This window comes from Nonomuraea longispora, assembly GCF_004348345.1.
GTDB classification, from domain to species: domain Bacteria; phylum Actinomycetota; class Actinomycetes; order Streptosporangiales; family Streptosporangiaceae; genus Nonomuraea; species Nonomuraea longispora.
This window is the reverse complement of record NZ_SMJZ01000010.1, coordinates 1-56,926: the sequence shown is the minus strand read 5'-3', so window position 1 is coordinate 56,926 and position 56,926 is coordinate 1. Positions and strand designations below refer to the sequence as shown.

51 protein-coding genes and 1 rRNA gene (1 of these 52 cut by a window edge) are annotated in these 56,926 nt (G+C 71.5%); 34 read left to right on the top strand and 18 right to left on the bottom strand.

Annotated features, from left to right (window positions below):
• The 4 genes in view from E1267_RS04855 to E1267_RS04840 are tightly spaced (at most 40 nt apart) and all read right to left on the bottom strand, a layout consistent with a single transcriptional unit that may run on beyond the window.
• Positions 1–554, bottom strand: partial view of an alpha-mannosidase gene (locus tag E1267_RS04855; protein WP_132330176.1) — the 5' end (the start) only. It extends 2,440 nt beyond the left edge of the window; 554 of the gene's 2,994 nt are visible here — the first part of the coding sequence; its start codon is at positions 552–554; the stop codon falls past the left edge of the window.
• A 26-nt stretch (positions 555–580) separates the two neighbouring features.
• Positions 581–1,372, bottom strand: a complete 792-nt coding sequence (locus tag E1267_RS04850) for a carbohydrate ABC transporter permease (RefSeq protein WP_246063471.1) — start codon at positions 1,370–1,372, stop codon at positions 581–583.
• 40 nt (positions 1,373–1,412) lie between these two features.
• Positions 1,413–2,285: a carbohydrate ABC transporter permease gene (locus tag E1267_RS04845; protein WP_132330172.1), complete on the bottom strand. Its 873-nt coding sequence runs from the start codon at positions 2,283–2,285 to the stop codon at positions 1,413–1,415.
• Complete coding sequence (locus tag E1267_RS04840) at positions 2,285–3,559, bottom strand: ABC transporter substrate-binding protein (RefSeq protein WP_132330170.1); 1,275 nt, start codon at positions 3,557–3,559, stop codon at positions 2,285–2,287. The genes E1267_RS04845 and E1267_RS04840 overlap by 1 nt, the downstream gene beginning before the upstream one ends.
• A gap of 105 nt (positions 3,560–3,664) precedes the next feature.
• Here E1267_RS04840 and E1267_RS04835 point away from each other — a divergent pair, with 105 nt between their 5' ends.
• The 4 genes from E1267_RS04835 (at position 3,665) to E1267_RS04820 (ending at position 12,018) form a co-directional block, all read left to right on the top strand.
• A complete protein-coding gene (locus E1267_RS04835; protein ID WP_132330168.1) occupies positions 3,665–4,690 on the top strand; it encodes a LacI family DNA-binding transcriptional regulator in 1,026 nt (341 codons plus the stop codon).
• A gap of 105 nt (positions 4,691–4,795) precedes the next feature.
• Positions 4,796–6,025 (top strand): glycoside hydrolase 5 family protein, encoded by a 1,230-nt coding sequence (locus E1267_RS04830; protein ID WP_132330166.1) that lies wholly within the window; start codon positions 4,796–4,798, stop codon positions 6,023–6,025.
• A gap of 84 nt (positions 6,026–6,109) precedes the next feature.
• Positions 6,110–8,185 (top strand): endo-beta-N-acetylglucosaminidase, encoded by a 2,076-nt coding sequence (locus E1267_RS04825; RefSeq protein ID WP_132330164.1) that lies wholly within the window; start codon positions 6,110–6,112, stop codon positions 8,183–8,185.
• Positions 8,186–8,298: 113 nt separating this feature from the next.
• Complete coding sequence (locus tag E1267_RS04820) at positions 8,299–12,018, top strand: S8 family peptidase (protein WP_246063469.1); 3,720 nt, start codon at positions 8,299–8,301, stop codon at positions 12,016–12,018.
• 67 nt (positions 12,019–12,085) lie between these two features.
• Here E1267_RS04820 and E1267_RS04815 read toward each other — a convergent pair whose 3' ends face one another.
• From E1267_RS04815 to E1267_RS04785, 7 genes are all read right to left on the bottom strand, one after another.
• Positions 12,086–13,744 carry an arylsulfatase gene (locus E1267_RS04815; RefSeq protein ID WP_165959462.1) on the bottom strand — a complete coding sequence of 553 codons (1,659 nt, stop codon included), beginning with the start codon at positions 13,742–13,744 and terminating at the stop codon, positions 12,086–12,088.
• Positions 13,745–13,837: 93 nt separating this feature from the next.
• Positions 13,838–14,725 carry a sulfotransferase family protein gene (locus tag E1267_RS04810; RefSeq protein ID WP_132330158.1) on the bottom strand — a complete coding sequence of 296 codons (888 nt, stop codon included), beginning with the start codon at positions 14,723–14,725 and terminating at the stop codon, positions 13,838–13,840.
• A gap of 207 nt (positions 14,726–14,932) precedes the next feature.
• Positions 14,933–15,901, bottom strand: a complete 969-nt coding sequence (locus E1267_RS04805) for an oligopeptide/dipeptide ABC transporter ATP-binding protein (RefSeq protein WP_220449342.1) — start codon at positions 15,899–15,901, stop codon at positions 14,933–14,935.
• Positions 15,898–16,908, bottom strand: a complete 1,011-nt coding sequence (locus E1267_RS04800) for an ABC transporter ATP-binding protein (protein WP_132330156.1) — start codon at positions 16,906–16,908, stop codon at positions 15,898–15,900. The genes E1267_RS04805 and E1267_RS04800 overlap by 4 nt, the downstream gene beginning before the upstream one ends.
• Positions 16,905–17,744 carry an ABC transporter permease gene (locus E1267_RS04795; protein ID WP_132330154.1) on the bottom strand — a complete coding sequence of 280 codons (840 nt, stop codon included), beginning with the start codon at positions 17,742–17,744 and terminating at the stop codon, positions 16,905–16,907. The genes E1267_RS04800 and E1267_RS04795 overlap by 4 nt, the downstream gene beginning before the upstream one ends.
• The gene (locus tag E1267_RS04790) at positions 17,737–18,726 is read right to left on the bottom strand and encodes an ABC transporter permease (RefSeq protein WP_132330152.1); all 990 of its coding nucleotides are present in this window, start codon (positions 18,724–18,726) and stop codon (positions 17,737–17,739) included. Before E1267_RS04790 ends, E1267_RS04795 begins: the two co-directional genes overlap by 8 nt.
• Positions 18,708–20,267, bottom strand: coding sequence for an ABC transporter substrate-binding protein (locus E1267_RS04785; protein WP_165959461.1), 1,560 nt, complete (start codon positions 20,265–20,267; stop codon positions 18,708–18,710). Before E1267_RS04785 ends, E1267_RS04790 begins: the two co-directional genes overlap by 19 nt.
• A gap of 139 nt (positions 20,268–20,406) precedes the next feature.
• Between E1267_RS04785 and E1267_RS04780 the strand changes: the two genes are divergently transcribed.
• Genes E1267_RS04780 through E1267_RS04765 form a run of 4 tightly spaced genes read left to right on the top strand, consistent with a single transcriptional unit; the run spans position 20,407 to position 23,285 of the window.
• On the top strand, positions 20,407–21,105 hold the full coding sequence (locus E1267_RS04780) for a GntR family transcriptional regulator (protein WP_132330148.1): 699 nt from the start codon (positions 20,407–20,409) through the stop codon (positions 21,103–21,105).
• Positions 21,106–21,115: 10 nt separating this feature from the next.
• Positions 21,116–22,153, top strand: coding sequence for a dipeptidase (locus tag E1267_RS04775; RefSeq protein WP_165959460.1), 1,038 nt, complete (start codon positions 21,116–21,118; stop codon positions 22,151–22,153).
• A complete protein-coding gene (locus E1267_RS04770; protein WP_132330145.1) occupies positions 22,150–22,524 on the top strand; it encodes a serine hydrolase in 375 nt (124 codons plus the stop codon). Before E1267_RS04775 ends, E1267_RS04770 begins: the two co-directional genes overlap by 4 nt.
• Complete coding sequence (locus E1267_RS04765; protein WP_201760674.1) at positions 22,521–23,285, top strand: creatininase family protein; 765 nt, start codon at positions 22,521–22,523, stop codon at positions 23,283–23,285. The genes E1267_RS04770 and E1267_RS04765 overlap by 4 nt, the downstream gene beginning before the upstream one ends.
• Here the strand turns inward: E1267_RS04765 and E1267_RS04760 are convergent.
• The gene (locus E1267_RS04760; RefSeq protein WP_132330144.1) at positions 23,282–24,166 is read right to left on the bottom strand and encodes a MurR/RpiR family transcriptional regulator; all 885 of its coding nucleotides are present in this window, start codon (positions 24,164–24,166) and stop codon (positions 23,282–23,284) included. The genes E1267_RS04765 and E1267_RS04760 overlap by 4 nt on opposite strands.
• Before the next feature lie 80 nt (positions 24,167–24,246).
• On the opposite strand from E1267_RS04760, the gene E1267_RS04755 reads away from it, so the two are divergent.
• From E1267_RS04755 to E1267_RS04720, 8 genes are all read left to right on the top strand, one after another.
• Positions 24,247–25,785 (top strand): ABC transporter substrate-binding protein, encoded by a 1,539-nt coding sequence (locus E1267_RS04755; RefSeq protein ID WP_132330142.1) that lies wholly within the window; start codon positions 24,247–24,249, stop codon positions 25,783–25,785.
• A gap of 35 nt (positions 25,786–25,820) precedes the next feature.
• Entirely contained in the window at positions 25,821–26,753 is a 933-nt protein-coding gene (locus tag E1267_RS04750; protein ID WP_246063467.1) for an ABC transporter permease, read from the top strand.
• Entirely contained in the window at positions 26,750–27,580 is an 831-nt protein-coding gene (locus E1267_RS04745) for an ABC transporter permease (protein ID WP_132330138.1), read from the top strand. Before E1267_RS04750 ends, E1267_RS04745 begins: the two co-directional genes overlap by 4 nt.
• Positions 27,577–28,476, top strand: a complete 900-nt coding sequence (gene murQ, locus E1267_RS04740) for an N-acetylmuramic acid 6-phosphate etherase (RefSeq protein ID WP_132330137.1) — start codon at positions 27,577–27,579, stop codon at positions 28,474–28,476. The genes E1267_RS04745 and murQ overlap by 4 nt, the downstream gene beginning before the upstream one ends.
• A complete protein-coding gene (locus tag E1267_RS04735; protein ID WP_132330135.1) occupies positions 28,473–29,636 on the top strand; it encodes an anhydro-N-acetylmuramic acid kinase in 1,164 nt (387 codons plus the stop codon). Before murQ ends, E1267_RS04735 begins: the two co-directional genes overlap by 4 nt.
• Positions 29,633–30,667: a serine hydrolase domain-containing protein gene (locus tag E1267_RS04730; protein ID WP_132330133.1), complete on the top strand. Its 1,035-nt coding sequence runs from the start codon at positions 29,633–29,635 to the stop codon at positions 30,665–30,667. Before E1267_RS04735 ends, E1267_RS04730 begins: the two co-directional genes overlap by 4 nt.
• Positions 30,664–32,256, top strand: a complete 1,593-nt coding sequence (locus tag E1267_RS04725) for an ABC transporter ATP-binding protein (RefSeq protein ID WP_132330131.1) — start codon at positions 30,664–30,666, stop codon at positions 32,254–32,256. Before E1267_RS04730 ends, E1267_RS04725 begins: the two co-directional genes overlap by 4 nt.
• 282 nt (positions 32,257–32,538) lie before the next feature.
• Positions 32,539–33,057: a peptidoglycan recognition protein family protein gene (locus E1267_RS04720; protein ID WP_132330129.1), complete on the top strand. Its 519-nt coding sequence runs from the start codon at positions 32,539–32,541 to the stop codon at positions 33,055–33,057.
• Between the two features lie 63 nt (positions 33,058–33,120).
• On the opposite strand, the gene E1267_RS04715 is transcribed toward E1267_RS04720, so the two are convergent.
• From E1267_RS04715 to E1267_RS04705, 4 genes are all read right to left on the bottom strand, one after another.
• The gene (locus E1267_RS04715; RefSeq protein ID WP_132330127.1) at positions 33,121–33,657 is read right to left on the bottom strand and encodes an NUDIX hydrolase family protein; all 537 of its coding nucleotides are present in this window, start codon (positions 33,655–33,657) and stop codon (positions 33,121–33,123) included.
• 71 nt (positions 33,658–33,728) lie between these two features.
• Entirely contained in the window at positions 33,729–33,875 is a 147-nt protein-coding gene (locus tag E1267_RS44070; RefSeq protein WP_165959459.1) for a hypothetical protein, read from the bottom strand.
• Between the two features lie 112 nt (positions 33,876–33,987).
• Positions 33,988–35,400, bottom strand: a complete 1,413-nt coding sequence (locus E1267_RS04710) for a rhamnulokinase (RefSeq protein WP_132330125.1) — start codon at positions 35,398–35,400, stop codon at positions 33,988–33,990.
• Positions 35,397–36,398 (bottom strand): LacI family DNA-binding transcriptional regulator, encoded by a 1,002-nt coding sequence (locus tag E1267_RS04705; protein ID WP_132330124.1) that lies wholly within the window; start codon positions 36,396–36,398, stop codon positions 35,397–35,399. Before E1267_RS04705 ends, E1267_RS04710 begins: the two co-directional genes overlap by 4 nt.
• A 295-nt stretch (positions 36,399–36,693) precedes the next feature.
• Here E1267_RS04705 and E1267_RS04700 point away from each other — a divergent pair, with 295 nt between their 5' ends.
• The 14 genes from E1267_RS04700 to E1267_RS04635 all read left to right on the top strand — a co-directional run bounded on the left by E1267_RS04700 (position 36,694) and on the right by E1267_RS04635 (position 52,004).
• Positions 36,694–38,622, top strand: coding sequence for a beta-galactosidase (locus E1267_RS04700; RefSeq protein ID WP_132330122.1), 1,929 nt, complete (start codon positions 36,694–36,696; stop codon positions 38,620–38,622).
• Between the two features lie 128 nt (positions 38,623–38,750).
• Positions 38,751–39,068 carry an L-rhamnose mutarotase gene (locus tag E1267_RS04695; protein WP_132330120.1) on the top strand — a complete coding sequence of 106 codons (318 nt, stop codon included), beginning with the start codon at positions 38,751–38,753 and terminating at the stop codon, positions 39,066–39,068.
• 10 nt (positions 39,069–39,078) lie between these two features.
• Entirely contained in the window at positions 39,079–40,236 is a 1,158-nt protein-coding gene (gene rhaI / locus E1267_RS04690) for an L-rhamnose isomerase (protein WP_132330118.1), read from the top strand.
• Between the two features lie 6 nt (positions 40,237–40,242).
• The gene (locus E1267_RS04685) at positions 40,243–42,285 is read left to right on the top strand and encodes a bifunctional aldolase/short-chain dehydrogenase (RefSeq protein ID WP_132330116.1); all 2,043 of its coding nucleotides are present in this window, start codon (positions 40,243–40,245) and stop codon (positions 42,283–42,285) included.
• A 104-nt stretch (positions 42,286–42,389) separates the two neighbouring features.
• Positions 42,390–42,596 carry a hypothetical protein gene (locus tag E1267_RS04680; RefSeq protein ID WP_132330114.1) on the top strand — a complete coding sequence of 69 codons (207 nt, stop codon included), beginning with the start codon at positions 42,390–42,392 and terminating at the stop codon, positions 42,594–42,596.
• A 144-nt stretch (positions 42,597–42,740) separates the two neighbouring features.
• Entirely contained in the window at positions 42,741–43,763 is a 1,023-nt protein-coding gene (argC, locus tag E1267_RS04675) for an N-acetyl-gamma-glutamyl-phosphate reductase (protein WP_132330113.1), read from the top strand.
• Between the two features lie 67 nt (positions 43,764–43,830).
• Positions 43,831–44,997 carry a bifunctional glutamate N-acetyltransferase/amino-acid acetyltransferase ArgJ gene (argJ, locus tag E1267_RS04670; protein ID WP_132330111.1) on the top strand — a complete coding sequence of 389 codons (1,167 nt, stop codon included), beginning with the start codon at positions 43,831–43,833 and terminating at the stop codon, positions 44,995–44,997.
• Positions 44,994–45,866 (top strand): acetylglutamate kinase, encoded by an 873-nt coding sequence (gene argB, locus E1267_RS04665; RefSeq protein ID WP_132330109.1) that lies wholly within the window; start codon positions 44,994–44,996, stop codon positions 45,864–45,866. The genes argJ and argB overlap by 4 nt, the downstream gene beginning before the upstream one ends.
• The gene (locus tag E1267_RS04660; protein ID WP_132330107.1) at positions 45,866–47,032 is read left to right on the top strand and encodes an acetylornithine transaminase; all 1,167 of its coding nucleotides are present in this window, start codon (positions 45,866–45,868) and stop codon (positions 47,030–47,032) included. The genes argB and E1267_RS04660 overlap by 1 nt, the downstream gene beginning before the upstream one ends.
• The gene (gene argF / locus E1267_RS04655) at positions 47,029–47,979 is read left to right on the top strand and encodes an ornithine carbamoyltransferase (protein WP_181957742.1); all 951 of its coding nucleotides are present in this window, start codon (positions 47,029–47,031) and stop codon (positions 47,977–47,979) included. Before E1267_RS04660 ends, argF begins: the two co-directional genes overlap by 4 nt.
• Positions 47,980–47,987: 8 nt before the next feature.
• On the top strand, positions 47,988–48,497 hold the full coding sequence (locus E1267_RS04650) for an arginine repressor (protein ID WP_132330220.1): 510 nt from the start codon (positions 47,988–47,990) through the stop codon (positions 48,495–48,497).
• 52 nt (positions 48,498–48,549) lie between these two features.
• Complete coding sequence (locus E1267_RS04645) at positions 48,550–49,749, top strand: argininosuccinate synthase (protein ID WP_132330105.1); 1,200 nt, start codon at positions 48,550–48,552, stop codon at positions 49,747–49,749.
• 102 nt (positions 49,750–49,851) lie between these two features.
• Entirely contained in the window at positions 49,852–51,273 is a 1,422-nt protein-coding gene (gene argH / locus E1267_RS04640) for an argininosuccinate lyase (protein WP_132330103.1), read from the top strand.
• Positions 51,255–52,004, top strand: coding sequence for a DNA-3-methyladenine glycosylase (locus tag E1267_RS04635; protein WP_132330101.1), 750 nt, complete (start codon positions 51,255–51,257; stop codon positions 52,002–52,004). The genes argH and E1267_RS04635 overlap by 19 nt, the downstream gene beginning before the upstream one ends.
• On the opposite strand, the gene E1267_RS04630 is transcribed toward E1267_RS04635, so the two are convergent.
• Positions 51,944–52,243: a PH domain-containing protein gene (locus E1267_RS04630; RefSeq protein ID WP_220449341.1), complete on the bottom strand. Its 300-nt coding sequence runs from the start codon at positions 52,241–52,243 to the stop codon at positions 51,944–51,946. The two genes, E1267_RS04635 and E1267_RS04630, sit on opposite strands and share 61 nt — an antisense overlap.
• Positions 52,244–52,438: 195 nt before the next feature.
• Here E1267_RS04630 and tyrS point away from each other — a divergent pair, with 195 nt between their 5' ends.
• A complete protein-coding gene (gene tyrS, locus E1267_RS04625) occupies positions 52,439–53,704 on the top strand; it encodes a tyrosine--tRNA ligase (protein ID WP_132330097.1) in 1,266 nt (421 codons plus the stop codon).
• Between the two features lie 59 nt (positions 53,705–53,763).
• Here the strand turns inward: tyrS and E1267_RS04620 are convergent, their stop codons facing one another.
• The gene (locus E1267_RS04620) at positions 53,764–55,227 is read right to left on the bottom strand and encodes a glycosyltransferase family 39 protein (protein ID WP_246063465.1); all 1,464 of its coding nucleotides are present in this window, start codon (positions 55,225–55,227) and stop codon (positions 53,764–53,766) included.
• 32 nt (positions 55,228–55,259) lie between these two features.
• On the opposite strand from E1267_RS04620, the gene E1267_RS04615 reads away from it, so the two are divergent.
• From E1267_RS04615 to E1267_RS04605, 3 genes are all read left to right on the top strand, one after another.
• Positions 55,260–55,865: an HAD family hydrolase gene (locus E1267_RS04615; protein WP_246063464.1), complete on the top strand. Its 606-nt coding sequence runs from the start codon at positions 55,260–55,262 to the stop codon at positions 55,863–55,865.
• Positions 55,866–56,086: 221 nt separating this feature from the next.
• The gene (locus E1267_RS45275; protein WP_181957741.1) at positions 56,087–56,320 is read left to right on the top strand and encodes a hypothetical protein; all 234 of its coding nucleotides are present in this window, start codon (positions 56,087–56,089) and stop codon (positions 56,318–56,320) included.
• A gap of 529 nt (positions 56,321–56,849) precedes the next feature.
• A 16S ribosomal RNA gene (locus E1267_RS04605) occupies positions 56,850–56,926 on the top strand; the annotation flags it as partial.

Here is a 56,926-nt window from a genome sequence, read left to right as displayed (position 1 = left end):
TTGTCGTCGAAGACGGCCAGGTCCATGCGGGTCAGCCGGTAGAGGGGGTCGCTCCCGGCCGTCTCCTTGTCGCCGAGCCGGGTCGGCTGGAACGGGTGACGGCCGAGGATGACGGGGTTGGATGCGGCCTCGACGTGCAGGCGCACCTGCTCACCGCCCTTGACGGGGGCGCCGACGCGGACCCACTGGTTGCGCGGGTTGAGCCCCTTCACCGGGGTGCCGTCGGGGAGGTAGACCAGGCCCTCGCACTGGAAACCCGGCATGTCCTCGTCGAAGCCCAGGTCGAGCAGGGCTTCGACGGTCCGGCCCGCCCATTCGCGCGGCACCGTGCCGGTGACGGTGAACCAGCTCGTGCCCCACGGCACACCCCAGGCATCCCCCGCAGCGATCGGCTCAGGCGTCGCGGCCAGCCCCTCGGCGACCGGCACCGGCTCGTCCGGCGCATGCCAGACGGCCACCTCAAGCGGCACCGACTCGGGATAAAGAGCGGGGCGGATCCGCTCGTTGAGCACACGCTTCAAGCGGGCTTCGACCAGGTCACGGTCGTCGTGCATCAGGGACTCCTAACAAAAGGGGATGGTCAGCCTTTGATGGCGCCTTCCTCCACGCCCTTGAAGAAGAAACGCTGGAGGACCGCGAAAACGATCATGATCGGCAGGAACGAGATCATCGTGCCCGCCGCGATCAGCCGCGGGTTGGCGCTGAACGTGCCGTTCAAATACTGCAGGCCGACCGTGAGAGTGTAGTTGGCGGGGTCGGTCAGGACGATGAGCGGCCACAGGAAGTCGTCCCAGGCCCCGATGAACGCGAAGATCGTGACCACGCTGAGCATGCCGCGCACGTTCGGCAGGCCGATGTGGCGCAGCCGCTGCCACGCCGTCGCCCCGTCGATGATCGCGGCTTCGTCCATCTCCCGGGGGATCGCCTGAAACGCTGTACGCATCAACAGCACGTTAAGCATCCCGATCGCGCCCGGCAACGCCACCCCCAGCAAGGTGTCGGCCAGGCCGAGCGAGCGGACGGTGACGTACTGCGAGACGATCGTCACCTCGCCCGGCAGCACCAGCGTCGCCAGGAACAGCCCGAGCAGCAGCTTCGCGCCCCTGAAACGGAGCTTGGCCAGGGCGAACCCGGCGATCGTGGCGCCTACGGCGTTGCCCGCGACCACGATGGCGGCCACGACCAGGGAGTTGGCCGCGTACGACCACACGGGGATGGTCTCGGCCACCTCGGCGTAGTTGGCGAGCGTCGGCTGCTGGGGCAGGAAGCTCGGCGTCCGGGTGTAGATGTCTTCCTGGAGGCTCTTCAGCGAGGTGGACAGCTGCCACAGGAACGGCGAGACGGTCAGGACGAGCACGAGCAGGAGCAGCACGTAACGCAGCGCCTTCTCGCGGGCGGAGACGGTGTTGATGTCAGGCCGCCTTCCTGTTGAGCCGCAGCAGCAGGAGCATCGGCCCGATGGTGACGGCCAGCAGCACCAGACTGAGCGCGGAGGCGTAGCCGAGGTGGCCGGTGAAGCCGCGGCTGTAGAGCTGGATGAGCATCACGAGCGACATGTCCCTGCCGCCGGGGCCGCCGGTGCCGTTCGACAGCACGTACAGCTCGGAGAAGACGCGCAGCGCCGAGACCGACACCAGCACGGAGATCAGCAGCATCGTGTTGCGCACGCCGGGCACCGTGACGCTCCAGAAGCGCCGCACCGGGCCCGCGCCGTCGACGGCCGCGGCCTCGTGCAGTTCGCGCCGGACGTTGCCGAGCGCCGACAGATAAATGATCATGTAGTAACCCAGCCCCTTCCAGACGGTCAGGCTGATCGCGCTGAACAGCAGCAGCCACCGGTCGGTCAGGAACGGCACCGGTGCCGCGATCACGCCCAGCCACTGCGCGAAGCCGTTCACCAGGCCGCGGTCGTCCAGCAGCCAGCCCCAGATCAGCGCGACCACCACGGCCGAGGCGACCACGGGGGTGTAGAAGGCGGTGCGGAAGAACATGATGCCCGGCAGCTTCTTCTCCACCAGGATCGCGATCAGCAGCGGCAGCAGCGTGAGCAGCGGAAGGCACACCAGCATGTAGACGATGCTGTTGACCAGCGCGTCGGCGAGCTGGTCGTCGTTCAGGGCGCGGCCGAAGTTGGCCAGGCCGGTGAAGTGCTCGCCGCCGAGCGGCCTGGCGTTGGTGAACGCCAGGACCAGTGTGTTGATCGACGGCCAGACGGAGAAGGCGAACAACCAGACCGCGGCCGGCGCGACCAGCAGCCACGGTGTGAACCAGCGGTGGTGGGTCATCAGCTCTTGAGCAGCTCGTCGCACTTGGCCACGGCGGCGTCCAGCGCCTCCTTGGAGGTCGCCTCACCGTTGATCGCCAGCGCGAACTGCTGCCGTACGAACTTCTTCATCGCGTCGGTGACCTGCACCGGCTCCAGCATCTTGGCCTCGGCCAGCGACGTGAACGCGATCACCTTGGCGTCGCCCGACCTGGTGCCGTCGCTCTTGCTGAAGAACGGGTCGTTCGCCGAGGCCTTGGTGCTGGGGAAGACGTTGACCAGGTGGGCGAAGGCGGCCTGGTTCTCGGCGTTGGTCACCCAGCGGGCCAGGGCGAGCGCGGCCGGCGCGTTCTTCGTGGCCTTGGAGATGGCCAGGCCCTGCACGTAGAGCGGCGGGGTGCCCATCGCGGGCGACGGCACGACCTTGGGCGCGAGCGTCGGGTTGTCGGTGGCCAGGCTCGTGATGAAGTTGCCGCCGGCGGTCGTCCAGGCGACCGCGCCCTCGGTGAACAGCTTGGCGTTGCCGGCGTAGGTGTCGGTCAGCACGCCGCGCGGCAGCAGCCCCTCCTTGTACGCCTCGCGGTACCTGTCCAGCAGCGCGACCGCCTCCGGGGTGTTGAAGACGAAGCGCGTCCCGTCGGGCGACATCACGGGCACGCCCGCGTTGACCAGGTCGCTCAGCTCCGGCTTGCGGCTCATCAGATGAACCTTGCCGCCCGACTTCTCCTTCAGCGTCCTGGCCTGGGAGATGAGCTCGTCCAGGCTGGCGGGCGGCTTCTCGGGGTCCAGGCCGTTCTCGGTGAGCAGCTCGGAGTTCCAGTAGTTGACGTCGGTGTTGAGGTACCACGGGTAGCCGTACGTGCCCTGGGCGCCGGGATAGCGGTAGGCCTCCAGGCCGCCGGGGACGTAGACGTCGGCCAGCTGCCGGTCGGCCTGGCCGACGTCCAGCAGCATGCCCTGCTCGACCAGCGGGAAGGCGAAGTCGGGCGGCAGGTTGACGACGTCGGGCAGCGAGCCGCCGGCCGCCTGGGTGAGCACCTTCTCCGAGTAGCTCTCGGCGGGCTGGTCCAGCCACTCCACCTCGGCGCCCGGGTACTGCCTCTCGAAGCCGTCGATGACGCCCTGCACGTAGTCGGTGAACTTCGGTTTGAGCGCCCACGTCTGGAGACTGACCTTGCCCTTCACCTCGCCGGTGACGTTCGTGACCGGCGCGGCCGAGTCCGGTTCCGCGCCACCCAGACCGCATCCCGCGATCGCGACCGCCAGCACGGCCAGTCCTGCCCAGTACCTTCGCATGACGCTCTCCTTCGGTACTAAACCGCTCTAGTTGCCGGACTATTCACCGGGCTAGACTCCGCTGTCAATAGGGTGTGGCCGGACTGTGAGGAAAGGAGCGGATGCGTGGGCCGACCGACGATCGCCGACATCGCGCAGCGGGTCGGGGTGTCCAAGGGCGCGGTGTCGTTCGCGCTGAACGGGCGTCCCGGCGTCAGCGAGGCGACCAGGGCCCGCATCCTGGAGGTGGCCAGGGAGATGAACTGGCGCCCGCACAGCGCCGCCAGGGCGCTCGGCGGCGCCAGGGCCGAGGCGGTGGGACTGGTGATCGCGAGGCCCGCGAGCACGCTGGGCGTCGAGCCGTTCTTCGCCCAGCTCCTGTCCGGTCTGCAGGCGAGGTTGTCACGCCAGCAGGTGGCGATGCACCTGCTGGTGGTCGAGGACTCCGAGGCCGAGATCGAGGTCTACAGGGAGTGGACCTCCGCGCACCGCGTGGACGGGTTCATCCTCGTCGACCCCAAGGTCCGCGACCCTCGTTTCGCCGCGCTGGAGGAGCTCGGCGTGCCCGCCGTCGTGCTGGGCGGTCCCGGCCGGCACGGCGCGCTGGCCAGCGTGTGGGCCGACGACCGGGAGGCGATGGTGTCGGTCGTCGACTACCTGGCGGCGCTCGGGCACCGCCGCGTCGCCCACGTCGCGGGGCTGCCGGGGCTGCGCCACACCCAGCGGCGCATGCGCGCGCTGCGCGACTCGGTCAAGCGGCTCGGCCTGGTGGACGCGGTCTCGCTGCCGACCGACTTCAGCGACGCCGAGGGGGCGGCGGCCACCAGGACGCTGCTGTCGCGCGGCACCCGCCCGACCGCCGTCGTCTACGACAGCGACGTGATGGCGCTGGCCGGGCTGGGCGTGGCGGGGGAGATGGGCGTGGCCGTGCCGGGTGAGCTGTCCATCGTGGCCTTCGACGACTCGGTGCTCACCAGGGTCACCCACCCGAGCATCACCTCGCTGTCGCGCGACACCGTCGCGCTCGGCGGCCAGGTGGCCGACGTGCTGCTCGAGGTCATCGCCGACCCGGGCGCCAGGCGCGTGGTCAAGACCGGCACCCCGCGGCTGGTCGTCCGGCAGAGCACCGCGCCCCCGCTCTTGGCAAGGTGACTAAAGCGGTTTAGGGTCTCGGTGATCGGCTCGACCCCGGGACGGGGATGCGCCTCCGCCGGGGGAGCACCTTCGCGGGGACGGTTCACCCCATGGAGGACCCGCGTGCCCCTGCCGCACCACAACCCCGGCCCGCTCCGCTTCGGTGCGAACTACGTGCCCTCGTCCGGCTGGTTCTACGGCTGGCTCGACCAGCCGGCCGACGCCGCCCGCCGCGACTTCGAGGACCTCGCGGGCATCGGGCTCGACCACGTCCGGGTGTTCCCGGTCTGGCCGTGGATCCAGCCCAACCGCACGCTCATCAGGCGGCGCGGGATCGACGACCTGCTCGCCGTGATCGACGCCGCCGCGGAGTTCGGGTTGTCCGTGGCCGTGGACCTGCTGCAGGGACACCTGTCCAGCTTCGACTTCCTGCCGTCATGGGTGCTCACCTGGCACCGGCGCGGCCTGTTCACCGACCCCGACGTCCGCGCCGGCCTGGTGACGTACGTCGACACGCTCACCAGGGAGATCGTCACCCGCGACAACGTCTTCGCGGTGACCCTCGGCAACGAGGTCAACAACCTCTACCCGGCCAACCCCACCACGTTCGGCGACTCCAGGAGCTGGGCCGCCGAACTGCTCGGCACGGCCCGCGCCGCCGCCCCCGGCCTGCTCACCCTGCACTCGCTGTACGACGCCACCTGGTACGACCCGGAACACCCCTTCCACCCGGCCGACAACGTCGACCTCGGCGACCTGACGACCGTGCACTCGTGGGTGTTCAACGGCGTGTCCGCCATCGACGGCCCGCTCGGCCCGGCCACCGTCACCCACGCCGACTACCTGGTGGAGCTGGCCGCGGCCACCTCGCCCGACCCGTCCAGGCCGGTCTGGCTGCAGGAGGTCGGCGCGCCCAGGCCCGACGTGCCCGAGCCCGACGCGCCCGCGTTCGTGAGCCGGCTGCTGGAGGCCGTCACCCCCAACCCCGCCCTGTGGGGCGTCACCTGGTGGTGCTCCCACGACCTCGACCGCTCGCTCGCCGACTTCCCCGAGCGCGAGTACGACCTCGGCCTGTTCACCGTGGACCACCGGCCCAAACCGGCGGCCAGGGAGCTGGCCGCCGCCGTCAAGGAACGGCGTGACAGGGCCGCGCGCCGCCGGGCGCTGGTCTGCGACGTGGACCTCAGGGCCGAGCCGGAGCGCCGCGCGGAGGTCGCGCCGGGCAGCGCGTTCCACGCCGCGTGGGTGCGGCTGCGCCAGGACGGGCCGCTGGCGATCGTCACTGCCGCCCGCGCCGCCGACCCCGCCGACCTGGCGGCCAGAGGCATCGACACGGTGCTCGACCGGCACTGAACCCCGGCACCGAGTCCGGCACCGAGTCCGGCACCGAGTCCGGCACTGAGACCGGCACTGAGACCGGCAACGAGAGGAGATCAGATGCGACGCAGGCTGTTACCGATGCTCTGCGCGGTCACGGTCGCGGCGGCCCTGCTCACCGCACCCGCCCGCCCGGCACTGGCGGCGACGGGCGACCAGCCCTACGCCTCCTACTGGTTCCCGAAGACGATCCTCGACTGGGACCCGGCCACCGACCCCGACGCGAGGTTCAACCGTTCCCGCGTGCCGCTGCGGCCGCGCGCCCAGAACCCGGCGCTGAAGGCCAACCCTCACGCCCGCGCGGGCGAGGGCGGCGTCGTCTCGCTCGTGTCGTTCGCCCCCACCTCGGACAACCCGTCGCAGGGCTCGCTGGACGCCGACTACTACGCCTTCGGCCACTGGCAGTACGTCGACACGCTGGTCTTCTGGGGCGGCTCTTCGGCCGAGGGGCTGATCCTCGCGCCGAACCCCACCGTCATCGACGCGGCACACCGCAACGGCGTCAAGGTGTACGGCACCGTCTTCTTCCCGCCCGAGGTCTTCGGCGGGCAGCTCCAGTGGGTGCGCGACTTCGTCGAGAAGCGCGGCCGCTCCTACCCGGTCGCCGACAAGCTGGTCCAGGTGGCCGAGCACCACGGGTTCGACGGCTGGTTCATCAACCAGGAGACGGAGGGCGGTGACGCCGCGCTGGCCGCCGAGCTGCGCTCGCTCATGAAGTACGCCCGCGCCAAGGGTCCGGTCGAGTTCATGTGGTACGACGCCATGACCGAGAGCGGCGCGGTCGACTGGCAGGAGGCGCTCACCCCGGCCAACGACGCCTTCCTCAACGACCCCGGGCGGGTGGCGGATTCGATGTTCCTCGACTTCGGATGGGACGCCGCGAAGCTTCGGTCGTCACGCGCGCTGGCCAGAAGCCTCGGCAGGGACGAGCACGAGCTGTACGCCGGCATCGACACCGAGGCCGACGGCTACGACACGGACGTGCCGTGGGAAGCGCTGTTCCCCGCGGGACGGCCGCACGCCGCCTCGCTCGGCATATACCGCCCGGAGTGGACGTGGCGGTCGTCGTCGGGCCCCGCCGACTTCCGGGCCAGGGACTCCCGCTTCTGGGTCGGCGCCAACGGCGACCCGTCGGACACCTCCACCCCACCGACCGGAAAGGGGCCGGCGCAGAAGGCGCCGGCGTGGAAGGGCCTGGCCCGTTACGTCGCCGAGTCGACGCCGGTCACCGGCAAACCGTTCGTGACGGGGTTCAACCTCGGGCACGGCGACTTCTACAACGTCGGCGGCGTCCGCGTGCGCGACGGCGGCTGGAACAACCTGTCCGTGCAGGACGTGCCGCCCACCTACCAGTGGCTCGTCAGCTCGCGCGGCACCGAGCTGACCCCGTCGATCGACTTCGGCGACGCCTACGAGGGCGGCTCGTCGCTGCGGCTCACCGGCCGCCTCGACGCCGTCAACACCGTACGGCTCTACCAGACGCGCCTGCCCGTGGCGGCGGACACGAAGATGTCGGTGGTGGTCAAAGCGCCCGCGGCGGGCCCCACCCACCTGCGGGCCGCGGTCTCCTTCACCGACGCGCCCACCAGGTTCACCACGTTCGACCTGGGCTCCACCCGCGGAACAGGTTGGGAGCGCAGGACGATCGACCTGTCCGCCCACGCGGGCCGGACCATCGCCCAGATCGGGCTGCGGACGACGGGCGTCAACAAGGATTACGACATCCGGGTCGGGCAGCTGGCCGTGTACGACGGGGCCGTGGACCGGCCGTCCGCGCCTTCCGGGCTCACCGTGCTCGGCGTCACGGACGTGTCGGACGACCGCAAGTCGCTCCGGCTGGCCTGGACCGGCTCGCGCGGCAAGGTGCACCACTACGACGTCTACCGGCGCGATCCGGGTGGCGGGCGTACGTACCTGGGGGCCACGCCCAACGACGCCTACTTCGTGCCCCGGCTCGACCGGGCCGGCGCCGAGACGAGCACGACGATCGAGGTGGAGGCGGTTTCCACGGAGTACGGCCGCTCACCCGCCGCCACGGTCGCCGTCCCCTGGGCCGGTGACCCGGGGCCGTCCGGTCGGCCGTCCACGAGTGGCGGATCCACGACAAGTCGGGATCTGGCCACGCCCACCTCATAGACAGCGCCAGCTCAGGGCGGCTAGGAAGTCGGGTATTCGTGCTTACCGACTTCTGGAGGACGTTCATGCTGCATGGGTTAGGGCGCTTGAGACATGGGCGGCGGGGGACGGTCATGGCCGCCACGGCGGCCATGACCGCCTCGCTGTTGTCGGCCCCCGGCGCGTACGCGACCGCCGCGCCGCCCGTGGAGTTCACGAGTGATGCGGCGAGCGACGAGATCACGCTGGTCACCGGTGATCAGGTGCGCGTGCGTGCCGTGGACGGCGAGCACAGAACCGTGGCGGTCACCCCCGCGCCGCGGGCGGACGGCTCGGTGCCGACGTTCCAGGTGCTGGAGACCGGCGGGCAGCTGAGCGTCATCCCCGACGACGTCGCCTCGCTCGTGCCGGAGCGGCTCGACAGCGCGCTGTTCAACGTGACGGCGCTGGCCGAGCAGGGCTACGACGACGCCATCCCGCTGATCTTCACCTACGCGGGCAACGCCCCCAAGGCGGCGGTGCCGTCGGTGAAGCAGCTCCGCACGCTGGAGAGCATCGGCGGGACCGGCGTGTCGGTGGCCGAGCCGGACGCGGCGGCGTTCGGCGCCGAACTGGCCAAGCTGGCCGGCCCGGACGCCCGCGCAGCCGGGCCGCTGGCGGGCGTGTCGAAGATCTGGCTGGACCGCAGGGTGAAGCCCGTCCTGGAGCGCAGCGTGCCGCAGATCGGCGCGCCCGAGGCCTGGGCCGGCGGGTACGACGGCTCCGGCACCACCGTCGCCGTGCTCGACACCGGAGTCGACGCCGCGCACCCCGACCTCGCGGGCAAGGTCGCCGGCCGGCGCGACTTCACCGGAGAGGACGTCACGGGCGACCCGCACGGCCACGGCACCCACGTCGCGAGCACCATCGCGGGCGCCGGCACGGACGGCGGCACGGACGGCGGCGCCAAGGGCGTGGCGCCCGGCGCCACCCTGCTGAACGGCCGGGTCCTGGGCGGTGACGGCTTCGGGCAACTGTCGTGGATCATCGACGGCATGGAGTGGGCGGCCGGGGAGCAGCGCGCCGCGATCGTCAACATGAGCCTGGGCAGCTCCGAGGCGGGCGGCCCGCTGACCGCCGCGCTCTCCCGGCTGAGCGAGCAGTACGGGACGTTGTTCGTGGTGGCCGCGGGCAACGACGGTTGCGACTCGTGCGTGGGCGCCCCCGGCGACGCGCCCGAGGCGCTGACCGTGGGGGCCGTCGACCGTGAGGACCGGCTGGCCGGCTTCTCCAGCAGGGGCCCGATCGTCGCCGACCAGGCCGTCAAGCCCGACGTGACCGCGCCGGGCGTGGACATCTCCGCCGCCAGGCCCGGCGGCGGCCACGTCGCGATGTCCGGCACCTCCATGGCCACCCCGCACGTCGCGGGCGCGGCGGCGCTGCTGCGGCAGGCCCGCCCCGGCGTCACCGGAGGCGAGCTGAAGTCGCTGCTCATGGCCACCGCCGACCCCGGGCGGGACATCCCGGTCGACGCGCAGGGCGCGGGCAGGATCGACGTGGCCGCGGCGCTGAAGAACCCGGTCGCCGCCTCGGCGGGCTCGGTCGGCTTCGGCAGGCTCGCCCCCGGCGAGGAGAAGAGCCTCACCGTCACGTACCACAATCTCGGGCAGGAGCCCGCGGAGCTGGACCTGTCGAGCGGCGGCGCGTTCGCCGTCGAGCCGGCCCGCCTCACCGTGCCGGCGTCCGGGACGGCCGAGGCCAAGGTCACGCTCAAGGCGGACGAGCCGGGCCTCGTACGCGAGGAGCTGACGGCCGCGGTCGCGGGCGGTCCGCCCGTGCGCACGCTGCTGACCGCCGACGTCGAGAAGAAGCGCGTCGAGCTGCGCGTACGCGGCATCGCCCGCGACGGACGGCCGGGCCGCGGCGGCTTCACCGTGCTCAACCTGGACCAGGGCACCCTGGTCGGCCGCGTGCTCCCCGGCGAGCCCGCGCAGCCGTGCACCGACCAGAAGTACGGCAAGGGCACCTGCCTGCTCGTCGAACCCGGCACGTACTCGGTGCTCGGTCACATCTTCACCATGCCGGCCGGCCAGGACAGCACGGCCAAGGGCACGCCGCTCAACGAGAGCCTGCTCGGCGACCCCGAAATGACGATCAGCGAGGACACCGAGGTCGTGCTGGACGCCCGCAAGGCCGTCGAGGTCAAGGTCGAGACGCCCGACCACAGGACGAAGCGGAACACCGGCTCGGCCGCCGCGCTCATGTGGTATCGAGCGGGGGAGCGGGGCACCGCGCTGCGCGGCGGCACCACCATCTCACCCGGAGGCCAGGTCGAGGAGCGGCTGTTCGTCCAGCCCACGAAGAAGGTCACCAAAGGCACGTTCGTCGTCTCGACCCGGTGGCGGCTGACCGCCCCCGAGATCACCCTGACCACCCTCGGGCTCGAACTCGATCCCCAGTACGTGAACCCGGTCCAGTTCAGCGACTTCGCCACCGAGTACCCGCGCCTGGACGGCACCAGGCTGCTCATGGCGGTGGACGTGGGACGCGGCTCACCCGGCGAGATCAAGGCCCGCGACCTGCGCGGCAAGCTCGCCGTCATCCGCCGCACTCCCGGGGTGCCGGTATCCACGCAGTCCAACGCGGCCGCGGCCGCCGGGGCGAAGATGGTGGCCGTCTACAGCGACCAGCCGGGCCACGACGTCACCACCGGCGGCAACGGCGTCAAGCTCGTCGTCCCGACCGTGCGGCTGACGCAGGAGCAAGGGCTGAAGCTGGTCGAGCGGCTGCGCAGGCTGCCCGTGCCCATCGTGGCCAAGGGCGTCGTGGCCAGCCCGTACGCCTACCACCTGTTCTTGCGGGAGAAGGGCGGGGTGCGGGACAAGCTGCGCTACGTCGTCAGGGCGAGGTCGCTGGCCAGGATCGACACGGACTTCCACACCCAGCTCGCCGACGACGTGATGGTCAACGAGGCCAGGTTCGTCTTCCAGCCCTGGGACACCTCGTCGATCAGCACGAACCATCCCATGGCCAAGGCGCCGCGCACCCGGACCGAGTACGTCACCCCCGGGCCCGACCTGCGCTGGTCCACGTCGGCCGGGGTTCCCGAGCGGCACTACAACACCATGTGGCCGCACCCGGACACGCCGCGCATCAGCCTGTCGTCGCCGGACCTGCGGCCGTACGAGGCGGGCGAGCGGGTCGGCCGCTCGGTGTTCAAGCAGCCGCTGCTGCCGGGCGTCAACCCGCGCAACCCGGTGCGCCGGGAGGGCGACAAGCTGTTGGTGTCCATGCAGGGCTTCGTGGACGCCGCCGGCAACTACGGCGACACGTACACCAGCAAGTTCGAGCACGGCATGAAGACCGACTTCAGGCTCTACCAGGGCGACACGCTCCTGTGGCAGACGAATTACCTGCCCTCGGGGTCGGGCACGCTCTCCCCGGAGAAGTCGGAGTACCGCATCGAGTACGACCTCGCCAACGAGGCCGGCTGGGCGAAGTTGTCCACCCGTACCAAGGGGGTGTGGACCTTCGGCTCCGAGCGGGCCGCGGAGGCGACGGTGATCCCGCTGTTGCTGGCCACGTTCGACGCGCCGGTCGACCTGAGGAACCGGGCCAGGTCGCGGAAGCTGGAGCTGTCCCTCCGCCACCAGGAGGGCGCGGAGCAGAGCGCGATCAAGGACGTGTCGCTGGAGGTGTCGTACGACGACGGCGCCACCTGGAAGCCCGCCCGGCTGCGGGACAAGGGCAAGCGCAGGTACGAGACGACCCTCGGCCGTTCGCCGTCCGGGTTCGTCTCGCTGCGGCTGAACGCCTCCGACGTCAACGGCAACACCCTGGCGCAGGAGGTGATCCGCGCCTACGCCACGCGCTGACCGTCCCGGCGCGGAGAAGGGGGAGGGCCTCGCACGGTCCTCCCCCCGTCGTGTCAGGGCGTGGCGCTCACCGGACGTGCTGGAGCGCGGCCGCGTCCGTGCGCCTGACGTGCCTGGCGCGGAAGACGTGCCGCCGGCCGCCGTGGGTGAAGGCGGCGCGCGCCACGATGCGGCCGCGCCTGGCGGGCAGCGGGAAGCCGACCGTGATCGCCGCGCCCGGCTCCAGCCGCGGCACCCGGTGCGCCCGCCGTTTGCGCGGCCCGTCGAGGCCCAGCTCGACCCCGCGCCAGGCGCGGGACGAGCCGTTGTGCAGGGTGACGATGACCTGATCGTCCGTGAGCTCCGTGCGCAGTCCGTACGGGGTGCGCGGGTCCGGCCCGATCGACGCGTCGAGCGTGGCCAGCAGCTCGGCGGCCAGCTCGGGACGGTCCGCCGCCAGGTCGAGCTTCTCGCCGGGGTCGGCGGACAGGTCGTAGAGCTCGACCCGGCCCTCGGGCCCGGCCCCCGCGATGTTCGGGGCGAACCGGACCGCCTTCCACCGGCCGCGCCGGATGGCCTGGGCCTTGCGCGGCCGGTTCCACACCAGGTGGTGGTGCTTGGGCGCGCTCCCGCCGGTGAGCAGGCCGCGGAAGGACCGCCCGTCGAGGTGGGCGGGCACCGGCACCTCGGCCAGGTCCGCGAAGGTCGGCAGCACGTCCCAGAAGGCGACCGGCTGCCGCTCGACGCGGTGGCGTAACCCGGGCGACCAGGCGATCAGCGGCACCCGGATGCCGCCCTCGTACACGTCGCGCTTGTCGGCGCGGTACGGGCCGTTGGAGTTGAACAGCCTGGGCGTCACGCCCTTCTCCCGGTGGGGGCCGTTGTCGCTGGTGAACAGCACGAGCGTGCGTTCGGCGACGCCCGCGTCCCGCAGCGCCCGCAGCAGGGCGGCGACGTCGGTGTCGAGCCGTGTCACCTGGGCGGCGTGGCGGCGGTTCGGATCGCTCCACGGCTCCTTCTCGTAGACGCCCGCGTCGCCGGGGATCGCGCTGGGCGAGTGCGGCAGGTTGCTGGCGTAGTAGAGCAGGAACGGGTCGTCGCCGCCCTGGGCGATGAACTCGGTGGCCCTCTCCCGGAACAGGTGCGGCGCGTACGACCCGCCGGGGATGGACACCTTCTTGTCGTTGTGCCACAGGTACGACGGGAAGTAGCGGTGGGCGTGCCGGTGGGTGATGTAGCCGAAGAACTCGTCGAACCCGCGCACGTTCGGATGGGAGGCCTGATGGGGTGCCTCCGGGCCGAACCCCCACTTGCCGATGCAGGCCGTCCGGTAGCCGGACAGCCGCAGCAGTTCGGCGAAGGTCAGGTCGGCGTCGGTCAGCGAAAGTTGTGGCCCGCCCTCGGGGTTGTCGCGTACGGTTCCGTGGCCCGCGTGCAGCCCGGTCAACAGTGCGCAGCGTGACGGCGCGCACAGCGGCGCCCCCGAGTACGCGGTCGCGAAGCGCACGCCTTCGCCGGCCATCCGGTCCAGGTTCGGAGTGTGGATCTTGCGCTGCCCCTGGCTGCCGATCTCACCCCATCCGAGGTCGTCGGCCAGAATGAGCACGATGTTGGGCCGCGAGGGAATGCGGCCGCGGACGGCGGTGGCGCCGGCCGCTGAGGGGGCCGCTAGGGAGGCCACTGAGGGAGCGGCGAGGCCGCCGAGAGTTCCGGCGACCAGGGTGCGGCGGGAAAGCCCGTTGATCACGAAGGGCAACATATCGGAGGTTGCGGGGAACGGCGGGCAAATCACCGGCGAACTCTGTCACAGCATGGCATCCGCGACGGTGAGAATAGTCACTCACCGGAGATAGTCCCACTGGCGGCAGATCTCGTGCAGGGCCTCCGGGATCTCCCCGGCCTCGGGCAGGGGCCGGGCGGCGACGACCGTGCCGGCCCGGATCTTGTCGCGCCAGTCGCCGATGCCCTTGACGAAGGCGCCGTGGTCCTTGTCGCCGTAGGACAGCATGGCGGGCTCGTACGCGACGTCCAGGAACGCGCAGAGCCGGCGCAGCTCCGCCTCGGGGTCGGCGACCAGGTTCTCGTAGCGCAGCGTCAGTCCCTCCAGATGGGTGCGGGCCTCCTGCAGGTAGGTCATGTAACTCAGCGTGCGAGGCACGGCCTCCTCCATGGGCCGCTTGGGCGGGTCCGCCTCGTGCCAGGACTGCACGATCGACATCGGGTGACGCAGCAGGAACACGAAACGCGCGTCCGGCCAGCAGGTCGAGATCCGCCGCCAGGCGAACACGTTGCTCGGCGTCTTCTCCGCCAGGACCTGCTTGCCGCTGCGGCTGAGCTCCCTGTGCAGCAGCCGGTCCCAGACGATGTGCTCGATGTCGCTGTGGGTGTGGCCGAGCAGATCCATGGCCTGCCGTACGGGATCGGTGCCGAGGCCGACGGTCACCCGCCTGAAGTGCGTCTCGATCGGCGAGTGGATGCGCGAGTGGCTGTTCAGCATGACGCGCAGCAGCGTGGAGCCCGACCGTACGGACGACAGCAGGAAGACCGGCGCGCGCAGCAACCGGTCATGAGCGCCGTCGACGGGCGGGCGTACGGCGTCGCCCGGCAGCCGCTTCGACTCCAGCGGCGGCTTGGGCGGCGGTTTCGGCGCCTCCTTGCGCATGCGGCGCGTCAACGTGTATCCCGTCAGGCCTTCGAGCGTGGCGTTGGCGCGGTACCTCCAGTTCATGGGGCTACAAGCTAGGGGGACGCAGTGAACCCCAGGTGAATCACGCCTGTGAACCCTGTGCTGAAGAGCACACGCCCTCCATGGACCTCTGCGGGGAGCAGAACAACGTTCCGGCCGACGACGGGCCCCGTCAGCACACGACTCCCAAGGAGGGAAACCATGCGTACGCTCAAGCACCGGGCTGTGCACCTGTCACTCCTGGGCGGGTCAGGCCCGCAGGTGGCAGCGGGTGAGGCCGGTCGCGGTCGGCAGGAGCTCCGGCGCCGTCTCGTCGCAGATCGGGCCGATCCGGCGGTGACAGCGCGTGTGGAAGGCGCAGCCCGGCGGCGGCTGCTCGGGTCGCGGCGGTTCCCCGTTCAGGACGATGCGCCGCGACCGGTCCGCCCCCGAGCCGTCCGGCACGTCCGAGACGTCCGGGACCGCCGAGGCCAGAGCCTCGGTGTACGGGTGCCGCGGGTCGGCGAAGACGCTCTCCGCGTCGCCGCGCTCGACGATCTGGCCCAGGTACAGCACGTTGACCTCGTCGCAGAAGAAGCGCACGACGCCGAGGTCGTGACTGATGAAGAGGAAGGACGTGCCGGACTCCTCCTGGATGTCCTTGAGCAGGTTGAGCACCAGGGCCTGCACGGAGACGTCGAGCGCCGAGACCGGTTCGTCGGCGACGATGAGCGCGGGCCGCCCCGCGACGGCCCGCGCGATGGCCACCCGCTGGCACTGCCCGCCGGACAGCTCGTGCGCGTGCAGGTCCGCGACCCGGGCGGGCAGGCCCACCCGGTCGAGCAGGCCGAGGACCTCCTGCCTGGCCGGGCGCACGCCCTGAGCCAGGAGCGGTTCGGCGACGCATCGGTGCACGGGCAGCCGCGGGTTGAGAGAGGCCCGCGGATTCTGGAAGATCATCTGGATCGGGGCGGCGAGCCTGCGCCTGCGCCGTTCCGGCAGGCCGGCGACGCCCGTGCCCATCAGCTCCAGCTCGCCGGAGCTCGGCTGCAGCAGGCCGGCGACGATCCTGGCGAACGTCGACTTGCCGCTGCCGCTCTCGCCGACCAGCCCGACGGCCGACCCCGCCGGAACCGTCAGGTCCACCCCGCGCAGGGCCCGCACCTCCTGCCCGGTGCCCCGCACCCGGAACGACCGGGACAGGTTCGCGGCACGCAGGACCGGTGACGTGGCGGTCACGACTCCTCCTCGCTGGCCCGCAGGCACGCGACGCTGACGTTCCCGCCGACGGCGCGCAACTCCGGATCGGCGGTACGGCACTGCTCGACGGCGATCGGGCACCGCGGCGCGAACCGGCACCCGGACGGCATGGACCCGATCGGCGGCACGGTGCCGGGGATGCTGGGCAGCCGCGCGAGCCGCCGGTCCGCGGTGGGACGGCAGCCGACCAGCGCCTTGGTGTAGGGATGCCGGGGCCGCCGCAGCACGTCCGCCACCGGGCCGCTCTCCACGACGCGGCCGGCGTACATCACGTACATGCGCCGGCAGGACCCGGCGACGAGGCCGAGGTCGTGGGAGATGAACAACATGGCCATCCCCCTGTCGCGCACGAGGGTCATCAGCAGGTCCATGATCTGTGCCTGGACGGTCGTGTCCAGGGCGGTGGTGGGCTCGTCGGCGATGAGCAGCCGGGGCTCGCACGACAGGGCCATGGCGATGAGCACCCGCTGGCGCATGCCGCCGGAGAGCTCGAAGGGGTAGGCCCGCGCCACCCGGTCGGGCGCGGCGACGCCGACCTCGGCCAGCAGGTCCACCACGCGGCGCCACCGCTCGCGGCGCGGCGGGCCGCCGTGCCGCCGCAGGACGTCCTCGAGCTGCCGTCCGACGGTCATGACCGGGTTCAGCGAGGTGCCGGGGTCCTGGAAGATCATGCTGATCTCGCCGCCGCGCAGCGGCCTGAGCGCTCCGGGATCGCCGAGGTCGTAGGAGCTTGCGCCGAGCCGCAGCGTGCCGGACGCGCGCAGCGCGGGCGCCAGCAGGCCCAGGGCGGCGTAGGCGGTGACGGATTTGCCCGAGCCGCTCTCCCCGACCAGGGCGACCGCCTCGCCAGGAGCGACGCGCAGGTCGAGCCCGTCGACGGCGCGGACCTGCGGATCGGCGGCCAGGCCGATCTCGACGCGGTCGAGGGCCAGCAAGGGGTCGGCCGGCGGGGTCTCGGTCATCGGGGTCGTCGGGGTTTCGGTCATCGGCGTCTCCGGGGGTCGAGCGCGTCGCGGACGCCGTCGCCGGCGAAGAGCAGGGTGATGACGAGGACGGCGATCACCAGGCCGGGCGCCACGGTCAGGATCGGCAGGTCGAGGCTGTGGGCGGAGCCGTCGGCCAGCAGGTTGCCCAGCGACGCCGTGGGCGGTTGCACGCCCAGCCCGACGAAGCTCAGGCCCGCCTCCCCGATGACGGCGAAGGCGAAGATCAGCGTCAGCTGGACGGAGGTCACGCCGAGCGTGTTCGGGACGACGTGCCTGACGGCGATCCGCCACGGCGGCACGTTGCTGACGCGGGCGCTCTCGACGTACTCCTCCTGCCGGACCCGCAGCACGACGCCGCGTACGACGCGCGCGAGGTAGGGGGTGTAGCCGACCGCGAGGGCGATGACGGTGCTGCGCATCCCGGCGCCGAGCGCGGCGATCAGGCCGAGGGCGAGCACCAGCGAGGGCAGCGCCAGCCCCACGTCGATGGCTCGGGCGATCACCACGTTGGCGAACCCCCTGGCGTACCCGGCGAGCAGCCCGAGCGGGATGCCCGCCGCCGCCACCGCCGCGGTCGTCGCCAGGCTGATGAGCAGGGACGAGCGCACCGCGTGGAACAGCCGGCTTAGCTGGTCGCGGCCGAACTCGTCGGTGCCCAGCAGGTGCCCGGGCCCTGGCGGCATCAGCGTGTTGCGCAGATCCTGGGCGGCCGGGTCGTACGGAGCGAGCAGGGGAGCGGCGGCGGCCACGAGCACGAACACCGCCAGCACGGACCAGGTGATCTTCTGGGTCAGCGGCCGCAGCAGGGCGGCCACCGGGGTCGTACGCTCAGCCACGCGATCGCCTCACTCTCGGATCGACCACGGCGTAGAGGAGATCCATCAGCAGGTTGACGGCGACGAAGACGACCACGATCACGAGGATGCACGCCTGCACCACGGGATAGTCCCGCGACAGCACCCCCTGCACGATGAGCCGGCCCATGCCGGGGAGCGCGAACGCGTTCTCCACCAGGAGCGCGCCGGCCATCAGGGCGCCTGCCTCCAGACCGAAGATCGTGAGCGTGGGCAGGAAGGCGTTGCGCAGGGCGTACCGGCCGTAGATGCGGCGCTCCGGAATCTGGAACGCGCGGGCGGTGCGCACGTAGTCGGAGGACAGCGTGTCGATCAGCCCCGCTCTGGTCGTCTCGAACACCAGGGTCGCGAACCCGGCCCCGAGGGCCAGCGCGGGCAGCAGCATGTGGCCGAGGTGCGCGCCGAGCCCTTCCGAGAGCGGCGCGTAGCCGAATGTCGGCAGCACCCCCTGGGCGACGATGATCAGCAGCAGCGCGAGCCAGAAGCTCGGCACCGCGACTCCGGTCGCGCCGGCCAGCCGGGAGAGCTTGTCGGCGATGGCGCCCTGCCGACGGGCGGCGACCAGGCTCAGCGGGATCGCCAGCACGACCGCCAGGGTGAACGCGTACACCGACAGTTGCAACGTGATGACCAGCCGGTCGGCGAGGAGTTCGGCGACGGTGTCGTTGAGGACCAGCGAGTTGCCGAAGTCGCCGCGCACGGCGTCCGTGATCCAGTTCCAGTACTGGAGCGCGATCGGGTCGTCGAGCCCGAGCTCCCGGCGGGTGCGTTCGACCTGTTCCGGGGTGACCGAGCCGCCCGGTCCCGCGAGGATCCTGGCCGGGTCGCCGGGGATCAGCCGCATCAGCAGGAACACCACGAAGGTGGCGGCGGCCACCACCGCGGCCTGCAGGACGCTGCCCGCCAGCGGCAGCACCACGCGGGGGCCGAGCCGGCGTGCGCGGTTCAAGCGGACAGCCAGCATTGCGCCGCTCCGTGGGTTCCGCCGGGCGAGAAGGCGTAGCCGCCCACCTTGGGGCTCATGGCGGTCAGCGTCGAGGGCCACACGGTGAAGGCGGCGTAGGCGTTGTCGGCGACCAGGCGGGCGACGTCGTGGTACATCTCCGCCCGCAGGCCGGGGTCGTCCTCGGCGCGCGCCTTCTCCAGCAGGTCGTCGAGCTCGGGATCGTCGACTCCGGAGACGTTGAGGTCGCCCTTGCTGTGCACCAGCGGGTAGATGACCTCATCGGGGTCGACGGTGCGGGTCGTCTGGCCGCTGTTGGTCAGCGCGAAGTCGCGGCTGGTGTAGATGCGGTCGGCCCACGAGCCGAAGTCCTCCTTGTTGAGCCGCACGTTGACGCCGACCTGCTCCAGTTGCGCCGCCATCGCGTCGGCCTCCTGCGCCCACGGCGACTGCGTGAAGGCGTTGAAGGCGACCTCCGCGCCGAAGTCGTACCCGGCCCTGGCAAGGAACTTCTTGGCCTCGTCGACCGAGTACGCCTGTGCGGCGCCGCCCGACAGGTCCTCGAAGGCGGGGCCGATGGCGGGGGAGAACGGCCCGTGGGCGGCCTTGGCGTGCCCGCCGTAGATCCCCGCGGCGATCCCCTCCCTGTCGAGCGCGGCCGAGAAGCCGCGGCGCACGTCGGCGTTGTCGAACGGCTTCACCGTCTGGTTGAAGGTGAGGTAGTTGAAGGTGTTGCCGGTGTTCTCGCGCCACACGGCGTCCCTGCGCCGCTTGACCTGGCTCGCCTTGCCCGGCAGCACGTCGATCATGTCGAACTCGTCGTTGAGGAACGCCATGATCTGGGTGTTGGTGTCCGGGATGATGGTGAACGTGATGGCGTCCAGGTAGTTGTCGTCGCCCCAGTAGTCGTCGTTGCGCTCCAGGCGGATCACGTTGCCTGCCCGATATTCCTTGAACACGTACGGCCCGGTGCCGACCGAGGCGCGGAACGGATCGGACTTCGCGAACTTCGCCACGGCGACCGGTGACATCATCATCACCCGTCCTCTGCGCAGCGAGGGCAGGAACGACGCGGCCGGGCGGGACAGCCGCATCTCCACCTGGTGCCTGCCGAGGACCTTCACCGACTCCAGGAACGGCGGCAGGTTGACCCCGTCTCCCTCGGGGTCGAGCAGCCGGTCGAAGTTGGCCTTGACGGCCGCGGCGTCGAAGGGCGTGCCGTCGTGGAAGACGACGTCCCGCCGGAGGTCGAAGACGTAGCGCGTGGGGGAGGCCCGGTCCCAGGCCTCGGCGAGTTGCGGGACGACCTTGCCGTCGCTCACCTCGACCAGGCCGTTGTAGGCGAGGGTGGCGATGGCCGCGGTGCCGACCGAGCCCGCCGCACTGGTGCCCATGTCGAACGCCGGCGCGATCGGCTCGGCCGTCAGCGGCAGCCGCAGGGTGCCGCCTCTGCGCGGCGGCCCGGTGGGCCCGGCGGTGTTCATGGGCGCCGAGGAGCGTCCGCCGCCGCACGCGCTCACCGCGAGCGTCGCTGCCCCGGCGAACAGCCCGCGTCTCGTCAAGGGGACCCGCGTTTCGGGGGGTGCTTTATCGCCCATTCACGTACTCCTTAACCCCCGGTTGCCTGTAAGGCTTAATGGGTAATACCTTACATACGACATGTCAATGGGAATCGAGGGCCGGATGCAGAAGGAGCGCCCTATGACGAGGTCGGAGCCCCTGTTCGAGTCGCTGCCCCGCCGCAACCTGCGCGACGAGGCCGCGGCGCAGCTGAGGGGCCAGATCATCGCCGGCTCCCTCACGCCCGGCGTGATCTACTCGATGTCCGCCATCGCGGCGCAGCTGGGCGTCTCGGCGACGCCCGTCCGGGAGGCCGTGCTCGAACTGGCCAAGGAAGAGCTCGTCGAGATGGTCCAGAACCGCGGCTTTCGCGTACGCGTGGCCACCGGCAAGGAGCTCGACGACATCGTCGAGATCCGGCTGACCCTGGAGGTGCCCGCGATGGGCCGGCTGGCCGACCTGCGGCCGGTGCCCGAGCTGGAGAAGCTGCGGCCGATGGCCGAAGAGCTCGTCCAGCACGCGGCGAACGGCGACATGGTGGCGTTCGTCGTGCGCGACAGCGAGTTCCACCTGTCGCTGACCGCGCTGCTCGGCAACCCGCGCTACGTCGAGCTCGTCCGGATCCTGCGCTACCAGACCCGGCTGTCGGCGCTGCCGAAGCTGCGGGGAGCCGCCTCGCTCGTGGAGTCCGCCCGCGAGCACGTACACCTGCTCGACCTGCTCGCCGCCGGCGACAGGCCGGGCGCGGAGGCACTGATGACCACGCACGTCAACCACGCCCGCGGCCTCTGGGCGGGGCAGCCGGAGGACGACGGGCGGACCGCGCCCGGCGTCCGGTAAGGAGATCTCCGTGTCGACGCAGAAGCCGGGGCCGACCACGACCGTCACCCGACCCGCACGCGCCCTCCACGACTCGGCGATCGTCGTGGACGGCACCTGTCCGGGCTACCACTGGAGGGAGCGGCTGCAGACCTGGATCGACGGGGGCGCCACCTGCTGCGTGGTCAGCTTCGTGGCGTTCGAGGACTGCCGCAGGGCGGTCTCCCTCCTCGCCGAGGCCTTCCGCTACCTGCGTGAACGCCCGGACCGGCTGGTGCTCGCGACCTCGGCCGAGCAGATCCGCCAGGCGAAGAGGGACGGCAGGCTCGCGGTGGTCCTGCACTTCCAGGGCACCCACGCGCTCGAGTACGAAGCCGACCTCGTCGAGCTGTTCTGGCGGCTCGGCGTACGGGTCGTGCAGCTCGCCTACAACCAGCGCAGTCCCGTCGGCGACGGCTGCGAGGAGCCGTCGGACGCCGGTCTCAGCTCGCTCGGCCGCACGGTCGTCGCCGAGCTCAACCGGCTGGGCATCGTCATCGACGTCTCGCACACCGGCGCCCGCACCAGCCACGAGGCCGTCGCGCTGTCCACGGCGCCGGTCGTCGCCTCCCACTCCAACCCCGCCGGGCTGCATCCCAGCTCGCGCAACATCTCCGACGCCCTGATCAGGGACCTCGCCGCGACCGGCGGGCTGATCGGGATCAACGGCTTCCCCGGCTTCCTGTCCGCGCACTCGCCGCCGACGCTCGACCGCTTCGTCGACGCCATCACCTACGTCGCCGACCTGGTCGGGGTCGCCCACGTCGGCATCGGGCTCGACTACACGATCCGCAACCCGCCCATGGAGCTCTACGAGCAGTACGTACGCGACGGCATCTGGTCGGCGGCCACCTACCCGCCACCCCCGTGGCACTTCCCGGCCGGGCTGGACGACGCGTCCGGCCTGCCCAACCTGACGCAGCGGCTGCTCGACCGCGGCTACACCGAGGACGAGACCCGGGCCGTTCTCGGCGGCAACTGGCTGCGCGTCTTCGACCAGGTCTGGCACGACGCAGGGAGCACGACATGACCATCGCCACCGGCGCCCTGGCCACGATCGAGCAGGCGCGCGAGACCCTGGCCGCGGCGGGCACGACCGGCGCCTTCCACGCCCGGCCCGTGGGCGGCGGCGCCGAACTCGCCCTCGACGCCGACGCCGAGTACGCCCCGCACCGGCTCTCCACCGCCTACCGCGACGGCCCGAAGATCGCCGGCAAGACCGGCACCTTCTACGGCGGCGTGCGCAACGAGGTCGGCGTCGTCGACTTCGGCGGCGGCGAGGAGTACGCCGTTGCGATCTTCCTGCGCCAGCACGACTTCGACCTGCGCGACGCGAGGGCGGACGCCGCGATCGGGGCGGTCGCGCGGCTGCTCGTCGACCGCCTGAGGAGCACCCGATGAACCGCACGCCGGCCCCGCGCCTGGCCGAGATGACCTGGCGGCAGGTCGAGGAGCGGATGGCCGCGGGTGCGCGGACCGCCCTGTTCGCGGCCGGCTCCACCGAGCAGCACGGCCCTCATCTGCCGCTGCTGACCGACACCATGCTCGGGGACGCCCTCGCGGCCAGGGTGGCGGAACGGCTGCCCGGCGTGGTCCTCGCCCCGACCGTCCCGTTCGGGGTTTCCACCCACCACATGGCCTTCCCCGGCACCGTCACCCTCGACGAGGCGACGTTCAAGGCCGTGATCCTGCGCTGTTGCGAGAGCCTGGCCGCCCACGGGTTCGAGACCGTACTGGTCCTGCCCAGCCACGGCGGCAACTTCGCCCCGCTGGCCGCGCTGCACGCGGAGACGCGGGGCCGGGTGGGCGGCGCGCGGCTCGTCCCGTACACCGACCTGCAGGAGTTCGTGGGGGCGCTGGCGGAGGCCGGGCGGGAGCGCGGGTTCCCGCCCGAGGTCAGCGGCTCGCACGCGGGTGAGGCCGAGACGTCGATCGTGCTCGCGCTCCGGCCCGACCTGGTCGACATGGACCGGGCCGAGGCCGGCTTCGGCGGCCGTTTCGACGAGCCGACCGCGCGCAGATTGTTCGAGCACGGCACCAGGGCGCTGTCGGAGATCGGCGTGCTGGGCGACCCCCGGCCGGCGACCGCACGGGCGGGCGAGGAGTATCTCGACCGTCTGACCGGCCTGCTGACCCGCTTCTTCCAGCCGTACGTGTCCTAGCCGGGTCTGTGGGCGGCTCGGTCGTGCACCACCGCGTACGTGTTGCGCAGCGCCTCCATCGAGGCGTCGTAGGAGGCCTGCGCGACGCCCGTGAACAGGCAGTCGACCACCATGAGCTGGGCGATGCGGCTGCCCAGCGCGCCCGAGCGGAACCTGGTCTCCCGAGCGGCCGTCGTCAGCGTCACGTCGGCCGTGCCGGCCAGCGGCGACTCGCGGAAGTTCGTGATGGCCACGGTGGAGGCGCCCGACGCGCGGGCGATCGCGAGGAACTCGATCGTGTCGGTGGTGGCGCCGGTGTGCGAGACGGCCACCGCCACGCAGGCGCCGTCCAGCGTGGCCGCCGAGGTCCAGGCCGAGTGGGCGTCGTGCCAGTTGATCGCCGTACGCCCGATGCGCGACAGCTTCTGCTGCAGGTCGAGCCCCACGAGGGCGCTCGCGCCGACGCCGAAGGTGTCGATCCTGCGGGCCCCCAGCAGCAGCGTCACCGCGTCGCCGAGCGCCTCCATGTCCATCGCGCGGGCCGTGTCGGCGATGGACAACGTCTCGTTCATCGCCACCTTGGAGACGATGCCCTCCAGGCTGTCGTGCCGGTCGATGTCGCCGGACACCTCGGGCAGGCTGGAGGTGGTCAGCTCCTCCCTGGCCACCGCCCTGGTCAGGTCGAACCTGAAGTCCTTGTAGTGCGCGTACCCCATGCGCTGGTAGAAGCGCACCACCGAGGTCGTGGAGGTCTCGCAGCGGGCGGCCAGCTCGGCGATGGACAGGTTGGCGGCGGCGGCCGGGTCGCCGGTGAACTCCTCCGCGATGCGCCGCTCCGACGGTCGCAGCGTGGGCATGGCCGCACGGATGCGGATCAGTACGGTCTCGGCGTCCTCGCCCATGGTTCCCCCCGCAAAGGAATATTAATACCCTAATGGTAGGGTCTGCGTAATTTTATGACCTACTCCTCCGAGGAGACCACATGCCCCGTGGCGCGCTCTCCGCGGTCGGCATCGCCGCGGCGCTGTCCATCGCCCTCACCAGCTGTTCGTCCCCCTCCGCCCCCGCGGCCGGCGGCGACGCGCCCGCCAAGGGACTCGTGGTCGGCGTGACCTCCGACCCGGACACGCTCTTCCCCTGGAAGGCCACCCAGTTCCAGGCCGTCAACGTGCTGCAGAACCTGTACGGCACGCTCACGGAGTTCGACAAGGACCTCAACGTGGTGCCGGGGCTGGCCCAGTCGTGGGAGGCCTCGAAGGACGGCGAGAAGCTCACCCTCAAGCTGCGCCAGGGCGTGACCTTCGCCGACGGCAGCACGTTCGACTCCAAGGACGTCAAGGCGTCGCTGGAGAGGCTCATGGACGAGAAGACGGCGGCCGTGGCCAGGGCGTCGTTGGCGTCGGTGAAGTCCGTCGAGGCGCCCGACGCGAACACCGTGGTGCTGGAGCTGACCGGCCCCGACGCGGCGCTGCCCGCCAACCTCGCCACCGTCAACATGGCCATGCTCTCTTCCGACGACACCGAGCAGGAGCTCACCACCACCCCCAACGGCACGGGTCCGTTCAGGCTGGGCAAGCGGGTGGCCAGCCAGTCGCTGACGCTTGCCAGGAACGACACGTACTGGGGCCCCGAGAAGCCGCAGGTCCCGACGGTCGAGTTCCGGGTGATCCCCGACGAGTCGTCCATCGTGTCGGCGATGCAGTCGGGCAACGTGCAGCTCGCGGTCTTCGACGACCCGCTCGTCGCCCAGACCGCCGAGAGCGGCGGCACCATCACGGTCGCCAAGACGCCGCAGCTCAACTACCACGTCCTCCAGCTCAACGGCCGCCACGGCGAGCTCAAGGACGTCAACGTGCGGCTGGCGATCCAGTGCGCCATCGACCGCAAGCAGGTGCTCGACACGGCCGCGCTCGGCGAGGGCGAGGTGACCGGCCCGATCACCGCGCCGGCCTACAGGTCGGACCCGTCCAAGCGCCCCTGCCCCACCCGCGACCTGGCCAAGGCGGCCGGCTATCTCGCCAAGGCCGGCAAGTCCGGCGGGGTGACCGTCAAGACCATCGTCTCCCAGGGCGAGTACGCCACCTCCGTCAACGAGGCCCAGAACCTCAAGGCGCAGCTCGCCGAGGCCAAGATCAACCTGGAGCTGGAGGTGCTGGAGTCGGGCGCGTTCGTGGACCGATGGGTGGCGGCCGACTTCGACGCCGCCGTCGCGCTCAACGGCGGCCGCCCCGACCCCGACGGCTCCTACGGCCGCTACTTCACCAGCGACGGCAACCTCAACAAGGTCGCCGGCTACAGCTCGCCCGAACTGGACAAGCTGTTCGCCGAGGGCAAGGCCACCACCGACCAGGCCGCCCGCAAGCCGATCTACGACCAGGTCGCCGCCCACCTGGAGGACAACGCCGCCTGGATCTGGTTGTTCGCCGGCTACACCTACACCGCGACCACGGCGAACGTGCAGGGCTTCGTACCCATGGCCAGCGGCTCGCTGCAGTACCTGCGCACCACGTCCGTCAGCTGATGCGCCGGATCGCAGGCAACCGCGCCGTCCGGCGCGTGGCGAGCACACTGGGCACCCTGTTCGGGGTGGCCGTGTTCGTGTTCGTCATGCTCCGGGCGATCCCCGGCAACCAGATCACGGCAGGGCTCGGCACCGAGGCCGCGGCGCTCACCCCGGCGCAGAAGCAGGCGCTCGAACAGTACTACGGCCTCGACCAGCCGCTGGTCACGCAGTTCTTCGCCTGGCTCGGCAACATGGTCACCGGGAACTTCGGCTACTCGGCGCGCTCCCAGCAGAGCGTGCTCGACCTGACCCTGCACGCGCTGCCGGTGACGTTCGAGCTGGCGGTGTTCTCGATCGTGCTGGCCCTGCTGGTCGGGGTGCCGCTCGGCATGCTCTCGGCGTCGAGGGCCAACGCGCCCAGGGACGCCATCGGCCAGGTCGTGAGCCTGGCCGGGCTGTCGATCCCCGCGTTCCTGCTGGCCACCACGCTGCTGTCGATCTTCGCGGCGTCGTTCGGGTTCAACCCCAACGGGCAGGGCTTCGCCACGCTCGTCGAGGACCCGCTGCTCAACCTGCAGCAGATGTTCCTGCCCGCGCTCGTCCTCGGCTTCGGCATCGCGGCGCCGATCCTGCGCACCACCCGCACGGCGGTGCTCGAGGTGCGCTCGCACGACTTCGTGCGCACCGCCCGCGCCAAGGGCGTGCCGGAGCGGCGGCTGCAGGTCAGGCACGTGCTCGGCAACGCGCTCGTGCCCATCGTGACCATGACGGGCCTGCAGTTTGGCTACCTGCTCGGCGGCGCGGTGGTGGTCGAGCAGATCTTCTCCGTGCCGGGCATCGGCAGGCAGGTGCTGCTGGGCATCCAGCAGAAGGAGTACGCGGTCGTGCAGAGCACCGTGCTCGTGATCGCGCTGGCGTTCGTCGTCGTCAACCTGCTGACCGACGCCCTCTACCGGATCATCGACCCCCGGGTGAGGGCGTCATGACCGCGCTGCTGCGGCGCAGCCCCGCCGGGCTCGCGGGCGGCGCCATCCTCGTGCTGCTGGCCGCCGTGGCGGTGCTGTCGTACGCCGGGCTGCTGCCGTACGACCCGATCGCCCAGCACCCGCCCTCGCGCTTCCGCGCGCCGTCGGGCGAGCACCTGTTCGGCACCGACCAGTTCGGCAGGGACGTCTTCTCCCGCGCGGCGGCCGGCGTGGGCAACTCCGCGTTCGTCGCGGTCGTGGCGGTGGCGTTCGCGACCGTGGTGGGCACGCTGGGCGGGCTCGTGTCCGGCTTCTACAGGGGCGTCGCCGACGGCGCGATCGGCGGCGTCACGAACGTGTTGTTCGCGTTCCCACCGCTGCTGCTGGCGCTGTCGCTGGCCTCGGTGCTGGACCGCAACCGGTTCACCATCGCCGTGGCCATCGCCATCGTGTACGTGCCCATCTTCATCCGCGTCACCCGCGGCCCCGTGTTGTCGCTGAGGGAGATCGAGTACGTCAAGGCGGCCGTCTCGACCGGCCTGAGCCGCTGGCAGATCATGCTGCGCCACGTGCTGCCCAACATCACCTCGATCGTCGTCGTCCAGGTCGCGCTCTCCCTGTCGTGGGCCGTGCTCACCGAGGCGTCGCTGAGCTTCCTCGGCCTGGGCACGCCGCCGCCGGCGCCGTCGCTCGGGTCCATGATCTACGAGGCGCGCAGCCTGGTGTTCATCGCTCCCTGGACCCTGATCGCGCCGGGCGCGGTCGTGGTCCTGCTCGTGGTGGGGCTGAACCTGCTCGGCGACGGCCTGCGTGACACTCTCGACCCGCGAAACCGAGGCAAGCGGTGAACCTCTCACACCTGACGACGGAAACGGCCGACCCCCGGTTCGCCGGCATCGACACGATGAGCGTGGGCGAACTGGCCGCGACCATGAACGCGGCCGACGCCGCCGTCCCCGCAGCGGTCGCCGGGGCGCTGCCGCAGATCACGGAGGCGATCGAGGCCACCTCCGAACGGGTGCGGGCGGGTGGCCGGCTCGTGTACGTCGGCGCGGGCACCCCCGGGCGGCTCGGCGTGCTGGACGCGTCCGAGTGCCCGCCCACGTTCGGCACGCCGCCCGAGCAGGTCTTCGCGATCATCGCCGGCGGTGAGGGCGCGATCGTGTCGCCCCGCGAAGGGGCCGAGGACGACGAGAGGGCCGGGGCGGCGGCCGTCGACGCGGCCGGCGTCGGGCCGCTCGACACCGTGGTGGGCATCGCGTCCAGCGGGCGCACCCCGTACGTGCTGGCCGCCGTGCGGCGGGCCCGCGAACTCGGCGCGCTGACCGTGGGGCTGTCGTGCAACGCGGGCACGCCGCTGAGCGCGGCCGCCGCCCACGCCGTCGAGGTGCTCGTCGGGCCCGAGGTGGTCAGCGGCTCGACCCGGCTCAAGGCGGGCACGGCGCAGAAGCTCGTGCTCAACATGTTCTCGACGATCGTCATGGTGCGGCTCGGCAAGACGTACGGCAACCTGATGGTCGACGTGAAGGCGACCAACGGCAAGCTGCGTGAGCGGGCCGTGCGCATCGTGCGCGCGATCACGGGCGCCGAGCGTGAGGAGGCGCTGGCCGTGCTGGACGCCAACGGCTTCAACGTGAAACAGGCGGTCGTCGCCGCCCGCTTCGGCCTGGCACCGTGCGACGCGGCGGCCCGGCTGGCCGGAGCCGGCGGCAGACTGCGCGAGGCGCTGGAGGAGCGGGCATGAAGGTTCTCGGGATGATCTCCGGCACGTCTCACGACGGGATCGACGTGGCCGTGGTCGACTTCGCCCTGGCGGACGGCGTGCTCCGCGGCCGGGTCGGGCACACGGCGAGCACGCCGTACCCGGAGGAGCTGCGCGCCCGGCTGATCGCGGCGCTGCCGCCCGCGCCCACCACCCTGGCCGAGATGTGCGAGCTCGACACCCTCATCGGGCAGTGCTTCGCCGAGGCCGCCGCCGCGGCGATCGCCGAGGGCGGCCCCGCCGACCTGATCGTGTCGCACGGGCAGACCGTCTTCCACTGGGTCGAGAGGACGCACGCGCGCGGCACGCTGCAGATCGGCCAGCCGGCCTGGATCGCCGAGCGCACGGGCACACCCGTGCTTTCCGACGTGCGCGTCAGGGACATCACCGCCGGCGGGCACGGCGCCCCGCTCGTGTCGGTGCTGGACGGGCTGCTGCTCGGCGCGTACGAAGGCGGCGCGGGCGCGCTCAACCTCGGCGGCATCGCCAACATGACCGTGGTACGCGGGAACGAGCTGTACGCCTACGACATCGGCCCGGCCAACGCGCTCATCGACGCCGTGGTGACGGGCCGGGCGCTGAACGCCCGCGGCTTCGACGAGGACGGCCGGATCGCGGCCTCGGGGCGGGTGTCGCCGCCGCTGCTGGAGGCGCTGCTCGACGAGCCCTACTACCGGCTGGCACCGCCCAAGAGCACCGGCAAGGAGCTGTTCCACCCCGGCCACGTCGACGAGGCGCTGGCCAGGGCGGGCGGCGAGGTGGGCGACGCCGACCTGGTCGCCACGCTCACCGAGCTGACCGTGCGCACGGTCGCCGGCGACGTGCGGAAGGCCGGGGTGCGCACGCTGGTCGTCTCCGGCGGTGGCTGCCGCAACCCGGTGATCATGGACGGGCTGCGTTCGGCGCTGCCCGCCGTGGACGTACGCCCCTCCGACGACCTCGGCGCGCCCGCCGACGACAAGGAGGCCATCGCGTTCGCCCTCATCGGCTGGCTGAGCGCGCACGGACTGCCGGGCACCGCGCCCGGCGGGACCGGCGCGCGGGCCGCCCGCGTCCTCGGCACGCTGACTCCGGGCGCTGGCCCGCTCGTGCTGCCCGCGCCGCTCGCGGGAGCGCCCACGTCGCTGGTGCTGACGCGATGAAGGCCCCACCCGGCATGGTCAAGGCCGCGCGCACGCCCTGGTTCGACCTGACCGAGTGCACCGGCCACCGCACCGTGCGCTGGATCGACGGCGAGCGCGAGGGCGTCGCGGCGATGACCCTCGACACCTACCACGACCTCGCCTCCGTCACCAAGGTCGTGGCGACGACGACGGCGCTCATCCGCCTGGTGTCCGATCGGCTCGTGGACCTCGACGCGCCGCTCAGCGCGTACCTGCCGCGGTCGTACGAGGCGATCACCGTACGCGACCTGCTGCTGCACCGGGGCGGCCTGTGGGAGTGGTGGCCGCTCTACATCCAGCCGCAGCTGCCGCCCCCGCGCTACCGGCCCGGCCGCGCACGGCACTACTCCGACCTCGGCTTCGTCCTGCTCGGCCGGATCGTCTCCGCCGTCACGGGGCTGCGCCTGGAACGGGCCGTGGCCGAGCTGGTCACCAGGCCGCTCGGTCTCACCAAGACCACGTACGCCCGCCCGGCCGGCGCCGAGGCCGCCATGAGCGCCCTGGACGACCGGGTCGAGATGCGCATGCTGGACACGGGCGAGCCGTACCCTGTGCCGTACCGCAGCGGCGACTTCGCCCGCTGGCGCCGCGAGCCCGTGCTCGGGCAGGTCGCCGACGGCAACGCCTACCACGCCTTCGACGGGGTCTCCGGGCACGCCGGGCTCTTCTCGACCGTGCCCGACCTGCTGAGGTACGCCACCGCGATGTCCCGCTACGAGGAGCACGACCGGCTGTGGCGGCCGGAGGCGGCCCGGGAGTTCTTCGCCGCCGGACCCGACCCGGCCCAGGCCCTGGGCTTTCGCAGGTACGACCTGGCGCTCGCCGGCGAGACGGTCACCGTGCTCGGCCATCCCGGCTACGTGGGCTGCGCCGTCGGCTTCGTACCGGGCCGCGACATCGCCCTCGTGCTGGCGAGCAACCGGCTGCTCGTCGAGGGCACGCCGGCGCCGACCGAGGCGCTCTGGGCCGACCTGCTGCGGACCACCACCGAACGATCGAGGACCGTATGAGCCCGCTCCTGGAGATCCGCGACCTCTCGGTCGCCTTCCGCACCCGGCGGCAGGACGTCACCGTCGTCAAGAACGTCTCGATGGAGATCCTGCCCGGCCAGACCGTGGCGGTCGTCGGCGAGTCGGGCTCGGGCAAGTCCACCACGGCGGCCGCTGTCAACAGGCTGCTGCCCGGCAACGGCCGCATCACCGGCGGCCAGGTGCTCTTCGAGGGCCGTGACCTGGCCACGGCGAGCGAGCGCGAGATGACGGCGATCCGCGGGGCGGGCATCGGCCTGGTCCCCCAGGACCCGATGTCGAACCTCAACCCGCTCATGCGCATCGGCGACCAGATCGCCGAGGCCCTGGAGGTGCACGGCGTCGCCACGGGAAAGGCGGCCCGCGCCCGTGTGGTCGAGCTGCTGGACATGGCCGGCATCACCGACCCGGAGCGGCGGATCGGGCAGTATCCGCACGAGTTCTCCGGCGGCATGCGGCAGCGCGCGCTGATCGCCATGGGGCTGGCCTGCCGGCCCAGGCTGCTCATCGCCGACGAACCGACCTCCGCGCTCGACGTCACCGTACAGCGGCGCATCCTCGACCAGCTCGCGCGGCTCACCGCCGACATGGGCACGGCGGTCTTCCTCATCACCCACGACCTGGCGCTGGCCGCCGAGCGGGCCGACGTGGTGGCCGTCATGTACCAGGGCGAGATCGTCGAGATCGGGCCCGCCGCCGCCATCCTCGCCGAGCCCGGTCACGAGTACACCAGGCGCCTGCTGAAGGCGGTGCCGAGCCTGTCGTCGGTGCGCCTGCTCGAACCGCCGCGCGCCTCCGACGACCTGGTCGTCGTCGAGGACCTGCGCAAGGTCTACCCGCTCAGGGGCACCGGCGAGCAGATCACCGCGGTCGACGCGGTCTCCTTCACCATCCCGCGAGGCAGCACCGTCTCCATCGTGGGGGAGTCCGGCTCGGGCAAGTCGACCACCGCCAACCTGCTGCTCGGCCTCGACGACCTCACCTCGGGCCGCATCCGCTTCGACGGCACGGACGTGACCGCGCTGGGCAGGCGGGAGCTGTTCGCCTTCCGCAGGCGCGTCCAGCCGGTCTTCCAGAACCCGTACGCCTCACTCGACCCCCGCTACACCGTCGGCAAGTCGGTCGCCGAGCCGCTGCGCGTGCACCGCGTCGGCACGGCGGCCGAACGCAGGAGGACGGCGGCCGAGCTGCTGGAGAAGGTGTCGCTGCCGGCGTCGACGGCCGAGCGGCTGCCCCACGAGCTGTCCGGGGGCCAGCGCCAGCGGGTGGCCATCGCCAGGGCCCTCGCCCTCGCGCCGGAGCTGGTCGTGCTGGACGAGGCCGTCTCCGCGCTCGACGTGCTCGTCCAGGCGCAGATCCTGGAACTGCTCGCCGACCTGCAGCGGGAGCTGGGGCTGAGCTACCTGTTCATCAGCCACGACCTGGCCGTCGTACGGATGATCTCGCACGCCGTGCACGTCATGCGTGAGGGACGGATCGTGGAAAGCGGCACCGCCGAGGAGATCTTCGACCATCCGGCGGATGACTACACCCGCGAACTGCTCGCCGCGATCCCGGGCACCCTCGCCTGAGCCACAGCGGAAACGTGAAGATCCTGCCGGCACGGCTTCGGGCACACCGGTGCCGCCGGAAGCCGCGAGCCAGGCGCCACGCCGGAAAGAACGACGAAAATCGGCGGAAGTCGGGAGCTCATGGCTCAAGTCCGTCGATCGGTGTGTTTGTCTCGCGTTACCTGGGAAACGGCAGGCAACCGTCACCCTCGCGGCAGACCACTGTGGTCACGTTGTGTGATTTGCTCATGACACAAAGTTGGCGGGGTGATGGCTAGAGTATGCCGTTCAGGAGAGGAACCCATGAGCTTGATCACCCGTGCCGAGTGGCACGCCAAGAAGCCGACGAGCGAGTACACCCGCCTGGAGTCGACCAAGGGGGTGAAGATCCACTACACCGGCGGCAAGGTGCCGGCCGACCTGACCGAGTCCGCCAACCATGACAAGTGCGGTGACCTGGTGAGAGACATCCAGAAGATGCACATGTCGGGCGGCCGTGGCGAGACCTACATCGACATCGGCTACAGCATGGTGTGCTGCCCCCACCGCTACACGTTCATGGGCCGCGGCCCCCACGCGCTGCCCGCCGCCAACGGCGCGGGCCTCAACTCCGGCCACTACGCGGTGCTCGCGCTGGTCGGCAGCTCGGGGCTGACCGAGCCCAACGACGACCTGCTCCACGCCCTCGTCGACGCCATCGAACACCTGCGCGAGCACGGCGACGCCGGCAACGAGGTCAAGGGCCACCGTGACGGCTTCGCCACCTCGTGCCCCGGCGACCCGCTCTACGACTGGGTACGCCGGGGCGCCGAGCGGCCCTGAACTCGGCCCTGAACTCGGCCCTGTATTCGGCCCTGTATTCGACTCCGGGCAGGCGACCTTCGCTCAGGTCAGGCAGCCGACGTGGGCGAGCGCCTGCTTCAGCAGCACGCCCTGCCCGCCGGGCATTTCCTGCTGCACCATCGGCGACGCCGCCTCCTCCGGGGTGAACCACACCAGGTCGAGGGCGTCCTGCCGGGGCCGGCAGTCCCCCGCCACGGGCACGATGTAGGCCAGCGACACCGCGTGCTGGCGCGGGTCGTGGTAGGGGGTGACGCCGGGCGTGGGGAAATACTCCGCGACCGTGAACGGCTGCGGCGAGGCCGGGATCCTCGGCAGCGCCACGGGGCCGAGGTCCTTCTCCAGGTGGCGCATGAGCGCGTCACGGATGCGCTCGTGGAGCAGCACCCGCCCCGAAACCAGTGCCCTGCTGACGGTTCCGTCCCCGGCTATGCGCAGCAGCAGGCCGACGTGAGTCACCACGCCGGCGTCGTCGACGCGCACCGGCACGGCGTCGATGTAGAGGACGGGCAGCTGGCCGCGCACCGACTCCAGTTCTTCGGGAGCGAGCCATCCAGGCGTGGTTTCGGTCTTTTCGGTCATCTGCTGATCGTACGTCGCCCTCCGGCGGCAGGCAGCCGGACCCCGGCCAAGACGTGCGGCCGGCATCCACCTCACACGCGGCCGCGTACCGGCCCGCCCCCGTCATTCCCGAACGCGGCAGGGCGGGCCGAAAAAGACCTGCTCACCAGCCAGGACGCCGTGCACACCATCAGGACGACGCCCATGAACGGCAGGTATTCGACGACTTTCCGCTTCATCCGCAGCTCACGCTCCGCTCTCCATGCCGCGCTCCGCACACCCGATGTCCCCCGGACCGACTCGTGCCCTGCCCGGCGAGGACGGAAACCGGAAAACGCAGGTCAGGACGGTTCAGAAGACGCGGGCCGCGGCCTCGTCCCAGAGCCGGGCGTCGCCGGACGGCTCGTAGCGGCGCAGCGGCTGGGAGGAGGCGACCAGCGAGCGCATCTCCTCCAGACCGGACACCAGCCCGGCCGCGCGCGCCTGCACCAGGACGTTGCCGAGCGTGGTCGCCTCCGCCGGGCCCGCCACCACCGGCAGCCCGCAGGCGTCGGCGGTGAGCCGGCACAACAACTCGTTGTACGACCCGCCGCCCACCAGGTGCACGACCTCGACGTCGCGCCCCGACAGCTCCATCGCCTGGCGCACGGCCCGCCGGTGCCCGAGCGCCAGGCTCTCCAGCACGCAGCGCGTGTAGGCGGCGGGTGAGGCGGGAGGCCGCTGGCCCCTGCGGCGGCACTCGGCCGCGATCCTGGCCGGCATGTCGCCCGGCGGCAGGAACACCGGCTCGTCGGGGTTGACCACGGCGGCGAACGGCCGCTCGGCCGCCGCGGCCTTGAGCAGCTCGCCCAGGTCGGAGCCGGGCCAGGCGCGCACGCACTCCTGGAGCAGCCACAGGCCCATGACGTTGCGCAGGTAGCGGACGGTGCCGTCGATGCCGGCCTCGTTGGTGAAGTTCGCGGCCCGGCTCTGCGGCGTGAGCACGGGGCCGGTCAGCTCCACGCCGGCCAGCGACCACGTGCCGCACGAGATGTAGGCGAAGGCCGGCCCCGACGCGGGCACCGCCGCGACCGCCGAGGCCGTGTCGTGCGAGCCCACCGCCCTCACGGGGGCCGACCAGCCGATCTCCCCGGCCACGTCGCGCCGCAGCCCGCCGATCGGCTCGCCGGGCTGCCGCAGCGGCGGGAAGAGGCGGGCGGGCAGCCCGAGCCGCTCGATCAGGGGCCACGCCCACGACCTGGTGCGCACGTCGAGCAGCCCCGTCGTCGAGGCGTTGGTGACCTCCGCGCCCAGCTCGCCGGTGAGCCAGTAACCGATCAGGTCGGGGATCAGCACCATCGTCGCGGCGCCGTCGAGCCGGTCCGTCAGCAACTGGTAGAGGGTGTTGAACGGCAGCACCTGCAGGCCCGACACGTCGTACAGTGCCTCGGCGCCCACCAGGGCGGCCACCCGCTCGGGCACCCCCCGCGTGCGGTCGTCGCGGTAGTGCACCGGGTTGCCGATCAGCCCGCCCGACTCGTCGAGCAGCCCGTAGTCGACCGCCCACGAGTCCACGCCGACGGAGGAGACGGGCCCGGCGGCGCGCAGTCCCGCCAGGATCTCCCGGTAGATGCCGAGGATGTCCCAGTGGAGCCGGTCCGCCACGCGCACCGGGCCGTTGGCGAACCGGTGCGCCTCGGCCAGGCTCAGCCCGTCGGACAGGTCGGCCAGCATCACCCGGCCGCTGGAGGCCCCCAGATCGACGGCGGCGAAACGGTGGCTCACTGCGTGGACTCCCTGGCGACGAGCTCGGGCTGGAACATGATGTGCTGGTGCGCGTGCGTCTCCGGGTTGTCGCACTCGTCGAGCAGCAGCTCGGTGGCGATACGGCCGAGCTGGTAGGTCGGCTGGCGCATCGAGCTGAGCGAGACGGTCGAGGCGGCGGCGAAGTCGATGTCGTCGTAGCCGATGAGCGCGACGTCCTCGGGCACCCGCACCCCGCTCCGCAGCAGGGCCCGCAGCACGCCGAGGGCCAGCAGGTCGTTGGCGCAGAAGACGGACTCGGGCAGGCCGCTCGCGATCAGGTCGGAGGCCGCCTTCTCGCCCGCGCGGGCGGTCATCGTCATCGACTCGATCACCCGCAGGCCGGCGGGGTCGAGCCCGGCGGCGCGCATCGCGGTCCTCGCGCCCTCCTGGCGTTCCACGCACTGCCGGATGGTCAGCGGGCCGGTCACGTAGGCGACGCTGGCCGCGCCCTGGGCCAGCAGGTGGGCGACCGCGGCCCGGCCGCCGCCGACGTCGTCCACGGCCACCGCGCACTGGTCCGGCCGGTGCGCGGGGTGGTCGACGAGCACCACGCTGATGCCGTGTTCGCGCAGCCGGTCGAGCCGCGCGGGGTCCTCGCCCGACGGGGTGATCAGCACGCCGCGTACGCGGTGCTCGGCCAGCACCCGCAGGTTGCGGTCCTCCTTGTCCTGCGAGCCGGCCGAGTTGCCGAGGATCACGGCGTAGCCCAGCTCGCTGGAGACGTCCTCGACCCCGGCGGCGACCTCGGTGAAGAAGGGGTTGCCGATGTCGATCACGCTCAGGCCGATCGTCCTGCTGTGCCCGGCGCGCAGCGTCGAGGCGGAGCCGTGGCGGACGAACCCGAGCTCGCTGATGGCCGCCTCCACCCGCTCCCTGGTCGCGGGCGCGACTTTTCCTGGCCGGTTCAGTACGTTGGAGACCGTGCCGGGGGAGACGCCGGCGTGCGCGGCGACGTCCTTGATGCTGACCATGGCCATGGGCCCTCATTAAAACGTACTAACGATCCTCACGCCAGCTCGCGACACCGGTTGCCATGGCGATCCGCGTTGACACTGCCGTCCAGGGAACCCTAACCTCCCGCGCAGGAAGTAAAACGTTCTATTAGAGGGTGCGCCTGTGACCCGGGCCGGCCGCCGATGCGCAGACGACATCCTGCAGGTGCCTGCCCGGGCGACCCGGGGCTTGTGCCGTACGCCGCGGAACGTTTTAATCCCTCCGTGAATCTGGCGTCACCAGCTGTGAGCGCTAACAGCAACTCGAAAGGCAGGCTTCATGCCGGATGTCATCGCTTACGGCGGGGACTGGAATCCCGAGCAGTGGCCCGAGGAGACCTGGGAGCAGGACGTCGCGCTGATGCGCGAGGCCGGCGTCAACCGGGTCAGCGTGGGCGTCTTCTCCTGGTCGCTGCTGGAGCCCGTCGAAGGCGTGTTCGACTTCGCCTGGTTCGACCGTGTCATGGACCTGCTGGCCGCCAACGGGATCGCGGCCAACCTCGCCACGCCGACCGCCTCCCCTCCGCCCTGGTTCGGCGACGCCTATCCCGAGGCGCTGCCGGTGGACTCCGCCGGCCGGCGGCTGCACCACGGCAGCAGGCAGGGCTTCTGCCCCAGCTCGCCGATCTACCGCGAGAAGGCGCTGCGCATCACGGAGCAGGTGGCCACCCGCTACCGCGACCATCCGGCCCTGGCCCTGTGGCACGTGCACAACGAGTACGGATGCCACAACGCCCGCTGCTACTGCGACACCTCGGCCGCCGCGTTCCGTGCCTGGCTGCGCTCCCACTACGCCTCACTGGAGGCGCTCAACGACGCCTGGGGCACCGCGTTCTGGTCCCAGCACTACGGCGAGTGGGCGCAGATCCTGCCGCCGCGTGACACCCCGAGCCTCCCCAACCCCGGACAGCAGCTCGACTTTCGCAGGTTCAGCTCCGACGCGCTCGTCGAGCTCTACGTCGCCGAACGCGACCTGCTGCGGGAGCTGAGCCCGGGCGTGCCCGCGACCACGAACCTCATGGCGGGCGCCCACTGGGACATGGACTGCTGGGCCTTCGCCGCCGAACTCGACGTCGTCTCCACCGACCACTACCTGATCGGCGCCCGCGAGGAACCCCACATCGACCTGGCCTTCGCCGCCGACTACGCGCGCTCGCTCAACGGCGGCCGCCCCTGGTGGCTGATGGAGCACTCGACCAGCGCGGTCAACTGGCAGCCGCGCAACCGCGCCAAGGCCCCCGGCGAGCTGCGCCGCAACTCGCTGGCCCACCTGGCCAGGGGCGCCGACGGGATCATGTTCTTCCAGTGGCGGGCCTCGCGCGCCGGCGCCGAGAAGTGGCACTCGGCGATGCTCCCGCACGCCGGCGTCGACACCAAGGTCTGGCGCGAGGTGAGCGCGCTCGGGGCCGAACTCGCCGGGCTCGCCGAGGTGGCGGGCAGCAGGGTCAAGGCCGACGCCGCCATCCTGATCGACCACTCCAGCGTGTGGGCGCAGGACCATCCCGCCCAGCCCTCGTCCGAGCTCGACCCGGTGGAGGAGGCCAAACGCTGGCACGCCGCGTTGTGGCGGGCCGGACTCACCTGCGACCTGGCGCACCCCGAGGGCGACCTGACGGGCTACCGCCTGGTCCTTGTCCCCGCGCTCTACCTGGTGAGCGACTCGGGGGCGGCCAACCTGGAAGGGTTCGTACGGGCGGGCGGCGTGACGCTCGTCGGCCCGTACAGCGGGATCGTCGACGAGCACGACAGGGTGCGCCTCGGCGGCTACCCGGGGGCGTGGCGCGACCTGCTGGGCGTCACCGTCGAGGAGTTCTTCCCTCTGGACGGCCCGATCTCGCTGGCCTCGGGCGGGTCGGGCGGCGTGTGGAGCGAGCTCGCGCACGCCACCAGCGCGAAGGTGCTCGACACGTACGCCACCGGAGAGCCCGCCTGGACCCGCAACGTGTGGGGCGAGGGCGCCGCCCACTACCTGACCACGAGACTCGACGACGGCGCGCTGGCCGAGGTGATCGCCGCGGTCTGCGCCGAGGCCGAGGTCAGGCCGCCCGCGACGTGCCCGCCGGGGGTCGAGGTCGTGCGGCGCTCCCACCCCGGGGGCCGCTCCCACCTGTTCGCGATCAACCACACGGCCGAGGACGCCGTCGTGACCACGGCGTCGGGCGAATCCGTCACCGTGGCGGCCGGTGACGTCCGCGTGGTCACCCGCTGAGTCGCGACGTGCGGTCCCGGCGTCCCACCTGCGCCGGGACAGCGGGAGGGCCGGGTGCGCATTGACAGCGGGCAGCGGGAAATCATAGTTTCCTGGCGAAACATTAAAACGTTTTGAGGGGAGTGCCGGTGCAACGCGTCTGCTTCCTGCTGAAAGTCCGCCCCGAGCGGCTGGCGGAATATCGCGAGCGCCACCGCGAGGTCTGGCCGGAGATGCGAGAGGCGCTGTCGCGCACCGGCTGGCACAACTACTCGCTCTTCCTCAGGGACGACGGCCTGCTCGTGGGCTATCTGGAGACCGAGGACTTCGAGGCCGCCCAGAAGGCCATGGCCGAGACCGAGGTCAACGCCCGCTGGCAGGCGGAGATGGCGCCGTTCTTCGAGGACCTCGACGGCCGCCCCGACGAGGGCATGAAACCGCTGACCGAAGTCTTCCACCTGGACTGATCGGGGAGTAATGACTGACATCAAGGCCGTGCTGCGGGCGCAGCACATCGAGACACCCTCCTGGGCGTACGGCAACAGCGGCACCAGGTTCAAGGTGTTCGCCCAGAAGGGGGTGCCGCGCGACCCGTACGAGAAGCTCGCCGACGCCGCCCAGGTGCACGCCCACACCGGCATCGCCCCCACGGTCGCCCTGCACATCCCGTGGGACAGGGTGGACGACTACGCCGACCTCGCCCGGCACGCCCGCGAGCTGGGCGTCGGCATCGGAGCCATCAACTCCAACGTCTTCCAGGACGACGACTACATGCTCGGCAGCGTCACCCACCCGTCGGCGCGGGTGCGCCGCAAGGCCACCGACCACCTGCTCGAGTGCGTCGACATCATGGACGCCACCGGTTCCGGCACCCTCAAGCTGTGGTTCTCCGACGGCATCAACTACCCGGGTCAGGACGACCTCAGGGCCCGCCAGGGCCGCCTGGCCGAGGCGCTGGCCGAGGTCTACGGGCGGCTCGGCGACGGCCAGCGGTTCCTGCTGGAGTACAAACTGTTCGAGCCGGCCTTCTACGCCACCGACGTGCCCGACTGGGGCACCGCGTACGCCCACTGCGTCAGGCTCGGCCCCAAGGCGCAGGTGGTCGTGGACACCGGCCATCACGCGCCGGGCGTCAACATCGAGTTCATCGTGGCGTTCCTGCTGCGCGAGGGCAAGCTCGGCGGCTTCGACTTCAACTCCCGCTTCTACGCCGACGACGACCTCATGGTGGGCGCCGCCGACCCGTTCCAGCTGTTCCGCATCATGTACGAGGTCGTCCGCGGCGGCGGGCTCGACCCCGAGGCCGGCGTGGCGTTCATGCTCGACCAGTGCCACAACATCGAGCCCAAGATCCCGGGCCAGATCCGCTCGGTCATGAACGTGCAGGAGGCCACCGCCAAGGCGCTGCTGGTGGACCGCGACGCGCTGTCGGCGGCGCAGGCCGAGGGCGACGTGCTGGCCGCCAACGCCGTGTTCATGGACGCCTACGACACGGACGTGCGCCCGCTGCTGGCACAGTTGCGGGAGGAGATGGGCCTCGCGCCCGACCCGATGGCCGCGTACGCCGGGTCCGGATACTTCGAGAAGATCGCCGCCGAGCGCGTCGGCGGTCAGCAGGCCGGCTGGGGGGCCTGAACCACCATGTCCAACGTCATCAACGAGCTGCTGGAACGATCGCACCGCCTGGGCGCCGACCCGCGCAACACCAACTTCGCGGGCGGCAACACCTCGGCCAAGGGCGCCGCGCCCGACCCGGTCACGGGCGAGGACGTCGAGCTGCTCTGGGTCAAGGGCTCCGGCGGGGACCTGGGCACGCTCAAGGAGTCCGGCCTCGCCGTGCTCCGTCTCGACCGGCTGCGCGCTCTCAAGGACGTCTTCCCGGGCGTCGAGCGCGAGGACGAGATGGTGGCGGCGTTCGACTACTGCCTGCACGGCAGGGGCGGGGCGGCGCCGTCGATCGACACCGCCATGCACGGCCTGGTCGAGGCGGCCCACGTCGACCACCTTCACCCTGACGCGGGCATCGCGCTGGCCACCGCCGCCGACGGCGAGGAGCTGACCCGGCGCGTGTTCGGCGACCGGGTGGTGTGGGTGCCGTGGCGGCGGCCGGGCTTCCGGCTGGGCCTGGACATCGCCGCCATCAATGAGGCGAACCCGCAGGCCATCGGGTGCGTCCTCGGCGGCCACGGCATCACCGCGTGGGGCTCGACGTCCGAGGAGTGTGAGGCCCGCTCGCTGGAGATCATCAGGACCGCGGAGGCGTACCTCGCCGAGCACGGCCGCAAGGACCCGTTCGGCCCGGTGATCCACCCGGCGCTGCCCGAGCAGGAGCGGCACGCCCGCGCCGCCGCGCTGTTCCCGGTGATCCGCGGCCTGGCCTCCACCGACCTGCGCGTGGTCGGCCACTACACCGGCACGCCCGAGGTGCTCGACTTCGTCTCCCGGGCCGAGCACCCGAGGCTGGCGGCGCTGGGCACGTCCTGCCCCGACCACTTCCTGCGCACCAAGGTCGCGCCGCTCGTGCTCGACCTGCCTCCGGACGCGCCGCTGGAGCAGGCCGCCGAGCGGCTGCGCGAACTGCACGCCGCCTACCGCGACGACTACACCGCCTACTACCGGCGCCACGCCACCCCGGCCTCGCCGCCCATGCGCGGCGCGGACCCGGCGATCGTGCTGGTGCCGGGCGTCGGCATGTTCTCGTTCGGCAAGGACAAGCAGACCGCCCGCGTGGCCGGCGAGTTCTACGTCAACGCCATCAACGTCATGCGCGGTGCCGAGTCCGTCTCCACCTACGCCCCCATCCCCGAGTCGGAGAAGTTCCGCATCGAGTACTGGGAGCTCGAGGAGGCCAAGCTCCGCCGCATGCCCAGGCCGAAGCCGCTGGCCACGCGGGTCGCGCTGGTCACCGGCGGCGGCTCCGGCATCGGCGCGGCCACCGCGCGCAGGCTCGCCGCCGAGGGCGCGTGCGTGATCGTCGCCGACCGCGACGTGGCCGCCGCCGAGAAGGTGGCCGCCGAGCTGGGCGCGGGAGCACACCGCGAGCCGGACGTCGCCGTGGCGGTCGCGGTCGACGTCACGTCGGAGGAGCAGGTCGCCGCGGCGGTGCGCGCGGGCGTGCTCGCCTTCGGCGGCGTGGACCTGGTGGTCAACAACGCCGGGCTGTCGTTGTCGCGCTCGTTGCTGGAGACCTCGCTGGCCGACTGGGACCTGCAGCACGACGTCATGGCGCGCGGCTCGTTCCTGGTCTCGCGCGAGACCGCCAAGGTCATGATCGACCAGGCCATGGGCGGCGACCTCGTCTACATCTCCTCCAAGAACGCCGTCTTCGCCGGCCCGAACAACGTCGCCTACGGCGCGGCCAAGGCCGACCAGGCGCACCAGGTGCGGCTGCTGGCGGCCGAGCTGGGCGGGCACGGCATCCGCGTCAACGGCATCAACCCCGACGGCGTGGTACGCGGCTCCGGCATCTTCGCCTCCGGCTGGGGCGCCAACCGCGCGGCCGTCTACGGGGTGGAGGAGGAGAAGCTGGGCGAGTTCTACGCCCAGCGCACCCTGCTCAAGCGGGAGGTACTGCCCGAGCACGTGGCCGCCGCGGTCTTCGTGCTCACCGCGGGCGACCTCGCCCACACGACGGGGCTGCACGTCCCGGTCGACGCGGGCGTGGCCGCCGCCTTCCTGCGCTGACGCGGACCGGGCGGGCTCTCGCGCCGGCCCGCCCGGTACGTCCCCTCCTGAGATTCTGGGATACCCAGGATTAACATCGCGGCCGCCGGGTCATAGGTGAAGGCATGCAAGGAGCCGCCCGGCATCCCTCATGCCGGCAGCCGCGTGCCGGGTCAGCCCTGCCCGGACAGGCCCGTGCCGTCGCCGCCAGGCCGGCCCTCGAGATGGCAGGACGGCGCGCTCCCGCCCTGATCACCCACCGGGTCCGCCTGCGCGGGCCCGGCTTCCGCGCGCCCTCACCCGGCCACGTCACCGCCATCGCGGGGCGGTAGCGCTGCACGCGTCACCGGAGGCCCGCCGGGCCTCACGACGCGGTCGCGGGGCTCACAGCGGCTTGCATATTCATCCTCGCCGGTGCATCATTTTCACAAGCAAGGTCATGAGGTTTGATGCATGAATATGCAGGAGGCGGCGGGATGAGAGCGGCGATCGCGGGGGCCAGCGGCTACGCGGGCGGGGAACTGCTCCGCCTCCTGCTCGGCCATCCAGAGTTCGAGATCGGGGCGCTCACCGCGGCGTCCAGCGCGGGCAGCCGCCTCGGCGCCCACCAGCCCCACCTGCCCCAGCTGGCCGACCGCGTTCTCGACGAGACCACCGCCGGCACGCTCGCCGGGCACGACGTGGTCTTCCTCGCGCTGCCGCACGGCCACTCGGCCGCCGTCGCCGCCGCCCTCGGCGAGGAGGCGGTGGTCGTCGACTGCGGCGCCGACCACCGCCTCGCCGACCCCGCCGCCTGGCAGGAGTTCTACGGCGGCCGGCACGCCGGCACCTGGCCCTACGGCCTGCCCGAGCTGCCGGGACAGCGCGAGGTGCTCAGGCAGGCGACCAGGATCGCCGTCCCCGGCTGCTACCCGACCTCCGTGCTGCTCGCCCTGTCACCCGCGTTCGCCGCCGGGCTGGCCGGGCCGGACGTGGTCGTCGTCGCCGCCTCGGGCACCAGCGGCGCGGGCAGGTCGCTCAAGCCCCACCTGCTCGGCAGCGAGGTCATGGGTTCGGCGAGCGCCTACGCCGTCGGCGGCGCCCACCGGCACACGCCCGAGATGGAGCAGGGGCTGTCGGCCGTCGCCGGCGCTCCCGTACGCGTCTCGTTCACCCCGACGCTGGTCCCCATGAGCCGCGGCATCCTCGCCACCTGCTACGCCCCGGCCGCTCCCGGCCTCACCAAGGAGTCGCTGCGCACGGCGTACGAGAGCGCACTCAAGGGTGAGCCCTTCGTCAGGCTGCTGCCGGAGGGCGTCTGGCCCGCCACCGCGATGACCTACGGCGCCAACGCCGCCGCCCTGCAGGTGACGCTCGACGAGCGTGCGGGCCGCGTGGTCGCCGTCATCGCCATCGACAACCTCACCAAGGGCACGGCAGGGGGCGCCGTCCAGAGCGTCAACCTCGCCCTCGGCCTGCCGGAAGAGCTCGGCCTTCCCCTGACAGGAGTCGCACCTTGAGCAAGCGCAGCGAACCGACCGACGAACGCGGGAGCTCTCCGCTCCCTTCCCCGCAAGGGGCGGTGGCATGAGCGTCACGGCACCCCTAGGTTTCAGGGCCGCGGGAGTCTCCGCAGGGATCAAGCCCGGCCGCGCCCGCGATCTCGCTCTCGTCGTCAACGACGGGCCCAACCGTGCCGCCGCGGGCGTCTTCACCGCCAACCGCGTCAAGGCGGCACCCGTGCTCTGGTCGCAGCAGGTCCTGGCGGGCGGGCGGCTGCGCGCCGTCGTGCTCAACTCCGGCGGCGCCAACGCCTGCACCGGCCCCGAGGGTTTCCAGGACACGCACGCCACCGCCGAGAAGGTGGCCGCGCTCCTGGAGGACTCCGCGGGCGAGGTCGCGGTCTGCTCGACCGGCCTCATCGGCGAGCGGCTGCCGATGGACGAGTTGCTGGCGGGCGTCGAGACCGCCGCCGCCCAGCTCGCCCGCGACGGCGGCCTGGCCGCGGCCGACGCCATCCGCACGACCGACACGGTCTCCAAGATCTCGTTCAAACGCGGCGGCGCCGACGAGGACGGCGCCTACATGGTCGGCGGGATGGCCAAGGGCGCCGGCATGCTCGCCCCCGCCCTGGCCACGATGCTCTGCGTGATCACCACCGACGCCGAGCTGACCGGCGACGAGCTCGACGTCGTGCTGCGCAGTGCCACGGCCGTCACGTTCGACAGGCTCGACACAGACGGCTGCATGTCGACCAACGACACCGTGCTCCTGATGTCCAGCGGCGCCTCCGGAGTGAGGCCCGACCTCGACGAGTTCGAGCAGAAGGTCACCGAGGTCTGCGCCGACCTCGCCAGGCAACTGCTCGTCGACGCCGAGGGCGCCTCCAAGGCCATCGCCATCGAGGTGGTCGGCGCGGCCGGCGAGGACGACGCGGTGAAAGTCGGCCGCGCGGTCGCCCGGTCCACCCTGCTCAAGTGCGCCATCCACGGCGAGGACCCCAACTGGGGCCGCGTCCTGGCCGCCGTCGGCACCACCGACGCGGAGTTCGAGCCCGACCGCCTCAACGTCGCCATCAACGGCATCTGGATCTGCCGGGGCGGCGCGGTGGGCGACGACCGCGACAAGGTGGACATGAGCCCCAGGGACGTGACGATCACCATCGACCTGTCGGCGGGGCCGCACACCGCGACCGTGCACACCACCGACCTGACGGCCGCCTACGTCCACGAGAACTCGGCGTACTCCTCATGAGACGGACCACCGCGCACACCAAGGCAGAAGCGCTGATCGAAGCCCTGCCGTGGCTGACCCGCTTCCACGGCGCGACCGTCGTCATCAAGTACGGCGGCAACGCGATGACCGACGAGGCGCTCAAGTCCGGCTTCGCCGAGGACGTCGTCTTCCTGCGCCACGCCGGCCTGCGGCCGGTCGTCGTGCACGGAGGCGGCCCGCAGATCAGCAGCGCCCTCGACAAGCTGGGCATCGAGTCCACGTTCACCGCCGGGCTGCGGGTCACCACGCCCGAGGCCATGCAGGTCGTCAGGATGGTCTTGGTCGGCCAGGTCAACCGCGACATCGTGGGCCTGGTCAACCGGCACGGCCCGTTCGCCGTCGGCATGTCGGGCGAGGACGCCCACCTGTTCACCGCGGTGCGCAAACACGCGGTCGTGGACGGCGAGCCGGTTGACATCGGCCAGGTCGGCGAGATCATCAAGGTCGAGCCCGGCGCGGTCGGCGCGCTGCTCGACGACGGCCGCATCCCGATCGTTTCCAGCGTGGCGCGCGGAGACGACGGAGAGATCTACAACGTGAACGCCGACACCGCGGCCGCCGCGCTCGCCGTGGCCCTGCAGGCCCGCAAGCTGATCGTGCTCACCGACGTGGAGGGCCTCTATGCCCACTGGCCCGACGACACCGACGTGATCGACGAGCTGAGCGCCGACGAGCTCGCGACGATGATGCCCACGCTGTCCAGCGGCATGGTACCCAAGATGGAGGCCTGCCTGACGGCCGTGCAAGGCGGCGTGCCCCGGGCCCACGTGCTCGACGGCCGCGTGCCCCACTCGATGCTGCTGGAGATCTTCACCAACGAAGGGATCGGAACCATGGTGATGCCCTGATGAACCTGTTCCAACGGTTCGAGAAAGCCTTCATGGGCAACTACGGGGTCCCCCCTGTGGCGCTGGCCCGGGGCGAGGGCACCCGCGTGTGGGACGTCGACGGCAGGCAATATCTCGACTTCATCGGCGGCATCGCGGTCAGCTCGCTCGGCCACGGTCACCCCGCACTGGTCGAGGCCGTCTCCCGGCAGGTCGCCACGCTCGCGCACACCAGCAATCTGTACCTGCACGAGCCGGAGGTTCTGCTCGCCGAGAGGCTCCTCGGCATGCTCGACGCCCCGGCGAAGGTCTTCTTCGCCAACTCCGGCACCGAGGCCAACGAGGCGGCGTACAAGCTGGCGCTGAAACACGGGCGGCGCGAGGGCCGCTCCTACTTCGTCGCCGCCGAGAACGGCTTCCACGGCCGTACGATCGGCGCCCTCTCCCTGACCGGCAAGAAGGCGATCCGCGACCAGTTCGGCCCGTTCCCCGTGGAGGTACGGTTCGTCCCCTACGGCGACGCCGACGCCCTCAAGGAGGCCGTGACCGGCGACTGCATCGCGGTCTTCCTGGAGCCCACCCAGGGCGAGGCCGGCGTGGTGCCGCCGCCCGACGGCTACTTCGAGGCGGCCCGCGAAATCTGCGACTCGACCGGCGCGCTGCTGGTCGCCGACGAGATCCAGTCCGCCATCGGCCGCACCGGCCACTGGTTCGCCCACCAGGCCGACGGCGTCACCCCCGACATCCTCACCCTGGCCAAGGGCCTGGGCGGCGGCCTGCCCATCGGCGCCTGCGTAGGCTTCGGCGACGTGGGCAGGTTGTTCGACAAGGGCGACCACGGCTCGACGTTCGGCGGCAACCCGGTCTCCTGCGCCGCTGCGCTGGCCGTCCTCGACAACCTCGACCTCGGCCACGTCAGGTCGGTGGCCGCGCGGCTGCGCGAAGGGCTGGAGGCCGTCGACCACCCGCTGCTCGCCGGGGTGCGCGGGCGCGGCCTGTGGCTGGCCACGGTGCTGCGCGAGCCACGCGCGGCCCAGGTGCAGCAGGCCGCCGCGGCGGCCGGCTTCCTGGTCAACGCGCTCCAGCCGGACGCGGTGCGCCTGGCGCCGCCGCTCGTCGTGACGGCGGACGAGGTCGACGCCCTGGTGGCGTCGTACCCGCGGATTCTCACGGAGGCGGCAGCATGACCATCCGTCACTTCCTCAGGGACGACGACCTGTCGCCCGGCGAGCAGTCGGAGGTGCTGCAACTCGCCGCCGCGATGAAGAAGGACCGTTTCGGCTACCGTCCCTTCGAGGGGCCGCGCACTGTCGCGGTGCTGTTCGACAAGCCTTCCGCCAGGACCCGCATCTCGTTCCACACCGGCATCGGCGAGCTCGGCGGCCTGCCGCTGGTCGTCGACAACGTCTCGGTGCTCATGGGCCGCGGCGAGCCCACCGCCGACCTGGCCAGGGTGCTGGACCGGCAGGTCGCCGCCATCGTCTGGCGCACCTCCCGGCAGGAGCTCATCGACGAGATGGCCGCCCACTCGCGGGTGCCGGTCGTCAACGCGCTCACCGACGCGTTCCACCCCTGCCAGATCCTCGCCGACCTGCAGACCGTCCACGAGCGGATGGGCCGCACGGCCGGGCTCACGCTGACCTACCTGGGCGACGGCGCCAACAACATGGCCCACTCCTACCTGCTCGGCGGCGCCACGGCCGGCCTGCACGTACGGATCGCCGCCCCGGCCGGCTACCAGCCCGACGCGGTCGTCTTCGAGCAGGCCGCCGCCATCGCCGCCAGGACCGGCGGCTCCGTCGTCGCGTTGTCCGACCCGGCGGCCGCGGCGGAGGGCGCGCACGTGATCGCCACCGACACGTGGGTGTCCATGGGGCAGGAGGGGAAGGAGGCGCGGGTCGCCGCCCTCATGCCGTACCAGGTGAACGACGAACTGCTCGGCCACGCCGCGCCCGACGCGGTCGTGCTGCACTGCCTGCCCGCCTACCGCGGCAACGAGATCACCGAGGAGGTCCTGGAAGGCCCGCGCAGCGTCGTGTGGGACCAGGCGGAGAACCGCCTGCACGCCCAGAAGGCGCTCCTGCACTGGCTGGCCGCGCACGCCGGCCCGGACAGGGCGCCGGAGACCGCGTGATCATCCCGATGACCAAGGCGGCGCGGCAGGCGAAGATCACCGACCTGCTGCAGCGGCAGGCCGTGCGCTCCCAGCCCGAGCTGGCCAAGCTGCTCGCCGAGAGCGGCGTCGAGGTCACCCAGGCCACGCTCTCGCGTGACCTCGACGAGCTCGGCGCGCTCAAGCTGCGCGCCGAGGACGGTTCGCTGGTGTACGCGCTCCCCGGCGAGGGTGGCGGCCGCATCCCGCTGGCCAGGCTCGGCACCGGCGAGTCCCCGGCGGCCCGGCTGCACCGCATCGCGGAGGAACTGCTGGTAGGGGCCGAGGCCTCGGCCAACCTGGTCATCGTGCGCACCCCACCGGGCGCGGCCCAGTTCCTCGCCTCCGCCATCGACCACGCTGACTGGGAGTCCATCCTCGGGACCGTGGCGGGTGACGACACGATCCTCGTCATCAGCCGCGACCCGGCGGGCGGTCAGGCGGTCGCCGACGCGCTGCTGAAGGTGGCCGACCGACGTAGTCCGCCCACTCCGCCGTGAGTGGGCCGCGCCGTACGGACTTCCCGAACATCAGCACTGGAGACGAAGCACAATGCCCGACAGAGTGGTTCTCGCATATTCCGGCGGTCTCGACACCTCGGTCGCCATCCCCTACCTCGCCGAGAAGATGAACGCCGAGGTCGTCTGCGTCGCCGTGGACCTCGGCCAGGGCGGCGAGGACATGGAGCTCATCCAGAAGCGGGCCATGGACTGCGGTGCGGCCGAGTCGGTCGTCGTGGACGCGAGGGAGGAGTTCGCCGCCGACTTCTGCGTCCCCGCCCTGCAGGCCAACGCCCTCTACATGGACCGCTATCCGCTGGTGTCGTCGCTGTCGCGCCCGCTCATCGTCAAGCACCTGGTGTCGGCGGCCAAACGCTTCCGCGGCACCATCGTCTCCCACGGCTGCACCGGCAAGGGCAACGACCAGGTCCGCTTCGAGGCCGGCCTGGCCGCGCTGGCCCCCGACCTCGAGATCATCGCCCCCGCCAGGGACTTCGCCTGGACCCGCGACAAGGCCATTGAGTACGCCGAGGCCAAGGGCCTGCCCATCGAGACGTCGAAGAAGAACCCGTTCTCCATCGACCAGAACCTCTGGGGCCGCGCCGTCGAGACCGGATTCCTCGAGGACATCTGGAACGGCCCTACCGAGGAGGTCTACTCCTACACCGCCGACCCCCGGCAGCCGCGCCCGGCCGACGAGGTCGTGATCACGTTCGAGCAGGGTGTCCCGGTCAAGGTCGACGGCCGGGACCTCACCCCCTTCCAGGTGGTCGACGAGCTGAACCGGCGCGCGGGCGCGCAGGGCGTCGGCCGGATCGACATGGTCGAGGACCGCCTGGTCGGCATCAAGTCGCGCGAGGTGTACGAAGCGCCGGGCGCGATCGCGCTCATCGCCGCCCACAAGGAGCTGGAGAGCGTCACGGTCGAGCGCGACCTGGCCCGCTTCAAGCGGGGGGTCGACCAGCGCTGGAGCGAGCTCGTCTACGACGGCCTGTGGTTCTCGCCGCTGAAGAGCGCACTCGACGCCCTCATCGCCGACGTCCAGAAGCACGTCAACGGCGAGATCAGGATGATCCTGCACGGCGGCAACGCCACCGTGACCGGCCGCCGCTCCGACGACTCCCTGTACGATTTCTCGCTCGCCACCTACGACACAGGCGACACGTTCGACCAGTCGCTGGCCAAGGGCTTCGTCCAGCTCTTCTCCCTCCCGGCCAAGATCGCGGCCGCGCGCGACGCGAGAAGGCGCTGAGTTGCACTAAGGTCGCGCCGGGAGCGCAGGAGCTCGGGGAGCGCGAGACACGATGCCGGCGACCACGAAGCGGGCGCGATCATCGAACACGGCACGGAGGAGATGACGGTGAGTGATGGCAAGCCGATGCGGCTGTGGGGCGGACGTTTCGAAGGAGGTCCGTCCGACGCGCTGGCCCGGCTGTCGGTGAGCGTGCACTTCGACTGGCGGCTCGTGCCGTACGACCTGGCGGCGTCCAGGGCGCACGCCCGGGTGCTGCACAGGGCGGGGCTGCTCAGCGACGAGGAGCTCGAGCGCATGATCGGCGCGCTCGACGACCTCGAGCGGGCCTGCAAGGCCGGCGAGTTCCGGCCGACGGTCGCCGACGAGGACGTCCACACGGCGCTGGAGCGCGGCCTGCTGGAGCGGCTCGGCTCGCTCGGCGGCAAGCTCCGCGCCGGCCGCTCGCGCAACGACCAGATCGCCACCGACCTGCGCCTCTACCTCCGTGACCACGCCCGCACGATCGTCTCCCGCCTGGTCGAGCTGGAGACGGCGCTGATGGCGCAGGCCGAGCAGCACGCCGAGACGGCCGCGCCCGGCATGACGCACCTGCAGCACGCCCAGCCGGTCTCGTTCGGCCACCAGCTCCTGGCTCACGTGCACGCCTTCGCCCGCGACGTCGACCGGATCACCGACTGGGACAAGCGCGCCGCGGTCTCCCCGCTCGGCGCCGGCGCCCTGGCGGGCTCGTCGTTGCCGCTCGACCCGCAGGCCGTGGCCGAGGAGCTCGGCTTCTCCTCCGCCGCGCCCAACTCGATGGACGCCGTCGCCGACCGCGACTTCGCGGCGGAGTTCCTGTTCGCCGCGGCGCTGATCGGCGTCCACCTGTCGAGACTGGGCGAGGAGATCGTCCTGTGGGCCTCGCAGGAGTTCCGCTGGATCGAGATGGACGACGCCTACTCCACCGGCTCGTCGATCATGCCGCAGAAGAAGAACCCCGACGTGGCCGAGCTGGCCCGCGGCAAGTCGGGGCGGCTCATCGGCGACCTGACGGCGCTGCTGACCACGCTCAAGGGCCTGCCGCTGACCTACAACCGCGACCTTCAGGAGGACAAGGAGCCGGTGTTCGACGCGGTCGACACGCTGCTGCTGGTCCTGCCCGCGATGGCCGGCCTGGTGGCCACGATGCGGGTCAACACCGCCCGCATGGAGGCCTCCGCCCCCGACGGGTTCGCGCTGGCCACCGACCTGGCCGAACTGCTCGTACGCCGCGGGGTCGCCTTCCGCGAGGCGCACGAGGCGGTCGGACACCTCGTCGTGTGGTGCCAGGTCAACGACAAGGACCTGGGCGAGCTGACCGACGACGAACTGGCCAAGGTGTCGCCGCACCTGACGCCGGACGTCCGCGACGTGCTCAGCGTGCCGGGCGCGCTGGCCGCGCGCAAGGCCCACGGCGGCACCGCACCCGACCGCGTACGCGACCAGCTCGTCGCGCTCCGCGAGTCCGTCGACGCGCAGGCGGCATGGGCGGCGGGCAGCTGAGCTCCGCCCCGCTGCCGCGGAGCTTCTTCGACCGGCCGTCGCCCGAGGTGGCGCCCGACCTGCTCGGGCGCGTCCTCGTGCACGGCCCCGTCGCCGTGCGCCTCACCGAGGTCGAGGCGTACGGCGGCCCAGGAGAGGACCCCGCGGCCCACACCTATCGCGGCAGGACCCCACGGAACGCCGTCATGTTCGGCCCGCCCGGTCACGTCTACGTCTACTTCACCTACGGCATGCACTTCTGTGCCAACCTCGTGTGCCTGCCGGACGGCTCGGGCTCGGCGGTGCTGCTGCGGGCGGGCGAGGTGGTGGCGGGCCTCGACGTCGCCCGCGCCCGCCGTATGGGCGGTCAGGCCTCCGCGGGAGGCGGCCGGCGGGTCGCGGACCGTGATCTCGCCCGCGGGCCGGCCAGGCTCACGGTCGCCCTCGGCCTGCTGCGCGAGCACAACGGCATCGACGCGATCCGGCCGGGCGCGCAGGGCGACACGGAGGCGCTGTCGACGCAGGACCACCGGCTCACCGGTGTCCCGCACGGCTCGGTCATCATGCTGGAGGGAAGCCCCGCGGAGCCGGCCGCCATCAGGTCGGGCCCCCGCACCGGCATCTCGACGGCCAAGGAGACGCCGTGGCGGTTCTGGATCGACGGCGACCCGACCGTCTCGCCCTACCGCGCTCACGTGCCGCGGCGCCGCAACGCCGCGGCCACCTCCGTGGGGGAGGCGCCCAGCTCGTGAGAGCTGAAGATGTGCAGGAAATCGCCGGTGTCGATCTCCAGCATCTCGCTGCGCAGGCCCCACCGCCGGCGTACGTCGACCTTGATGTCCCAGATCGCCTCCCACGGCACGTGCCGCCTGCCCGCGAATCCGTGCACCACGGTGATCCCGCTGTCGTCGGCCGCCAGCCGTACGGGAACGAGCAGGTCGCGCAGGCCCATCGCGCCGATCAGCACGGTGGCGGGAACGGCCAGGATCATGCCGCCAACGTCGGCCCCCGCCCACCAGTAAAGGCCGAGCCCGGCGCATGCCAGAGCCCCTAAGATCTTCAAAACAGCCAGCTCGCGACGGACCCTCCACATGGACACGAAGCGTATCCAAGTGGCGGCCTGCCCGAGCGATCAGGCACGCTTGTACCGAATCGATGTCAACCCGTCTACTGGAAAGCCGGCACCGTGACCGACATTCTCGATGACCTCGCGTGGCGAGGCCTGATCGCGCAGTCCACCGACCTCGACGCCCTGCGCGCGTCCATGGCCAAGGGACCGATCACGGTCTATTCCGGTTTTGACCCCACCGCTCCTTCGCTGCACGTCGGCCACTTCGTGCCGCTGCTGACGCTGCGCCGCTTCCAGCTCGCCGGGCACCGCCCGATCGGCCTCGTCGGCGGCGCGACCGGCCTGATCGGCGACCCCAGCGGGCGCAACACCGAGCGTGCGCTCAACTCCAGCGACGTCGTCGCGGAGTGGGTGGACCGCCTGCGCGGTCAGGTCGGCCGTTTCCTCGACTTCGACGCGCAGCAGAACGCCGCGCTCATGGTGAGCAACCTCGACTGGACCGGCGAGCTGACCGCGATCGACTTTCTGCGCGACATCGGCAAACACTTCCCGGTCAACCGCATGCTGGCCAGGGAGGCCGTGTCCGCGCGCCTGTCGGGTGAGGGCCTGAGCTACACCGAGTTCAGCTACCAGATCCTGCAGTCCTACGACTACCTGGAGCTCTACCGCCGCTACGGCTGCACGCTGCAGATCGGCGGCAGCGACCAGTGGGGCAACATCACGGCGGGCGCCGACCTGGTCCGCCGCATCGAGGGCGCGCACGTCCACGCGCTCACCCTGCCGCTGATCACGAAGGCCGACGGTACGAAGTTCGGCAAGACGGCGGGCGGCGCCCTGTGGCTCGACCCCGAGATGACCTCGCCCTACGCCTTCTACCAGTACTTCCTCAACTCCGACGACCGCGACGTGATCCACTACCTCAAGGTGTTCACGTTCAAGAGCCGCGAGGAGATCGAGGAGCTGGAGAAGGCCGTCGCCGAACGCCCGTTCGCCCGCGAGGCCCAGCGCGCGCTGGCCGAGGATCTCACCGAGCTCCTTCACGGCAGGCGCGAGCTCGACGCGGTCGTGGCCGCCTCGAAGGCGCTTTTCGGGCAGGGCGCGCTGGAGGAGCTTCCCGCCACCACGCTCGGCGCCGCGCTCGCCGAGGTCCCGAAGGCCAAGGTCGACTCGCTCGGAGCGTCGTTCGTCGACCTGCTGTCCGACAGCGGTCTCGTGGAGTCGAAGTCGGCCGCCAGGCGGGCGGTCAAGGAGGGCGGGGCCTACCTCAACAACCTGAAGATCACCGACGAGTCCTACGTGCCGACCTCCGATGACCTGCTGGCGGGGCGCTACATGGTCCTGCGCCGCGGCAAGAAGTCGATCGGCGGCGTCGAGGTCGGCTGAACGGCCGCGGGAGGCGGGCCCTCCGCGTCACGCAGGGCCCGCCTGTCCTGCCGCGGCGTTCACTGGCGGGCGAACAATGTCACCGTCAGCCCTGGCAGGTCGCCCGAGTGCTTGGCGAGGTCGAGCTCGAAGCCCGCCTGACGCACCTCTTCGACCCGGTCGATGCCGTCGCCCTCCAGCCCCGACTTCTTGGTCCCGCGCCAGACGACCCACACCCGATCGTGCTGTCGCAGCGCCGCCGAGACATCGGAGCGCTCCGGATAGCCGAACCCTCCGGGATCGGGGGCGTCACCCGTCCTGAGCACGTCGACCGGCATCAGGGAGTCGGCATAGTAGTCGAAGCCCGAGCGCAGCTGGCTCTGCCCGTACACGATGGCATCGTCGGGCTCGGCCTTGATCACGCGCAGCGCCCACGGGATGTTCTCGAAACGCCCGTTCTCTTCGCGTACGTCCGCATGCTCCTGGATCGACAACCCGCACCCCAGCAGCACGACCACCGCGGCGGCCACCACGTGGAACCGGGGGAGAGCGGCCACGGCCATCCCGGCCAGCAGCGCCAGCGCGGGAGCGGTGACGAACAGGTAGCGGTCGACGTAGACCGGCGTCACCAGGTGGGACACCGCGAGCAGCAGCACCGGCGGCAGCAGCAGCCACCCGGCCAGCGCGAACGGCCACGGACCGCCGGCCGCGCCCGGGTCGCGCCCGCGCGCCGCCGCCCACAGCAGCGCCGCCCCTGCCACGGCCAGCGCGAACAGCAGCACGCCGAGCCCGGTCGTCCCCGCCGCCATCTTCGGGAACTTCAGCCACACCTCCGGTCCCCGCTGCGGGATCCAGCTGATGGCGTGGCGCTCGCCGTACCCGATGAGCCCCAGCACCACGGCGGGAACACACCCTGCGGCCAGCGCCGCGGCCATGCGCGTCAGCACACCGCGCCGGGCCAGGAACAGCTGAGCGGGCAGCACCAGCACCGCGAACAGGTGCGTCGAGCACACCAGCGCGACCGCCACCCCGTAAAGCACCCACCGCCGGCCGGCCGGCCGTTCGAGCGCCCGGTGCAACGCCCAGAATGACAGGACGACCGCCGCCGCGGCGAAGGCATAAGACCTGGCGAAGGCTCCGTAGTAGGACACCGTGGGCAGGATCGCGAAGACGGCCGCACCGATGACGCCGGCCCGGACGCTGTGCAGCCGCCGGCCCAGATCGGCCAGGAACCAGGCCGCCACGGCGATCGCCACCGCCGACGGGAACCGCAACCACACCTCCGCCGTGCCCGCCTTCACCCAGAAGTGCATGAACAGGTAGTACGGCAGAAAATGGCCGTCGATGTGCTGAGCCAGCTGCCACATCCCGGCCAGCGACCGGGAGGCGGCGCTGACGGTGGCGAGCTCATCGCCGTTGAGAGTGGCCGAGCCGGTGCCGGAGAATGCCGTGATCCCGGCGAGGGATGCCATCCACCAGGGCGCTGACGTGCGGACACGCGCGGCGGGACGCGCAGGGGGAGCGAGCGTGGCAGCAGTGGTCACCGGGGCAGGATACGCGTCGTAGGGTCAGACGCATGGCCAATGTGATGGTGTTCGACCTTTATGGCGTAATCGCTCGCACCCAGGCCCCGGAGAAGCGGCGGCGGCTCGTCGAACTGGCGGGCGTACCTGAGGAATCCTTCTGGGAGGCGTACTGGGCCTGCCGGCCGCCCTACGACGAAGGCCAGGACGGCGCCGCGTACTGGGGCGCGGTGGCCGGCCGGCTGGGCACCCGCTTCGCCGACGTGCCCGCGCTCATCGACGCCGACCTCGACAGCTGGTCCGACGTGGACGAGTCGATGGTCCAGGTCGTGCACGAACTGGCGGATCAGGGACACCGGCTGGGCCTGCTGTCCAACATCATCGGGGAACTGGTGCCCTACTGGGAATCGCGTCACGGTGACTTGCTGGGGCGGTTCGCCTCGGTGACGTTCTCGTGCCGGATCGGGGCGGCCAAGCCGGGGCGGCGGGCGTACGAACTGTGTGCGGAGCGGATCGGCACGACCCCGCAAAACATCCTCTTCCTCGACGACAACCTGGCGAACGTCGTCGGCGCGCGAGAGGCGGGGATGTCGGCGGAGCTGTTCGAGTCGCCAGAGCAGGTGCGGGCCCTCGCCGAGAAGGTCACGATCCACCGTTGAGCGCCCTGCTCCCGGATGGCGGGTGTCGGCTTCGTAACGCCCATACGGATCAACACCCGTGTTCTCCCTGCCCAGGGGAGCTTCTGCCGACGAACGGCTCGGGCGGACACCGGGCACAGGCACTGAACAAGGCTTCGTTGGGCCGGCCCGGCTGACCGCGGCGCTCCTCGCGCTGCCCGACACCCCCGGCACTTTGGACGCCGCGTCGTCGCGCGCAGCCCATGACCGCGGTGCTGCTCAAGAACCCGGAGGAACGCGGCCTGGTCGAACGCGCGCCGCGTCCTTGGCGCCGCAACGTCCTGGAGACCGGGCTCACCTCAAGCGGCCGCGCGGCGGTGGAGGCCGTTGACGGTCTGGCGGGTGCTCATCGAACGAGGACCAGGGCCGAATGCGGCACCGAGGAGCCGCCACGCCGCTGTTCCGATGGTCGAGGCCGTCACCAGCGCGACTTCTGATACGAGACCGCCCGCCACGCTGGTCGGACGGGACGACTTGACGTGTCGCGGGTCGTGACCTACTCTTTCAGTTCGCCCCGGGTGTGAGCCGGACACCGATCAGGTGGACGGGCCCCAGGGTAAGCCCTTTGACAGGACCAGTCGCTCGGCCGAGCCGTTTCGGCGCGCTCAGGCCTGAGCCGTCCGCGGGTGCGTCATGATCGCCGAAAAATCGGTTGTTTCGACACGCCTCGGATGGCACGGTACGTTACGGGGGCTGCCCCGGAAGCGGGGTGCGTCATCCTAAAAAGGTTGGTCGGTTCTTTACAAGCCCTCGGGTTTGACGGAGAAATCGGTCGGCTGATAAAGTAAAGTAAGCGAAGAAGACGCCTCCGAGCTGGGTTCAGTGGAATCTCGGTGGGGATGTATGCGTGCGTTTCTTGAGAACTCAACAGTGTGTTAAAAGCCAGTGCATGATGCACAACCCCGTCCATCGGCCCTTTTGTGGCTGGTGTTGACGGATTCCTTTTTGTTGGTTGGGTTCAGACCTTTTTTGGAGAGTTTGATCCTGGCTCAGGACGAACGCTGGCGGCGTGCTTAACACATGCAAGTCGAGCGGAAAGGCCC

What these genes read in the sequence shown, in the direction of transcription:
- E1267_RS04845 (WP_132330172.1), bottom strand. Translation starts at nt 2,285, where the DNA reads ATGACCCACCACCGCTGGTTCACACCGTGGCTGCTGGTCGCGCCGGCC.
- E1267_RS04840 (WP_132330170.1), bottom strand. Translation starts at nt 3,559, where the DNA reads ATGCGAAGGTACTGGGCAGGACTGGCCGTGCTGGCGGTCGCGATCGCG.
- E1267_RS04825 (WP_132330164.1), top strand. Translation starts at nt 6,110, where the DNA reads ATGCGACGCAGGCTGTTACCGATGCTCTGCGCGGTCACGGTCGCGGCG.
- E1267_RS04820 (WP_246063469.1), top strand. Translation starts at nt 8,299, where the DNA reads ATGGCCGCCACGGCGGCCATGACCGCCTCGCTGTTGTCGGCCCCCGGC.
- E1267_RS04810 (WP_132330158.1), bottom strand. Translation starts at nt 14,725, where the DNA reads ATGAACTGGAGGTACCGCGCCAACGCCACGCTCGAAGGCCTGACGGGA.
- E1267_RS04800 (WP_132330156.1), bottom strand. Translation starts at nt 16,908, where the DNA reads ATGACCGAAACCCCGACGACCCCGATGACCGAGACCCCGCCGGCCGAC.
- E1267_RS04790 (WP_132330152.1), bottom strand. Translation starts at nt 18,726, where the DNA reads ATGCTGGCTGTCCGCTTGAACCGCGCACGCCGGCTCGGCCCCCGCGTG.
- E1267_RS04780 (WP_132330148.1), top strand. Translation starts at nt 20,407, where the DNA reads ATGACGAGGTCGGAGCCCCTGTTCGAGTCGCTGCCCCGCCGCAACCTG.
- E1267_RS04770 (WP_132330145.1), top strand. Translation starts at nt 22,150, where the DNA reads ATGACCATCGCCACCGGCGCCCTGGCCACGATCGAGCAGGCGCGCGAG.
- E1267_RS04765 (WP_201760674.1), top strand. Translation starts at nt 22,521, where the DNA reads ATGAACCGCACGCCGGCCCCGCGCCTGGCCGAGATGACCTGGCGGCAG.
- E1267_RS04760 (WP_132330144.1), bottom strand. Translation starts at nt 24,166, where the DNA reads ATGGGCGAGGACGCCGAGACCGTACTGATCCGCATCCGTGCGGCCATG.
- E1267_RS04755 (WP_132330142.1), top strand. Translation starts at nt 24,247, where the DNA reads ATGCCCCGTGGCGCGCTCTCCGCGGTCGGCATCGCCGCGGCGCTGTCC.
- E1267_RS04745 (WP_132330138.1), top strand. Translation starts at nt 26,750, where the DNA reads ATGACCGCGCTGCTGCGGCGCAGCCCCGCCGGGCTCGCGGGCGGCGCC.
- E1267_RS04735 (WP_132330135.1), top strand. Translation starts at nt 28,473, where the DNA reads ATGAAGGTTCTCGGGATGATCTCCGGCACGTCTCACGACGGGATCGAC.
- E1267_RS04730 (WP_132330133.1), top strand. Translation starts at nt 29,633, where the DNA reads ATGAAGGCCCCACCCGGCATGGTCAAGGCCGCGCGCACGCCCTGGTTC.
- E1267_RS04725 (WP_132330131.1), top strand. Translation starts at nt 30,664, where the DNA reads ATGAGCCCGCTCCTGGAGATCCGCGACCTCTCGGTCGCCTTCCGCACC.
- E1267_RS04720 (WP_132330129.1), top strand. Translation starts at nt 32,539, where the DNA reads ATGAGCTTGATCACCCGTGCCGAGTGGCACGCCAAGAAGCCGACGAGC.
- E1267_RS04715 (WP_132330127.1), bottom strand. Translation starts at nt 33,657, where the DNA reads ATGACCGAAAAGACCGAAACCACGCCTGGATGGCTCGCTCCCGAAGAA.
- E1267_RS44070 (WP_165959459.1), bottom strand. Translation starts at nt 33,875, where the DNA reads ATGAAGCGGAAAGTCGTCGAATACCTGCCGTTCATGGGCGTCGTCCTG.
- E1267_RS04705 (WP_132330124.1), bottom strand. Translation starts at nt 36,398, where the DNA reads ATGGCCATGGTCAGCATCAAGGACGTCGCCGCGCACGCCGGCGTCTCC.
- E1267_RS04700 (WP_132330122.1), top strand. Translation starts at nt 36,694, where the DNA reads ATGCCGGATGTCATCGCTTACGGCGGGGACTGGAATCCCGAGCAGTGG.
- rhaI (WP_132330118.1), top strand. Translation starts at nt 39,079, where the DNA reads ATGACTGACATCAAGGCCGTGCTGCGGGCGCAGCACATCGAGACACCC.
- E1267_RS04685 (WP_132330116.1), top strand. Translation starts at nt 40,243, where the DNA reads ATGTCCAACGTCATCAACGAGCTGCTGGAACGATCGCACCGCCTGGGC.
- E1267_RS04680 (WP_132330114.1), top strand. Translation starts at nt 42,390, where the DNA reads ATGCAAGGAGCCGCCCGGCATCCCTCATGCCGGCAGCCGCGTGCCGGG.
- argC (WP_132330113.1), top strand. Translation starts at nt 42,741, where the DNA reads ATGAGAGCGGCGATCGCGGGGGCCAGCGGCTACGCGGGCGGGGAACTG.
- argJ (WP_132330111.1), top strand. Translation starts at nt 43,831, where the DNA reads ATGAGCGTCACGGCACCCCTAGGTTTCAGGGCCGCGGGAGTCTCCGCA.
- argB (WP_132330109.1), top strand. Translation starts at nt 44,994, where the DNA reads ATGAGACGGACCACCGCGCACACCAAGGCAGAAGCGCTGATCGAAGCC.
- E1267_RS04660 (WP_132330107.1), top strand. Translation starts at nt 45,866, where the DNA reads ATGAACCTGTTCCAACGGTTCGAGAAAGCCTTCATGGGCAACTACGGG.
- argF (WP_181957742.1), top strand. Translation starts at nt 47,029, where the DNA reads ATGACCATCCGTCACTTCCTCAGGGACGACGACCTGTCGCCCGGCGAG.
- E1267_RS04650 (WP_132330220.1), top strand. Translation starts at nt 47,988, where the DNA reads ATGACCAAGGCGGCGCGGCAGGCGAAGATCACCGACCTGCTGCAGCGG.
- E1267_RS04645 (WP_132330105.1), top strand. Translation starts at nt 48,550, where the DNA reads ATGCCCGACAGAGTGGTTCTCGCATATTCCGGCGGTCTCGACACCTCG.
- argH (WP_132330103.1), top strand. Translation starts at nt 49,852, where the DNA reads ATGACGGTGAGTGATGGCAAGCCGATGCGGCTGTGGGGCGGACGTTTC.
- E1267_RS04635 (WP_132330101.1), top strand. Translation starts at nt 51,255, where the DNA reads ATGGGCGGCGGGCAGCTGAGCTCCGCCCCGCTGCCGCGGAGCTTCTTC.
- E1267_RS04630 (WP_220449341.1), bottom strand. Translation starts at nt 52,243, where the DNA reads ATGATCCTGGCCGTTCCCGCCACCGTGCTGATCGGCGCGATGGGCCTG.
- E1267_RS04615 (WP_246063464.1), top strand. Translation starts at nt 55,260, where the DNA reads ATGGCCAATGTGATGGTGTTCGACCTTTATGGCGTAATCGCTCGCACC.
- E1267_RS45275 (WP_181957741.1), top strand. Translation starts at nt 56,087, where the DNA reads ATGACCGCGGTGCTGCTCAAGAACCCGGAGGAACGCGGCCTGGTCGAA.